The sequence below is a fragment of the Paraburkholderia sp. XV genome, assembly GCF_020177535.1.
Taxonomy (GTDB): Bacteria; Pseudomonadota; Gammaproteobacteria; order Burkholderiales; family Burkholderiaceae; genus Paraburkholderia; species Paraburkholderia caribensis.
Genome location: NZ_JAGUUD010000071.1, coordinates 1 through 45,795, shown reverse-complemented (window position 1 = coordinate 45,795; position 45,795 = coordinate 1). Strand labels below are relative to the sequence as shown.

The following is a 45,795-nucleotide window of genomic DNA, read 5'->3' as shown; positions in this document are numbered from 1 at the left end:
CTTGCCGACCGTGACGTCGAAATCGTTGCAGATCGAGGCGTGCATGCTCACGTGCCCGCCAGGCAGGACCGGCGAAGCAAGTTACCAAGCAAGCCAGCGGTATTGTGATACCAGACAGGGAACCGGATTGACGCAGGTTGCGCAACTCGTAACAGAAGCGATTGCGGTCGTGACGGTGTGCTGTACAGTTCTGCGCCCAATGATGAAAAGGAGAACGGGTAAGTGTCCGACTGTGACCGTATAGACACCCGACGATGGGCACGCCATGCTTTCGCCGGGTCATGAATGTGACTGTCCACAAAAGAATGATAGTCACAGTGACGGAATCCACTGAAGTCAATGGCCCACGCAAGTATCGTCGACGTACGAAGGGGACGAAGCCGAGTCCATATGTCGCGCGTCTGTGGAGTGAGATCACGGACCCGGGTGACCGCAGCGCCATTATTCCCGACGTCTATCTGAAAGTGTGGGCGCAAGGGTATCCGCGCACGAATCCGACTTCATCCTTTTTGACGAGGCACAGGACAGCGACGGCGTGATGCTGTGGCTTCTGGGCCGGCCGCCGCATGCACAAATCGTCTAAGTTGGTGACCCATATCAGCAGACATGCGAATGGCGTGGCGAAGTCAATGCCATGGGACAGATCGATACTCCCCCACACGCGCTGACCGAGTCTTTCCGTTCCGGGGTAGTCGTAGGGCAGAGATTCAGCTTGTTCCCGCCACTCGACCAGGTCGTAGTGCAGTCTGTGGAGTAACGGTCATATAACAGTTGGGGAATATTGGATACGGCCCAACAATCCGCTCGCCAGAGGGATAGCGTGGCTGCGCATTTCGGTTTTCGCGGACCTACGACGTGCTCTAGCGGGGCCGACCTTGATCGGCTTAAACATCAGAGGTTTGAATGCGCTACACATCTTATTTGCTGTAAAAAAGATGCATCAATATCGAGTCAAATTGAGAAAACTATCGCTTTTTTGTTCGTAGCAATCCCGCAGTGCCAAACGATGACTAGACTGACGATACGCATAATCAGAAAGCCTCTCGCCAGTTCTGGAATCCGTATCTAATGAGCTGCCATGCGCCATTGTGTCGAACGACTCATAAGTCGTGCATGGCGGTGGTAGGCTGAAGGCGCTAAGAGCACGCGACGTCGGAATTGCCTGCGTGGATTTTCGCGCGTTTCTGGACCCTGTCTATCAGGGAGTCTGAAGCAGACAGCACCGATTGTCTATCGGGCGACAACATTGTGAAGAGAAAGTTGTTCGAAAGATAATCGAGCGTTCAAGCGAGCAGGTCAAACGCTACGGGGAAAATTCGATCGTAGTCCGTTTCCTTACGTGCAATGTGAAAATGCACGTGCGGGGTCGTCCGATCTGGGTGTCTTCCGTGCGGGCGTTTCACATCAAGCATGAGCTAATTCACGCGCAGTAATCATGGTGTTCTTGTCGACCTTGTTTCGGGAGATGAAATGGTTTCTGTAACTGGTGCGGTCTCTGCTCGAATTTCCCGCTTTCAGGCAACTTTGCAGCGCAAGTCATTTGCGCATTACCGCGAGTCACTTGCAGAAGATTTATCCTTCGAGCAGGCGGTCAATAAGTACCCGGATCGGAATGCCCTTTATGCATATATGCATCATTATCTGTGGCATATCGCGCCTGCAGAGATTCGTCACCACCGGTCCTATTTCAGCCAGCGACGGCGCGGATTTGGAGAGGATGCCTTCCATGCAATGTGGTGGCTTCTCTTGCGCGATTATCAGCCACAGCGTGCTCTTGAGATCGGCGTATATCGTGGACAGATCACCTCCCTCATGGGCCTGATCGCGAAGTTGTGCGCATTCCCATGCGAGGTCCATGGTATCTCACCGTTCTCTTCAGCCGCGGATACCGTGAGTAAGTATCGTAAGAACATTGATTATCTCGACGACGCGATTGCCTCTAATCGGTCTTTCGGATTACCTGATCCGAATTTTATTAAGGCTTTGTCAACGGACACGATTGCGACCGAGCACATCCGTTCCAGAGCGTGGAATGTGATCTATGTGGATGGCAACCACGATTATGAAGTTGCATTGGCTGACTATAAGGTCTGCCGGGATGCGCTCGCTCACAACGGTCTGCTGGTAATGGACGACTCAAGCTTGTATACCGACTACCGTCCAGCGAAATTCTCATTTGCCGGGCATCCCGGACCGTCACGCGTTGTTCATGAATTAGCTTGTTCCGAGCTGCGCTTTTTGGGAGGAGTTGGTCATAACAACGTGTTCACAATTTGTTGACGGCATACATGCAATCAAGTTGGATGCACACGTGTTCGGGTTTGACTTTCCACTATGGCAAGGAGCAGCGCGGGCTTTGTCACGTTGCCGAGGTGGTCGCGTAGAATCTGGAGATGAATAAATCTAGATCGCTCTATCATGGTCATCGCTTTCCGGCGGTGGTGATCAGTTGTGCCGTTCGCTGGTACTTTCGGTTTCAGTTGAGCTTGCGCGACATTGAAGAGTTGCTGTTCGAGCGCGGGATCGTGGTGAGTTACGGAACCGTGCGCCGCTAGTGCGATAAATTTGGCACAGGGTTCGCGCATCGCGTCAAGGCTGCTCGCCGCAAACCGGGCAGTACCTGGCATCTCGATGAATCGTTTGTGATGCTGCGCGGTGAACATTATGTGCTGTGGCGAGCCGCCGACGAGCACGGCGCCGAACTCGATATCCTGCTGCAAAAGCGGCGCGACACGACCGCAGCCGAACGATTCTTCAAGCGCATCCTTCGGTCTTGCCTGGTGCCGCGCAGGATCGTCACTGACCAGCTGCGCAGTTATCCGGCCGCGAAGTCCCGGATCCCGAGCTGGCAAACGTCAAGCACGTGTTCGTCAAGGCTGCGGCCCGCGTGAACAATCGGGCCGAAAATAGCCATCAACCTACGCGTGAACGTGAGCGGCGCTTGCGCGGATTTCGCGACCCAAAGCGCACCCAGGCGCTTCTTTCGAGCTTCGGACCGATCCGGCAGCACTTCGCGCTCAAGCGTCATTTGCTGCGCGCGTCTTTCTACCGCAAACAGCTCGCTCAACGCTTTGACGCGTGGCATCGATTCACCGAGCTCGCCCGGATTCCGTCCGCTCGTCTGAGCAAACACACGTCCCCAGAAGTTTTTACGCCGTCGCCCCGTCAACGTGACAGCGCCCTTGGGATTCCTCTCAGTTTCTGGTCTAGACCGGCGCTCGTGTCGTTTCAGAGGTTATTTGCGCCACCAGAGAAAATGAGTCCCAGTCAAAGGCGCAGCGTCAAACAGGGATAGATCACAAAAGTTTTAAATATTTGTGTGCCGAGGCGACACGAATTGGTTGGACGTGGAGCGAAACGGTGAGAAAGCAGACCGTGCAACCCGTCAAAAGCGACAAAAATTGATTGTCAAACTACGACATCAATTGATGAACTCTACACAAAGTGTTCATGTGGCAACGGGCAAGTCGCTGATAGCGAGCGTCGCGCAAAAGCTCAGTCTCTTCGCGCAAAACGCGGGCATGAAGCTGTTCGCGGGCAAAGGCAAGGTCGAGATTCAGGCGCACGACGACAACATCGAATTGACTGCGCAAAAGTCCGTCAAACTCATCTCGGCGACACAGACGATTGAAGGCGTGGCGAAACAGGAAATTCTGCTGACTTCGGGTGGCGCATACATCCGGCTGAAAGACGGCAACATCGAGATTCACTCACCCGGCGCGATCGATGTGAAGGGGGCTCAGCACGGCTTCAATGGGCCCGTTCGGCTTGACGAGAAGTTCCCGTCGTGGACTGACAGCGAGCCGAAACGGTCAGTAGACTTTTCGGGGTGACGACGATGGGGCGTCCCGTAAAAAACGAACTGAATAAAGGATAGCTAGTGGCGCAGCAACAGGACAAGCCGTCGCAAGTCGAGAATTGGGCGTATCCGTTCTCATTGAAGAACCCCGGTGCGCAGCCCGCTCCCGAAGATTATCTGAGCGCCCTCAGTGCATCGGAGGATGGCTTCTATCCAATCGGTGCAAACGGGCTCTGGCACGGTGGCATCCATTTCGGAAAAGGCACAGCTGGCAAGTTCGATCAGGATGCCGGCGTCAAGTGTATTGCAGACGGTGAAGTCGTCGCATGTCGCCTCAATTCGAAGCTGCAGGAGCTCGCCTATCCTGACGGATCCAGGGCTGGATACTCGAGCGGGTTCACGCTGGTGCGGCATCGGCTCGTGTTGCCAAAGCCTCCCGCGCCGTCCACGCCTTCGGCGCAGCCGGCGAATACGGCGAACGGTGCACCGACGCAGAACACAAGCACACCTGCCGAAGACGTTTTGACGTTCTTCAGCCTTTATATGCATACGCTGCCGCTCGATGGTTACGGTGCGGCGAAGGCTCTACGCGCCTACTATGGCGCGACAGACATTTATACGGTGGGCAACAAGGCAAACGATCCTCGCAAGAACGTCGCTGGTTCCGAGGATCACAACCAGCCCGGCCTGCGCGTTCGGGCGTCGCATACGGCCGGTAGTGCTGTGACAGGCTGGCTTGCTCGCGATACGAAGATCAAGGTCGGCCAGAAACACGGCGCATGGGGCAAGATCGGGGGTTTTGTGTCGGGTACGGTTCAATCGTATCGGGAAGGCGCAGCCCTGCCAGCAGATGCCGCGACAGGATGGGTTTTCCTGGGCGAGCTGGACAAGCAAAGCCAACCGTCTGCGGTGGATCAGATCCATGTCCTGCCGAAGCCTCACGCTATCGCCGCAGGCGAGACGGTTGCGCTTATTGGTGAGTATCAGCGGCTCGTGGAAGCGCGGGCGCATCATAGCTTGCCGCCCAAGCAGGGTGAACGACCGCTGCTTCATGTCGAGGTCTTCACGGGCGACGACATCAACGCTTTCGTTTCGCGCAGCCGCGCACGGGCGCAGCAACTCGATCCGAAATCGCGCAATCTCTTGCTGATTCGAAAGGCGCGAAGCTGGTGCAGCCGTCTTCTCCCAGTTCATCGATCCCGCACGGAGCATCCGTCAAGGACGCCCCGGGCTCGCCAGCCAGCGGTGCGTGGCGGAAGGTCTTGCAGGTAAACCCGAGCGGGCAGCCGCTCAACAATCAGGCGCTCTGGATTGCGCGCGCGGATCCGCACGGCAATGAAGATCGCCCGGCGTGGAGCCAGTTTCCCTTGACCCTGCAAGCGGCGGGCGGCGGGCGGCGCGGCGGCAGCCTGGACACGCGTGGTGAGCACCGCATCGGCGCAAAGTTGTGTTGAGGCTGAGAACAAGAGGTGGTACGCAGTGAGCATCGCCGACGGGAACAATGCCGAAGTCAATGGCTGGGTTTGCGATCACGGGCATCCTCTCGTTGAGCTGAAAAGTCCCTGGGACTGGCCGGGATTCGATGTCCTGAATCTGCAAGCGTCGGTTTCCGACATGTTTGCACGCGCGCTCTATATCGCAGACAGCGGCACGCCGGACGAGATCGCGCAATTCGAGGGCTCATTCGCGAATGCGCGCTCCGACGAAACCATTCGCAAGCTTGAAGACGCGATCGACGCTCAGGGGCAGCGCGATGGCAAGATCACCGCACACGAACTACAGACGGCGCTCGGCAAACCGTGGCTCGCAGATCGGATCGATCATCTGATCGTGCGATACGAGAGTGAATGGGGCGGGGAGATGAGCAAGTGGGATGCGCTCGATTCGCATATGCATGCAGGGCTGCCTGTGTGGCAAGCGGAGAAGACGCGGATTGATGTGCTGCGATTTTGGAGTGGGATCAGCGGTGTGAGTGGATGGCCAACGAGCTCTAAAGTTTATCATTTTCATCCTCTTGGTCTCGTGGGGAATTTCCGCCGTACCGACTTCCAGTTTACGCTCGCGATGATGCAGCACATTTTCCCGAGTGCAAGTGTTGCGACGCTGCAAGCAGCTATGACGGAATTGAATACGAATATCGATTTGTTTAAACTCGACAAGCCACTCAGACGCGAGCACTTCTTCGCACAAATTCGACGTGAGGCAGGACCGTCGTTGGCTGTTCACGATGGTGAAAGCCTTAATTATCCGCCTGACCGTTTGAAACTGAAATTTAGCTATTTCCAGGCACATCCTGACGAGGCTGATTTGTACGGACGTACGGCTGAGCATCCCGCCGATGAGCAAGCAATTGCGAACCGCGCATATGAGCGCAGAAATGGTAATGGAGACATCGCAAGCGGTGACGGGTGGAAGTACCGAGGCAGAGGCTTGATCCAGATTACGGGTCAAACTCAATATCGATTGTTTACCGAATGGCACCGACAGAATTCAAGTGGCTGGGCCGGCGAGGCCAATCTGAACTTTCTGGTAGATTACGCGCTGGTCGGCGAGGTCAAATACGCCGTGAGATCGGCCGCGGCGTATTGGATCAATAACAGAATGTACGAAACGGCCGATCATGGCGCAGCCGAAGACGATGTCGATAACATCACGCGAGCGATCAATCCCGGACTTTTCAAGCATCAGCCTGGTCACCCGATCAATCCGGAGAATATGAACGACATCGTGGATCGGCGAAATAATTTCGCGTCGATTCACAATTGGGGAGGACTGAAGTAATGTGGATAGCACGAATTCTAACGATTATTCTGCTCTCGCTCGTTAAATATGACGTGGCGAATGGGCAGGATCAGACTTATCAGAATGAACAGACACTTTGCAACGACGGGGAAGAGATTTATTTCAGTTGTCCGCTAGAAAATCAAAAGACTGTCTCCGTATGCGCAAAGGACAACACTGCCCCTAATCGGGGCTACGTGCAATATCGATACGGTACCAAGGACAATGCTTTCGCATTTCCTGGTCAGAATGTTCCTCCCGCAAGCACAGTCAAGATTACCGACGTCTCTGAAGGTAGTATTCGTGGGCTGCATTTGAAATTCTCGAAAGGAGCTTACACGTATGTCGTTTCGTCTGTTTCGCCAGGCGAGGTCTACGTATCGAAGAATGGAAAAGTAATATTTGATCAGGAATGTACGGCTTCGGGATACAAGAGTTTTTCGAACAAAATTTTCGATGGAGTCAATGAAGTACCTGTGTCGAAGGTTGATATTCACTGAATGATGTTTCTGCACGAAGTAGCGGCAGCGGGTCCTACAGTCATGTGGACCGTTTCGATGCTTCCTGCAGGCGTCTGCTTCGATCGTCCGAATCGGATCAACTGGCGATCGGCACGCGCTGTACGATGTGCGCTATCAGATATGAGCCACCCAGCACGAATCACTTTGCTGTTTTCAGCTTTTCTGGTTTCCCAACAGGCATGGTGTGCGCAGGATAACCAGCGGGAGATCGATTTCCCCAATCACGCGCAACTGGTTTATTCCGCACCCGTATCGCCGGAACTGAGCCGCACGTTCGGGCCTGGTTGGACGCGTCTCACCATCACGCGCCCAGACGGTACCGCACTTGCGATTGTCCCGGACGAAGCGCTCATTTCTCAGGGCGGCGTCATCTTTTCGACGGTTGGCGCGAGAGCGCGCTCGCACGATGGACGCTATGTCGTACTCGATCTCACGCGTAACGGAGTGACGGAAACCGAAGATGGTAAGCCTACTGTGGTAAGTCGTAAATTCTGTCCGATCCTGGACACCGTGACTGGGTGTGTCGCGCGTGACTATTCTGGCGTTGTTTGCGGTGGCGCATGGGATGACAAAGAGACGAGATGGCGCAGCCAGCTCGACTCAGGCAAAACGGACTCGCAATCGATGAAAGCGCTGGAAAAGCCGACGGCGCGAGCCGTATGGACTCAATTCAGCCAGGCCAAAGCAACGAATATCAAGCCATTCTTGCGCGTCGCGTTGGGTCTGGACAATCTTCGAGCATGTGATCCGCCGAGCGCAGCAAACGCACGGTATTACGCGCAAATACAGGCCGCGCTGGGCGACGCATCCTCTGCCGGGAACCACTCGACGCCCGCCTCCACCAGAGCTATGCCAGCCGATGCTGATGCGTTGAGGGTATCGACGGTGCAGGTCGACCGAGCATGGCTCTACGAGCGGCCTTCAGTAGGAAGCAACCGTCGCGGCTATCTCATCCGCGGCGATCGCGTTGTCATTATTGGCGAACAGAAGCCGGATTGGGTGAGAGTTCGCTATAACCGCGCGGGGAAGGAACCTATCGAAGCATGGCTGGAGCGACCGAACATCGACCGATAACTAACTTCGTGGAGGTGCCCTTGATTGCAACGTTTGTGCTTATCGGAGTGCGCCTCAAGAAGATTGAGCATAGGAAAAGCGATTGAAACAGTTCATAGACACTCATGTTCTGCTACTTCGCATCCGCTCTTTTAGCATGCACACTGTATCTACCGGCGCGGCGTTTGCCATAGCCTTGATGCTAATCGGCGGTACTGCCGAATCAGCGCTTGCCGCCGCTCCGTCGTCCACATTCCGTTTCGCGTTGCCGGGCGGAGGGGCAATTGTGTATGGCAAGGCGACGAATCCTCAAGCCCCGTTAGCCCGGCGTGCATGGCAGCAGGCCATCTTCTATTTCCCGAACGGCACGACGTTCAGCGTCTTGCCAAAAGCCGGCGATTCGACCGCGCCCGGTGCGTTAATGCAACCTCCGCATGACAGCAATATTTCTCCTTCTGGCCAATATGTCGTCATAGAACGAATCGAGTCGGGATCGGTTTCGTCGGGGCCTGCAGAAACGGAGTCTGGTGCGAGCCGGGAATACTGTTCTGCCATCGAGATTCGCACGGGCTGTATTACAGCGGATCAAACTGGCGAGATATGCGGGGCGGGCTGGCGTGCGGGCCAGCCCGCGCAGTGGGGAAACGACGACCAGACGAACCTGATGTTGAAGGAAGACCGTCCATCGGCCAGCCGGCTGATGCGGTTTATCCGTGCTGGTCAGCCACCAAGGTTACTCGTTAGCAACGACTCGGGCGCCGGAAATCTCCTGCGTTGCGATCCGCCGTCGGCGGCCAATCGTGGGGCGTATCAGGGGATTACGGCCGCTTTGCATGCAGCAGGCGCGCGAAACGATGCTCGACTGATAGACGACGGGCTTTCAAAAGCGGACATTGATATCGTCGGCACGCCACTTTCATCTGCCGCGAAAATCGGGAATCCTGCCGCGACCATATCGGTGCAAAGAGCGACACTTTATAAGGCCCCGGATGATGCCAGCGCGGGACGCGCCTATCTGGTCAAAAACGATAGAGTATCGGTATTGAAGCAGTCGCCGTCCGGTTGGGCCTATGTGGACTACGGCAACGCTTCTGGCAAGCATCTGCTTCGTTGGATCAAATCCGATCAACTGACGATCGAGCCGTAAAGTGCTCCGCAATCTGAGCGAGATATACGACACGACTCGTATTGCTAGCGTCCGAATGGCAGACATCCAGGCAAACATGTTGCGCACCGACTCGGCCCGATATGGGATCAAAACGCTATTCAAGCGTCCGCCGATTGAGTGTCCGCTGTCGAGCAATCTCATTGTCCGCTCCGGGTCGAGGGCGTGTGAAAACTCGAAAGTACTCGGTTTTTCAGGTGTCGCTTTACCCTTCCCAAGGCACTGCGAAGCCAACACAGCACGATCTGGAGGGTCGATTTTTTCGAGCGTCGCGTTTAGGGTGCGTTTTCACACGCCCTCGATTTGGCGTTCTCGCGTTCTTCTCAGAAGATGCCTGCGTTTAGGCGCCAGATATCGGGGCAACGGGCCCCATCTATTCCCATGAGTTCTCTTGGCTTACAAGACATGCTCGCCGTAGTACAAATGGGGCGCTTTCGAGATCGCAAGAAAGTTTTTGAAAATGCACGGAGGGCACACGCGTCGACACACCAATGAGCTGAAACGCGCCCCTTCCCGACGGGCGCAGGCGCTATAGATAATGCCTCGGGCGTACTATCGCAATCCGAGGATCGCGCGAACGGCCTTCATTTCGTCCATGAGTTCCGCGACAGAGGCATCGATATGTGCACGTGCGAATGCATCGATATCAATATCGGATACAACGCGGTAGCAACCTTTACCGCAGGTCACGGGCATGCCGAATACGAGCCCGGCTGGAATGCCGTATTCGCCATTCGACACGATGCTCATCGACACCCATCTTCCGTGACTGCCCCTGACCCAGTCGTGCATCTGGTCGATCGCTGCATTGGCGGCCGACGCGGCAGACGATGCGCCGCGCGCTTCGATAATCGCCGTTCCGCGTCGTGCGATCTCGGGGATGAAGACATCGCGATTCCACACTTCGTCGGCGAGCAGCACGCGAATAGATTCCCGTCGTGCCATCGCATGGCGGTAGTCCGCGTACATGGTCGGCGAGTGATTGCCCCATACGGCCATGTGATAAATCTCATCCGCGGGTACGCCGCAGCGGGTAGCGAGACGGCCCACTGCCCGGTTGTGATCGAGGCGGATCATGGCCGTGATGGCGTCATCTGGAAGGTCGGGTGTGAATTGCCGCGTGACCCATGCATTCGTATTGGCGGGATTGCCCACCACGAGAACCTTGACGTCACGGCTTGCCGCGTCATTCAATGCTTGTCCCTGCGTGCGGAATATCGCCGCATTCGCGGCCAGCAGATCCCGCCTTTCCATTCCTTTTCCGCGCGGTCGCGATCCGACCAGAAACGCGTAGTCGGCATCGCGGAAAGCGGTGTACGGATCGTCGCCGATTTCGATGGCTTCGACGAGCGGAAATGCACAGTCTTCCAGTTCCATGACGACGCCACGCAGCGCGTCCATCGACTGCGGAAGTTCGAGCAGTTGTAGGACGAGCTTCTGTTCCTTGCCGAGCAGGTCACCGTTGGCGATGCGGAACAGCAACGAATAGGCAATCTGACCTGCTGCGCCCGTGACCGCAATGCGTTTGGCTTTTGATGACATGATTTTTTTCCTTCTCTCTTTCAACGGTTGTCGATGCCCGGTTGGGCAAAGCGGGTGTGCAATCAGGCCGGGGCGCGGGCTTGCGCAAGACACGGAGCGCGGAATCGCACTTCCTTGTGCAGCAGCGCCCTGGCCGTGCGGCAACTCACGAAGATCCACAGCGCGCCAAGCGCAACAGCGAGCACGATGCCGATGTGCACGAAGCAAGCGAATCCAGTCGTGCGTCCAAGGGCGAATGTGGCGAGCGTATAGACGCCAATCGGGAAAGTGAGACCCCACCAGCCGAGATTGAAGGGCAGCCCTTCAAGGCGATAGCGCCACATGAACAGCACCGCGCAAGCAAGCCACCACAGACCTGCGCCCCACAGCAGCAGCGCGCCGAATACGCCGAAGGTGCTGGCGAGAGAGGCGACGTCATGCAAGCCGGTATGTGCGAACGCCTTGTTGGCGGCGTCGCCGAGTGTGATGAGGCCAAGTGCGCCCGTGCCGATGGGACCCAATGTGAGCCAGCTGGTCACACCCAGTTCGCGATGCGGCAGCTTGTGGATGATCAATCGGAACAGCACGATGGTCAGAATCGCGAATGCCAGCGGGACCGAAATAGCCCACAACACGTAACCGGCTCCAACCACGAGCTGCGCCGGGGAAGCGGGCAGGTGAGGCGCCAGCACACCCCCACTGGATGCGGCCACTTCCGGCGCGACGATGGGAAGCAGCAGGGCGGCAGTCAATCGCTCCAGACTGTGCTCCTGGCGCGTGAACATCACATAGGGCACGCCGATCGCGATCACGACCGACAGCACCGCGTCGAATACCCACAGGTTCAGTGCGATCTGATAGGCCGGTGCGCCGAGATGCGGCGCAGCGAAAGCCACAAAGCCATTGATGATCGGCGCGAGCCCCATGGGCATGGCGCCGAGGAACATGGACTGCAACGGATGACGCAGCAGCGGTCCGATCGTCTCGCAGAAGAGGATGCATCGGCCCGCGAACATCAACAGGAAGATCGCATACAGGCCGATATCCGCGATCCAGAGCGACTGCGCAAGGAGCGCCTTGCCGTCGAACGACACCGGAAGCGCATTGAGCACCAGAAACGCGGCGCCCGTGCCCATCGTCACGGCAAACCAGTTCGGCGTGAACTGGCGGATATTTTCCAGCAGGCTTTCATGGTTGCCTCTGCGCCAGCGCCGGGCGGTCAAGGTTTGGCTCATCGCAATCTCCGTTAAGGGGTTCGGTGAGTGAACTTTAGGGGGGCTCGATATATACTAAAAATACATCTTTTCGATCGCTCTTATATCATTTCGGTATTCCATGAATTTCACCCATCTGGCAGCGTTCGATGCCGTCGCGCAGACGGGCAGCGTGACGGCCGCGGCCGAACGATTGCACGTTAGCCAACCCGCGTTGACCCGCGAGATACGTGAGCTCGAGGAGCGGCTGGGCGTCGCGCTGTTCGACCGTATGCCGCGCGGCATGCAGTTGACTGAGGCGGGCCGGATGCTCGCCGAATACGCAGGCCAGATCTTCCGGCTGGCTGACGCGGCCGAGGCGGCGGTCGCAGAGTTTGCCGGTCTCAAACGCGGGCATCTGGTGATTGCGTCGAGTCATACGATCGGCACGTATCTGATGCCCGCGCTGATGGACGCATATCGCGATCTGTATCCGGGCGTGACCATCGAACTCGTGATCTCCAACACTGAACAGGTCAAGAGCGCTGTACTTGGGCAGCGCTGTCAGCTTGGTTTGATCGAAGGACCCTACGGCGACGATGCGTTCGATGTCATGTCACTCGGCGCCGACGAGATCGTCGCGGTCGCGGGCCCGGATCATCCGCTGTCGCGAAGGCGCAGGCTCAACGCGGCGTCCTTGTCCGACGTGGAGCTTGTCATGCGCGAGAAGGGTTCGGGCACGCGTGAAGTCGTCGAACAGGCTTATGCGGCGCACGAACTCACACTTGAACCGGGGCTGGTGGTCGGCAGCCAGGAGGCGATCAAGCGGCTGCTGCGCATCGGGCATGCGGTGTCGTGGGTGTCGCGTCTGTCCGTGAGAGATGAACTCGAAGCCGGTAATCTGGTGGAGCTGCCCATTAGCGACATTCGCGTGGTCCGCCAGCTCAACATGCTCTGGCGTAAGAACCAGAGCCTCACCCCGGCGGCAAAGGCTTTCCACAACTTGACGACTGGTGTATTTACTTGACGGAGTCGCGTTGGAAGCTCCGCGCGCGGCCCGCATGCGGTCCAAGGGGGCGCATCCGTCAAACATGGCCACCTAGCGTCTTTGCAGTTCCCCAGGCAGACGTGGATTTGATGCGGACTTACATGCCGGATAAGCCGTCGTTCGTGAAGAGACGTCGAACTGCCGGTCTCACGCCGACTGCAGCCGGCCCAGTGACTCCCTTGCCGCATATTTTACATAAATAAGTTGGCAATCTGGCCCTACTTCATTTCGGCCACGGATGTGCGTTAAGGAAGGCCCCGATACCATCTCGGGCGTTGCGTCGGCGAGCACTTGGCAGGCCTGGCCATGTTCCGGCAAGCGCTTGTCGCCGAGGACTATGTAGCAGTTCTGCGGTGGAGCATGCTGATCGATCTACGGTGATCGGTCAGACAGGGGGACGACTCAATGATGCTGGCTAGTGCACATGGGTCGGGTCAGGAGGAGCGCGCGGCAGGATGCCAGGCACACCGCCTTCGATGTGGACCATATGACCCTTGCCGCACGCTGGGCAATCGCGTAGTGACCTGCCGGTGAGCCGCCGGTAACGGTCGCGGTAGTCTTCCCCGGGGACGGGTGATTCCGCGACAGGCGGCCCGCTATCTAATCGAGCAGATCAAGGCAAAATCCAACGTCTCCGTCCAACTCGATTCGGAAGTGACCGCGGTGCGGGGGGAGTCCCGTCTTTCGGAGATCTGTTTGCGGGATGGGTCACATGGAGAGGAGAGCTGGAAAGCCTGCGGAGGGCTTTTCGTTTTTATCGGTGCAGACGCGGAGACGGGATGGCTACCGATGGAGATCGCGCGCGATCAACGAGGGTTCGTGCTCACGGGCGACGATGTCGTTAAGGCCGGGCTCTGGTCCGAAACTCGCGACCCTTACTTACTCGAAACGAGTATCCCCGGCGTATTCGCATGCGGAGATGTACGACTGAGTCCGGTCAAACGCGTCGCGTCCGCCGTTGGAGAACGGCAGTATGGCAATCGCATTCGTTCACAAATACCTGGAAAGCCGTCGAGGGTGAATTGTTAGTATGAGTGCAAAGAGGTTTATCGTCAGGCCGTATGGCGAACGGCATCCAGTTCGACAGCGCGCAGTTCAGGTTAAGATTGACTTTTGGTCCACGAGGTATGTATGAAAGGGTTCCTGCTTATGATCGTAGCCGCTATCTGTTCGCAAAACTCACATGCGGCGAGTTGCACTCAAGGAACGCCGGTGCATGTGAGAGGCGACGTACCGGGGGCTATCAGCTACGACATTTATCGCCAACTTCACCCCGTAACCGTCGAAAAGCTGGCCAAAATGACCGCGTCGCAGCAGGTAACGCTGCTGTCAGCCAATGTTTTGGCATGCGAGCTTTCCGATGACGGGGTTGACGATCCTTCCGCAGTCCTGCTCGGCATACCTGGCGGATCGATGAATTATTGGGTGCCGGCAAGACAAGTTCAGCGTGGTGACTAGCAGGTCACCGGGCGAAGTTGATACCGACTTCTTTGTACCACTTAACCGATACTGCGATCCTAGCGTTCACGAAAAGAAGGAATGTTGGATCCCGGCATAGGTGCCGGTCTTGCTATGACCCGCTCATGCCTTAAATGTCCACGTACTAGTGAAGAGCGCTCCGCCAATTACTCCGAGCGCCGTGAGCGTCAGATAGGCGAAATGCAAATGCTGATGCGACGCAAGTCCATGCGTGCCGTACGTCAAGACACCTAGGCTGACAAGGCATGCTAAAGCTCGGATCGAAAATGCAGGTGTCGAAGTCATTCGTTCTCTCCTTTCAGTGACAATGCCGCTCTACAGGGGCAGTGGAATCAAGGTCATTCGTTAATGTGGATGGACCGACGGACGCCGTCCAGCGTCGCTAAACTCCGCTGCTTATGTTCGAGCGCGCACGGCAGCACGCATTTTCGATTCGGGCGTGGACAGAGCGTGGCGTCATGTGCGCGCTGCGTAGAATACTAAAGCGGCGGTATCTGGAATAGCTGCTGAAATCCCTCGGTGACATAAGCCGGCGCCCCGTGCGACACAGAACCTCGCGAGGACCTGCTGCGGCGCACCAGGTCTTGGATTAACTGCGGCGCCACACGGCTTGGGGTTTGCACAGCGACGCAGTGCAACATGACAGCGGGGCTATCCGCGCACCTGAGATTTTCGTGGAGCGGTACTTTCTGGCGGCACTTGTTGTAATGGTGTTCAGCCCAGGGCTAACGATGCACGCTGACGGACACTTCATCAGCGTCGACTGGCGGTGCACGCTGCCTCGGTCTCAGTTTTGTTCGATTCCTTGTCTCAACGTCTATCCCTCGCGCGGAAAACCGGCGCGGATAGTATTTCAACAGGCAGTCCGTCCATCATGCACGGGGTTTCAATGCGGTCTACCGGAGGGCCGGCAGGCGATAGCGTGTGACACGCACATTAAACAAGTTTCATCGCCATGCTGCCGAATTGGTCAGGTGCACTCTGTAAGCTGAATTTGTCGAAATCAACTTTTGGAGAGTCGCCATGAAAACTGTTTCGATCACCGCCGCGTTTGCACTGCTTTTTCTTACGAGCGTCCCCGCTTTTGCGTCGTCTCATCTCACGCCACAGCAGTGCAACGACTATCCCTTTACGAAGCTACAGCATCCTGTGACGCACAGTCAGTTGATGAATGAGTTGAGCGAACTAGAGGCAGTTGGTTATCAACCGGGAGGCAGCGAGGACGACTATCCAGACGATCTTGATACCGCCGAAGCCCGCCTGCAGTCGGAGTACCAACGGGACTGCGTCAAGCCACAACTCGGTGCAAGTGTTCAAGCGACGGAAAAGTGATTATGCTCCCGCGAGAGTAGAATACTTTGACATGGGAGCGATAACCTCATTAGTTGCACGCTTGCGTCTATTGATGGCACCATTCTTGTGACGCGTGAAGATCCACCAGGCAGGAGTTATCACGTTGCCGTCGCGCACATGGTCAGATTGCACCGCAATAAGTATTCTGCCGAGTCTCGTTCCTAGGCTTGCTCTGCCATATTGCTGCATACCGAATGCCGAATAATCAGAAACGCTGTCAGTCGTAGCAACGAATGCCATCCGGTCATGTCACTTGCTTCATTTCCGTCGAATCAGTCAAGCAACGTGAGGTCGGGGCTGCCCAGCCGCGCCGCATGATTCTGTTACGTGATCACGTCGCGCTGAGTAACGAACCGGTATAGCGATCGGAGTGTGCGATCTACGGTATCAGGTCACTAGAAGCCCATCAGAGATGTGGTCACGACACCGCGCGGTAGCTGGCCGGGGGCCTTACCGCGTTTCGCCAGACGGCCGCTAGCCAAGCCGGGGCAGTCGCCGGTGTGTCTCGCTTTCGAACAACCGTCGGCAAGCTTCATGGACAAGGACCTTGACACGTCCTCGGTCTCGCGCCATCCGTTCTACTTCCACCCCCGGAAGCTGGCGTTAAATCGCCGGCACATCCCTGTCATCTCGCTCTTTTCTTGTTGATCAAGTCTTGTCCTTGTATCGACCTGTCTTAGAAATTAGACGATCACGCTCTGAACTATTAAGTCGAATTTAAGTTTTGCGCTGCATTATCGCAGCTGCCGCCGTTCAGGTGACGCCTGATGCGGTGTCAGGCCCTTCAATGACGAAGACCCTCCTCCACTCATGCTCGTCTTGCTCTGTCTCGTTGCGGGCCTTGTGGTTGCGAAGCGATCCGGTATTGCGAGGTTGATGTCGCCTAGTGTGCCTGTTAAGAGGCGGGTCTCGACGGGAGACGCATCATAAGTCGCTTAAACACGTTTCAGGGACAGGAGCGCACATTGGGCCGCGCGCCTCGACATGCGCCATCAGGTTCTTATATTTTTCTTCATTGAAATGCTGCGGTCGTAGCGTTCGCATACAGCTAACCTTGCATTTTCAGAACGTTGACTGAAAGCTATGTAATGCGTGGGCTTTCACGCGTGTGTGCGACCCCCAAGCCAACCTCTATTTGCCGTGCCGGCGGTGTCTGAAGCAGACCTATGTTGCGAGTGCTCACCATTGAAGACGACGATGTCGCCGCAAGCGAGATCGTCAACGAACTGACGCGACGCGGATACTCCGTTCAGCGTATTAGCGACGGGCGCGATGGCATGACCCACGCGCTCAACGACGAATACGACATCATCACGCTCGACAGGATGTTGCCAGGCGTTGATGGCCTGACCATATTGAAAACCATGCGCAGCATCGGCATCACCACGCCAGTCCTGATGGTGAGCGCACTGGGCGATGTCGATGAGCGTGTAAGAGGGTTGCGAGCGGGTGGCGACGACTATCTCACGAAGCCGTTCGATCCGGAGGAAATGGTTGCTCGACTCGAAGTGCTGTTGCGGCGGCGCTCGACGCCGCATGGGCAGTCTGAAACCTCGCTGACGGTCGGTCCGATTGAACTCGACCTTATTGCACGCAGGGTAACGCGCGACGGGCAGGAAATTCCTCTGCTGCCGACTGAGTATCGCGTGCTCGAGTACATGATGCGTCATACCGGACGCACGATCACCCGTACGATGTTGTTCGAAGCAGTGTGGGGCTATCACTTCGACCCGGGCACCAACCTGATTGATGTTCATATGGGAAGGCTTCGCAAGAAGATCGATCCTCCGGGGACGCAACCCATGATTCAAACTGTCCGTGGCTCTGGCTACATATTCGGCTAAATCATCATTCGCTACCGAGATGACTATTGCACTTGGCTCGAGCCTATCGCGCCGCTGGCATACCGCAAACCTTCGGCTCCTTTCCGCCTACGGGCTGATCTTTTCGATCACGGTGATGATGCTGCTCGCCGTGCTCTGTTTCGTCGTGACGAGAGAAATGGAGCGACAAAACGATATCGTGATGGACTGGCAACTGACCTATTTTGATTCGCTCCCGCAGGATCAAGTTGCTGAAGCCGTTCAGCGCCGTCTGGAGCACGAGCGCATGCATGCCGCATACTATGGGCTGTTCGCGGCTGATGGGAAGCACATTGCGGGGGACGTGACGCGCGTGCCGCGCGGCGTGCCGACCGATCGTAGTCCCGTCACGCTCGACCGTACGTTACCTGTCGGCGAAGGAGTGGCCGCGCCTGTGGTCCGCGCGATGGCCAATCGCAGCAGTAACGGTGATATTCTGGTTGTGGCGCGCGATCTAACCCACATCATCCGCATCCGCGACGACCTCGTGAACACCCTGCTCATCGCCGGCCCGTTCTGCCTGATTGTAGGGATGGCGGGAGGCCTTGCGTTGAGCTTTCGGCAGGTGCGCCGGCTGAGTAACATCCGGCGGGTTACGCAGGCGATTGCGAGGGGTGATCTAAATCAGCGGTTGCCCGTAGGCGGGCGAGATGAACTCGACATGCTTGCGCATCTCGTCAATCACATGCTCGACGAGGTCGAGCGTTTGATGACAGAAGTGAAAGGCGCATGTGACGGCATTGCTCATGATCTGCGCACGCCGCTCGCTCACGTGCGTACGCTGCTTGCACATATCGACCAGCATGCACGACCATGCGGCGATCCCATGCTTCTCGATATGCTTTCGCGCGCACGCAAGGAAACCGATTCATTATTAGAGCGCTTTCGCGCCATGTTGCGCATTTCAGAAATCGGCGCGTTGCAACGTCGCGGGGGATTTGCACAGGTGCAACTGGAAGACCTCGTGCGCGATGTCTGTGAACTGTATGAGCCGCTCGCAGAGGCACGCTCAATCGTATTGACCGTACAAAGCGAGCCGGTCGAGCTCATTCATGGCGATCGCGCGCTGCTTTTCGAAGCGCTGAGCAATTTAGTCGACAATGCGATTAAGTTCGTGCTTGATAACGGAGTGGTGAGCATCGAGCTCAAACAAACGCCGTTCGGTCCGCTGGCAGCCGTGATCGACAACGGGCCGGGCATCCCCAGCACGGAACGGGGCGCCATCATGCAACGATTCTACCGCGCCGAGCAGACCCGGCATCTTGCAGGGTCTGGGCTGGGCCTGAGTGTCGTGTGCGCCGTCATGAGGGTTCACGACTTCAGGCTGACCATCGACGACTGCGCACCGGGCACCCGCGCGGCGGTCGAATGCTGGTCACATACACTCGCGTAGACCGCCATGTTCATATTCGTAGTCGAACCATTCGATTCACTCTGATCGCATGCGCATCCTATTGGTGTCACCGGCAATTCCCGAAGCCGGCTGGCTGCACAAGGCATTTCAGGAAAGTGCACATAGTCTGCAACGCGCTGAAGATGCACGGGACGGACTATTTCTCGCGTCCCACGAGCCCTTCGATGCTGTGGTCGTGCTGGCCGCCGACGCGGCCGCACGGGCCGTGATGCTTGCCGCCGTGCCGCTGTTCGCGAGTCTGCCGAATAGTCCGCTAGTAGTCGTAATGGTACGTTCGATCGACACACAGGATCGAATCAGCGTGCTGCGCGCGGGTGCCGACGCCTGTCTGTCGTACCCGTGGTCGTTCATCGAAATTCACGAGCGGATGCTAGCTTTGCACCGATCGTCGTCGAAGGTAGGGAACGAAGCCATGACGGCGCGCGTTCTCCCGAGGCTCGATACTGCAACGCGGGAGCTGGTCGACGGCAACACCCGTCTTTCGCTGACGAAGCGTGAATATCAGCTTCTCGAATGTCTGCTGCGTCAGCCAAACATGCCCGTGCCACGGGACCAGTTGATCCGGTATGCATGGTCGGAAAAGGAAGATGTCGACCCCGCAAGCGTCAATCTGGTTGTTTCGCGTCTGCGCAGGAAACTGGTGCAGCGATTCCCATATATCAAGATCGAAACAGTAAGCCGTTTCGGCTATCAAATCTCCTGCACGCGCTAGTCTGTCTGGCTACCACGTGCTATCTGTGGCGCACGGTCGTGCCCGCGTTGCTTCCTTTCTATAAAGCGGAATGCCCACGCATATGGGCATTCCGGCTTCAACGGCTCACGATCCAAAATAGATATTGCAAAAGCTCGGAGGTCCGACGCAACCGCCGGCGGCCTGCGTGTTTTGCGCTGCGCAGCCCGACAGCAGGACCGTGACGATGAGCGTGAGGCGTGCTGTAAGTCGGTACAGCGCGCGAGGTGGACGAGGCTTGTTCATCGCGTTCATGGCAGATCCGCGCTACGACGCTCAGTGCGCGTAGACGGTAGAGTTCAGATAGGCCAGCTGTCCGTCTTTCTCGGCCTGGATGAGTTCCTGGTAGACCTGCGCACGCGTTTTGGGCTGAACTGCTTCACCATAAGGTGGCACCCACTGCCCCGCCATGGCAGGCACTGAACTCTGCGCGACCTGTGGCGCAGGCGAGGCAGCGGCACCCGAGGTGCCGGGCGTACTGGGAGTGCTCTGTGCGAATGCCGAGGCGGAGAGGATGAGGCCCAAGGCCGCGGCTGTCAAAGTGAATTTATGCATCTTAGTTCTCCATATTATGCAATGAATGACCGATGCGGAGTTGTTGCATCGGACACGAATCAGGATAGACAGGTAGAACTAGCGCTTTGGCGATACCAGTATGAAAAGATATTCATGCGCCGTTTATGCTTTCCTCGGCGTAGTGCGCTGAGAACCCCGATAGAGCTGCGTTTTCATGAAAGGCCATTCAACGTTGCAAGGCGAAACGCACAACGCATCAGCGCGCGGCGACGGCTCCGGTGCCGTTTGGTGTCCACCCGCCACCCAGCGCCTGGACGAGCCTTACGGCCGCCGTCAAACGGCGCGTGTAGAGCGCCGACGCACTGATCTCAGTGTTCAGTTCCGTCGTTTGCGCGGTCACGACATCGAGATAGCTCACCACGCCGTCGCGATAGCGGGACGTAGACAGGGTCAGCGTTCGCTGCGCAGAGGTCAATGCATCCTGCTCCTGCATGGATTCGTCGCCGAGATGATGCAATAGCGCAAGGTTGTCTTCGACCTGCTGGAACGCGCTCAGTACGATGGACCTGTACTTCGCGCCATTCTCGGCAAGCTGTGCCTCGGCGGCGTGCGTGATGGCCGTTCGTCGGCCACCGTCGAACAGTGTGAACAGCAACGTCGGACCGATTGACCAGATCTCGTTGGGCGTGATGAGCCACGGAGACAACACGTCGGTCTGGTATCCACCGGCCAGACTTAGCGAAAGATCGGGAAAGAACGCCGCCTTGGCGACGCCGATCTTCGCGTTGGCGGCGGCGACGGTGCGCTCCGCAGACGCAATGTCCGGACGGCGCTGTAGCAGCGCGGCAGGGATCCCCGCCGGGATATGCGGCAGGTAAGGACGCACGGCATTCGCGGGCAATGTGAATTGCGATGCCGGCACGCCGACAAGCGTTGCAATTGCATGTTCATCGAGCGCGCGGCGCGCCAAGGTGTCGTCGGCGGCCGCACGCGCTGCCGATAATTGCGTACTTGCGCGCGAGACGTCGAGTTCCGAGGAAATGCCGCCGTTATGCCGACTCTGTGTGAGATTGCGCGCGCGCCGATAAGTCGCCACGGCGTCGTTAAGAAGTTTTTGCTGTTCGTCTAGACCACGCAGATCGAAGTAGTCGCTTGCGAGCTGTGCCTGCAGGCTCAGTTGCAACGATGCAAGATCGTCCGCGTTGGCTTCGGCCGTCGCAGTTCCGGCGGCGATTTCGTTGCGGACCTTGCCCCATAGGTCCACTTCATAGTCGAGGCCGACATCGAACGTGCTTGAGTCGTAGACGGACGGCTGGTCTGGGCTGCGAAGCGGCCGGTTATCGGATTGCCTTATGCGCTGGACCTGCGCCCCGGCGCCAATGGTCGGAAACAGGCTCGCACGCGCCTGGTCGGCGAGTGCGAGTGCCTTGTCGTGACGGGCGACGGCGGCGGCAACATCGGGGTTCGCTTCCCCGACCTGCGCTTCGAGGCGATCAAGGACGGGATCATGAAAGACCGTCCACCACGCACTGCGCGGCACTCGGTCGGCGGGCGACGCGGTTTGCCATTTGCCAGCTTCCTTGAACGTGGCCGGTATCTCCGTGAGGGGGGCATGGTACTGCGGCGCGAACGAGCATCCGCTGAATGACGAGATCGCGAAGACAGCGCCCGCCAGCGACGCACAAACAGACAGGCTAGCCATGCGTGTGCTCCCCCGGCCCCGGGTTCGAGCCTTCCGTTGCACGCGTGTCGTTACCAGGGTTCTTTGCGGCCGCGACGTGGACGGCATCGCCATCGACGAGCGAGTCGGGCGGGTTGTCGATCACGCGGTCGGCGCGATCGAGTCCAGACCCGATAATGACTTGTGTGCCAAGGTCGGTCGCGATCGCAACGTGCTTGAGAGTCGCATGTCCGCCACTGTCGACAGTAGCTATCTGAAGCCCTTCGTCGCTGAAGATCAACGCGCTCGCTGGGACCTCCAATGCGCGCCTGCTCGCGGGCAGCGAGAAATGCACCTCGGTGTACTCGCCGGGGATGAGCAGGCCTCGATGGTTGTCGACCGCGAGTTGTACGAGCAGCGTGCCTGAAGATGGCGTGATGGCATCGTCGGTATCGACGAGATGGGCGTCGAAAGTCATCCCCGGCCGCTCGGGCACGGTGAGCGTCGCGCTCATGCCGGTGCGGATCGAGGCGGCTTCGCTTTGCGGGACGCTCACATAGACGCGCAGCTGGTGCGCATCTGACACGGTGAAGAGTTGGGGGCGGTTGCCTCCGCCGGCGTCAATTAATGCGCCAACGTCCGTGTCGCGCGCGGTCACGATGCCATCGAACGGCGCAGCAATGCGCTTGAACGATTCAAGCGCTTCAAGGCGCGCGACATTCGCCTGTTGCGCGGCGACAGTGGCCTGTTTGGCAGCGAGATCCCCGGCTTTCTCATCGGCTTCCTGTTGCGAGACAGAGTCCTGCGAAAGCATCAGGGTCCAGCGCTTCGCCGTGGTGGCTGCGAGTTTTTCGTTAGCTTCGGCGTTCTGCAAATCGGCACGCGCCTGTTGCAACTGCTGGTCGAGATCAGGCGTGTCGATCATACCGAGCACCTGGCCCGCCTTCACGTGGGTGCCGATGTCCGCATACCAGGCGTGCAGATAGCCGGACACCCGCGCATAGATCGGCGCGTTGATGTACGCAGCAAGCCGGCCGGGCAGCACGAGCTGTTGGGCAGAGACGGGCGCGCGCGGCTGCACGACCGATACCGTGGGGATTGCCTGCGCCCGGGTCCAGTCCGCGACTTCGGAGCGGCTATGTATGCGGCTTGTAATGCCGCTGCCGACAATGGCCGCTGCGGCCAGCAGCGCGGCAATACCGGCCAGCTTCAGGTGATTGAGGCGTCGCGGCGAACGGACGTCGATTTCAGTGGACATGCGATTCTCCTCGATCGTTACTGGTAAGAGAACATTGAGCAGGTTGAGGGCGGTCGTTTCGATGAACGAGACTGAAGATGACGGGGACGAACAACAGCGTCGCGCAGGTCGCGCACATCAGGCCGCCAATGACGGCTCGCCCGAGCGGCGCATTCTGCTCGCCGCCGTCGCCCATGCCGAGCGCCATTGGTGTCATGCCGATGATCATTGCCAGTGCCGTCATCAGTACTGGGCGAAAACGCGTAAAGCCCGCTTCCAGCGCCGCGACCAACGGGTCGCCGCCCACCGCGAGGCGTTCGCGCGCGAAGCTGACCACGAGGATGCTGTTCGCCGTCGCGACCCCCATGCAAAGTATTGCGCCCGTCAACGCCGGCACGGACAACGGCGTCTGCGTGGTGAAGAGCATCCACACGATGCCCGCAAGTGCGGCAGGAAGAGCACTGACAATGACCAGCGCATCGCTCCATGAATGGAAATTCACGACGATCAGCAAATAGATCAGCAGCACAGCACCGCCCAGGCCAAGCAGCAACCCGGTGAATGCGCCATTCATTGTCTGTACCTGGCCGCGCAGCGTGACAGTCGAGCCCTTGGGCAGGTCTTTGGCCGTGGCATGGAGCACATGCTGGATCGAAGCGGCGACGGCTCCCAGGTCGCGCCCCTGCATCGTGGCGAAGACGTCATAGAGCGGCATGATGTTGTAGTGCGAAATCACGAGATCGCCGGCACCGCGCGTAATCGATGCAATCGCACCGAGCAGTTGCGACCGGCCATCGGCGCCGCTGACTGTGAGATTGGAGAGGGCGGACAAGGACGTCATCCGGTACTGGGGTGTCTGTGCAACGATTGGATAGGACACGCCGTTGTGCGAGTTGAGCCAGAACGATGGCGCGACCTGGCTCGTGCCCGAGAGGCTCGCGACAAGGGAGTCGGTCACATTGGATTCGGTAATGCCAAGCTGGTCGGCCCGCGAACGGTCCACTCTCACGGTAAATTCGGGGTAGTTAGACGCCTGCTGTATACGTGGGTCGGCGACACCACCAATCAGCCTGATCTTGCGTAACAGCTCGATCGCATAGCGGTGGTTCGCGGCCTGATTGGGACCCGCGACTTGCACGTCTATGGGTGCCGGTGCTCCGAAATTGAGAATCTGGCTAACGATGTCCGCGGGCAGGAACGCGAACGTCACCCCAGGAAAGGTGCGCGGCAGTTTCGTACGCAAAGTCTTCACATAACCGGACGTTGGAGCATGGTCGGGGCGCAGGGACACCAGTATGTCGCCGTCTTGCGGTCCCGTGGTACCGCTATTGTTGTAAGTCAGATTGATGCCGCTGTTCGGCAGACCGAGATTGTCCGTGATGCTGGCCAACTGGTCGGACGGGACAATTTCGCGTATGACATCCTCGACGCGGTCGGCCAGCGCGGCCGTGTCTTCGATACGCGTGCCAGAAGGTCCGCGCATGTGAACGACAATTGCCCCCGAATCGATGTCGGGAAAGAAATTGCGGCCGAGCCATGGCGAAAGCACCGCCAGCGAGCCGATCACGGCTACCATGAAACCCGTGACGAAACGCAGGCGGCTCGTCAGAGCGAGCCCGAGCAGCACACGGTAAATTCTGCGCAAGCGCTCGAAGCGGTGTTCAAACCCGCGTTGCAGGCGAACGAGTGGGTTGCGCGACGGTATCACGTGATCCATTGCGCCGTGTGCCGCCATCACGGCGCAAAGCTCGCCAGACGCGTGGCCATCTGAAGCATGGGGTCGCAACAGATAGGCTGCCATCATCGGGACGAACGTGCGCGACAAGATGAACGATGCGACCATCGCAAAGATGACGGCCTCTGCCATCGGCACGAACAGATAGCGCGCGATGCCGTTCAGCAGCAACATCGGGACGAATACGATGCAGATGCAAAGCAATGAGACGAAGGCGGGCGTGACGATCTGAGCAGCGCCGTCGAGAATCGCGGAGCGTACGTCTTTGCCCTGTTCAAGATGCCAGTTGATATTTTCGATCGTGACGGTCGCGTCATCGACTAGAATTCCGACCGCCAGGGCGAGGCCGCCTAGCGTCATCACATTCAGTGTTTCACCCAAGGCCGCGAGCGCGGCGATCGCACTTAACACGGCAAGCGGGATCGATGCTGCGATGATGAGCGTTGAGCGCCAACTACCGAGAAAGAGCAGGATCATCAGTGACGTCAGCGCGGCTGCGATCACGCCCTCACGGGCGACGCCGCTAACAGCACCTTTGACGAACGTCGACTGATCAGCCAGGGTCACGATCTTAAGCGAGGACGGCAGCGTGGCCTCGACGATCGGTAACTTTGCTTTAACGCCGGCGATGATGTCCAGGGTCGAGGCGTTACCGTTCTTCAGTATGCTCATCAGCACGGCGCGCTGGCCGTTGACGCGCACTATGTTGGTCTGCGGTGGAAAGCCGTCGCGCACATGTGCGACATCGCGGATATAGATCGTCGAGCCCCCCACGCTTTTGATCGGCAGATCGTTGAGCTCCGCGAGCGCGATCGGGCTGTTATTCAGCTTGATGTTGTACTCAAACGGGCCAATCTTCTCGGTACCGGCGGGGACGATCTGGTTCTGTTGTGCAAGCGCATTCGCAACATCCTGAGCCGAGAGCTGTCTGGCCTGGAGCGCTTGTGGGTCGAGGTCGATCTGCACTTCACGTGTCTTGCCGCCATAAGGCGTTGGGATTGCAACGCCCGGAACGCTGAGTAGTTGCGGCCGGATGTAGTTCGTCGCGTAGTCAGCGAGCTTCTGTTCGTCGAGCTTGTTACTTGTCAGGGCGATCTGCAGCACGGGAACAGTCGACGCGTTGTAGTTCAGAATCTGTGGCGGGGTCGTGCCGGGCGGCATCTGCTTTAGAACTGTCTGCGAGACCGACGTCACCTGCGCAGTGGCCGTGCGGATGTCAACGTTAGGCTGGAAGAAGATCTTCACGATGCCGTAGCCACGAAACGATTGGGACTCGATATGCTCGACATCGTTGACCGTCGTGCCGAGCGTGCGCTCGTAATACGTGACGATGCGGCCGGACATGTCGTCCGGCTGCAGGCCGGTGTAGCTCCAGACGACGCTGATAACGGGAATGCGGATGTCGGGGAAGATGTCGGTGGGTGTGCGTAGCGCGGCGAGGGGGCCGGCAATCAGGATGAGCAGAGCGAGAACGATGAAGGTATAAGGCCGGACCAGCGCTAACCGGACAATTTTCAGCATGGACAACGACTCCGTGCAGGGCACTCATCAAGCGCGACCAAAAGGGATTTTTGGCCGTCGACCAGGACAAGCGGGAGCCCGTATTGTCGGGAAAGGACGCTAACGCACAGCGTCTACTAACATGAAAGATGTTTAATGCCCGCTGCGACATGTAACGGAGTCTGGATACCGGGAGCGTCATCCCAGTAAATAGCCCGACCCGCGAATGGTGCGAATGAGCGGGGTGTCGCCAGCCACATCGATCTTCCGCCGCAAACGGCCTACGTGCACATCGATCAGATTCGTACCAGGGTCGAAGCGGCAGCACCATACCGCCTCGAAGATCATCGTACGGGTGAGCACCTGGCCCGCATGACGCATCATGAATTCGAGCAAACGTAGTTCGGTGGGCTGCAGTGACAGTTCCTGGCCGCGATACGTAACGCGACGGCGTATCAGATCGAGTTCGAGCGGTCCAGTACGCAGCACCGTTTCTTCCTTGCCTACGCGCGGACGGCGTCGCATCAACACTTCGACGCGAGCGGACATCTCCTCGGGGGAGAATGGTTTTATCAGGTAGTCGTCGCCACCGGCGCGCAACCCCTGAATGCGCTGGTCCACATTGGACAACGCGCTCATCACAAGTACGGGTGTTTCGATCCCGACGCCGCGCATCGTGGAGACGATCTTCAGTCCGTCGAGGTCGGGTAGCACCCGGTCGATCGTGATGACATCATAATCGCCGGACATGGCCTTGGCCATGCCGTCGCGCCCAGTTCGGGCAACATCGACGTTAAAGCCACTCGCGGTCAAGGCGCGAACCACATCTTCGACGACCAGATCGTCATCTTCAATAGTGAGAATTTTCGGCATCTGCTTCACCTGTGTCGGCGGCCGTTTGAGACCGTGTATGAAAGACGCTGGTCATCTTCGGGGAGCTCTACTAACAGGTTGCAGCTATGTCGATTAAGGATTCTTTATGTTGTTGCGATGTTCATGAAATAGAGGTTGGCATTTCATTGATATCTGTCGCGGGCGCGGCGGTTTTCGGGCCGGGCCCGACCCGTGTATAGGTTACGCTATTGTCCGGATTCTGCTTGTGCCGAAATACCGGAAGGTGCGGCGCCTGCACAGTCCGCTTCGTACTTGAGATGGAGCCGATGTTCGGCTTCTTCCAGGGGGGCCGGGTAGTCAGCATCGCCGCCACCGGACGGATCATATCCCACAGATTCGAGTTCGCTCAGTTCGTTCATCAATTGGGCGTGCGTGACGGGTCCTTTAAGCGGTGTGAACGGATAGTCGTTGCACTGCTGGGGCGTGAGTTTTCCAGCGGCGAATGCAGAGGCTGTGACGGCAAGCAGTGCGGTGCACGCTAGCGTCCTGAATGTTCGATTCATGATCGTCATCTCCAGAGAAAAATCGCAAAGCACGCGTATCAATGACCGTGTTCCTCGGTGCGGACCGTATAAAACACGACAAGCGCGCTAAACAGGGTAGGAGGGTGGAACTCGCAGAACGGCCTTAGAGAGATGAAGGTCGTTTTAGACGGCATCTCGCGCACAGCCGGGAGTTGCCCGACGGGCGGATAAAATTTTCTTCATGCGTGGATGGTCGTGGCGTTAGCGCGGCGCCCGTATCGTTGATTCAGGGGAGACGTTGCCATTATCGACAATCCGCAATACTGTTCATCGTCCGGAGGGGCATCATGAAGCGAAACCTGATCTTCTTTATCACGGCGTCGACGATCGTCGTTTCCTGGGGAACCGCGTTCGCGCAATCGAACGCATCGCCGCAGGGGCCTTCATTATTGCCCGCCACTACGGGCACGATGCTCCAATCAGGTGAAATCCAGGGGGGGCAATGGGTTCTCCCGGATAGCAACGAGCAAGGGAAGACCCGTGCGCAGGTGAAACAGGAACTGATTCGGGCGCGGCAGGACGGCCAACTCGCCTGGCTAAACAAAACGATCTATGCACATCACTGATGCGTGACGGGCACCGGCGTTTTGCCGGTTGCCCGCAACCCGTTGCGCAGTCGGGTGGTTTAGGCCACAGCACGAAGTGGGACGGAGCGACCTTTGGCGCGGAAGAAACCGACCGAGAAGTCGATGAACGTGCGCACTTTTGCAGTCAACTGAGTGCGTCCGGCGTAGACGATCGATACAGTACGCGATGCGTCTTTGAGAGGATATGACTCGAGAACGCGCACCAGCACGCCTCGTTCGAGATCGTGGCGGATCAGTGGCGTTGGCAGCAAGGCGATGCCCAGATGGCTGACGGCTGCGGCATGCGCTACCGCATGGCTTGGCGTACGCAGTGCATTGCGCAGCGCCTGGACGCGGTAGATTTCCGTACCGTCCGTCAATTCCCATGCTCGTGGGGAGCCATCGGAAACGATGAGCAGGCTGTGTGAGCCGAGAGCGGTGGGCTTGGCGGGCGCGCCGCGCCGCGCAAGATATGCGGGCGACGCCGCAAGCACTTCGTCGAAATTTACGAGCTCCCGGCTAACCATAGACGAGCCGGATTGGCGGCGCGTATCCACGAATCCTACATCGAAACTGCCTTCGATCATGTCGATCTGCGAGTCAAACGACGTAATGTCGAAGTCGACGAGCGGCTGGGTCTGGTGATAGGCGGTGAGCAGTTCGCAAAGCTCTGTTACCGCGAACGCAGCGGAGGTGGCTATCCTCAACGTTCCGTGCGGCGACCGGGTCGTCTTGATCAGGCTCGACTCGATCTCGTCAAGCGTATTGATAATGCTCCGGCACCCCTCAAGATATTCTGTGCCCGCTTCTGTCAATGAAAGGCAACGCGTTGAACGATTGATCAGACGCACGTTCAGGTGTGCCTCGAGCATGTTGATGCTGCGAGTCACGGCAGCGGGGGACATACCCAACTGACGTGCTGCGAGCGCGAAGCTGTTCAGGTCAACCACTCGCATGAAAACGCGCATTCCCTGAATCTGGTTCATTCAAAGGACTCCAGTCCGGCGATGCCATGCATCATCGAATACACCGTCTAACTTTCACACCACATGTTTGTGAAGAAATGTTTACTCGTTAGCTTGGTATGAAAAGCGAAAGCGTCGACAGGAGCCGTGTCGCGCGCGTGCAACTAAGGGACGACCATTTGATAGTGTCGCAAGCCCTTGTGGCCTTATGAAGCAAGTGTGTTTAATTTTCCGGAATACTTAGTTTCTTCATTCAATCATTACCTTGGTAGCAGGTGTCGGAAGCTTTCGATCTAATGTGCCGGCACTTGCATATGTACGCAAGAAAGCGAACCGCACGTTATGTCGCGACCACTCGATCTACGTCCAAGGAGACTTAATAAATGAAGAAGCATCTGATTGCCACGGCCATGTTGAGTTCTTTGATCGGCGCCGCACATGCGGACGACGGAAACAGCGTGACGCTATATGGCGTGCTCGACGTTGCTGTCGGCGCTGTCGAACATAGCGCAGATGCCAGTGCACTATTTCCTGCAACCGTCAATCCGGTAAGCAAAGTGAGCCGTCAGTTTAACCATCCCGTCTATGGGATGTTCAATGGCGGCATGTCTGACTCCCGATGGGGTATCCGTGGCAATGAAAATCTCGGCGGCGGCCTGCACGCATTCTTCGGCCTTGAGTCCGGCATCAATGTGCAGTCTGGCGAACTCAACAACGCGGCGGGTTCGATTGCGGGGACGAACCGCACGGTGGGCGCGGCATCTGCGCTGAACGGACAGTTATTCAACCGGGGGGCGTTCGTCGGCTTGCGCGACGATACATTCGGCTCTGTGGCGCTCGGCCGCACGACGACACTCGGCTTCGATACGATCCTCAACTATGACCCGGTATTCGCTTCTCAACTATTCTCCCCGCTTGGCTTCTCAGGTTCGTATTCTGCGGGGGGTATCACGGAAGGATCGCGTACCGATAACAACATCAAATACACGAACCATACAGGTCCTTTCAACTATGGTATCTCATATAGCTTCGGCGGCGTGGCAGGCAAGTTCGGCGCCGGCTCGACGTTCGGCGCAAACGTCGGCTATGAAGCGAACGGCCTCGGGATACAGGCGACTTACTACAGCGCACGGGATGCCGTTCACTCGGGCGCGCTAACGGGTGCGAATGCGGTGGGCAGTCCGCTCGTCGGGACGAGCGTCGGTACATTAACGTTGAATAACGACGAAGACTTCATGGTGGCTGCGAAATATTCGTTCGGCGCTGCAACGCTTAAAGGCGGTTACGAACGTTTCGAACTGAAAGCTCCAAGCGACCCGGCCGTCGCGGGGACAATCGTTAACTACTACGGCTTCTCGGGGACGCTGACCAATAACTCTACTCCGAGCAAGAATAATCTGTATTTCATTGGTGGCGACTACAGGATCACACCACATCTGGATCTGGCGGCAGGTTTCTACGATACGCAGACAATGCAGTCGCACGGCGTGGCAGGCGGCAACCAGCTTCAATATTCGTTGGTCGCGGACTACCGTCTCAGCCAGCGCACCGATGTGTACGCGGGTTACATGTTCTCAAAGTTCAATGGGGCGGCGTTCGACGGATTCGAACCGACGGACTATATCGTAGCCGCCGGCATCCGCACGTTGTTCTAGAAGTGGAGCGGCGCGCATCGTCGGGTTGTTTTTGACGATGCCGTCGATGCGGGCCAACAAAATTCATAAACTTTCCTTCATGGTTTTGCCCGGTTGTGCAGGAGGGCAGCGGGTCTCGCGCAATGTCGTCACGCGGCTTCAGACCGAGAGCTTCACTGCCCCGTACCGTCGCAATCGCACACCGGCCGATTTCATGTTTCCGTAGCGCTTCACGGCTTCATGAATAGATATCATCGACACGCCTTGTAATGCGCACGTCGTGCGCAACATGTCATTCATCAGTCGAGAGCGAACAGCAATGAAAATAGAGAACCCCGCTTACCACAGTACAAATGCAAGCTTCCCCACGCATGCGAATCGATGCGGGACTGCGCGTTTCGAATCTGCGAGGCGCGTGTGATCGACATCGCTCAACCTGTTGGTCAACTGAGAAGCGAAAGTCAGCCGGTCGAGGGGGATGCTGCCACGCCCGGGGAACAATTAGGCCGGCAGTGGCACACAACGACCTTTCGATGGCTTGCGATCTTCGTTCCCGTGTTCGCGGTGTCGATGGCGGTGCTGATCGGCGTGATTGAGTTTTCGGTGACTCGTGCAATGGAACGTGCAGCCGACGCCGGCGTGCGATGGCAGTTGCGCTATTTCGATTCGGTACCCGTCAGCGAACTCGCGGCCACGATCGACAGCCGCATCGAGCGCGAGCATCGCCACGTGAACTATTACGGCCTGTTCGACGCGAATGGGCGGCACGTCGCGGGCGACATGGTGGACATGCCCGCGGGGTTGATTCTCGATGCCCCGGGGGCCGCGCACGGCTTGACCAAGGGCGTGACGCTGACACTGGCGAACGGTCATGCGGCTCTGATCGTGAGGGCAATGGGAGAGCGCCGTGGAGACGGAAAGCGGCTCATCATTGCCCGCAGCCTGGCCGATGTGACACGCGTACGCAACGAGCTGATGCACGCAGCGCTGGGAGGAGCGCTGTTATGCCTGGTCGCGAGTGTTGTGGCGTGCCTCCTGCTGAGCTTGCACCAGATGCGCAGGGTGGCGGACATGCGCCGCGTTACGGCGCTCATTGCGGGGGGGGATCTCGATCAGCGGCTGCGGGTGCAGGGGCGCGATGAACTCGATATGCTCGCGCATCTCGTCAATCGGATGCTCGATGAAATCGAGCGTGTGATCGCAGAGATCAAAACTACATGCGATGGCATCGCGCATGACTTGCGCACACCCCTCGTCCGATTACGCCTGCAACTGGCTAGTCTGGCTGAGCATGCGGCGCAGCGCGGTGATAGAGTGGCCGATGAAATAATCGAACGCCTGCGCGCGGAGGCCGATTCGGTATTGTTGCGTTTCAACGCGATGCTGCGCATCGCAGAGATTGGATCGATGCAACGGCGCAGTGGCTTCAGGCCGATATCTATGAACGTACTGGCAGAGGAACTGGTCGAGCTTTACTCGCCGCTCGCTGAAGAAAAGTCCATCCAGTTGAAATACGATGCAGTACCGGTGAATGCTATTCACGGCGACCGTGAACTGCTCATAGAGGCGCTTGGGAACCTGCTCGATAACGCAATCAAGTTTGCACCGGCGGGCACACGTGTCACGCTCAGTTTGCATCCTTCGCTCTGCGGGCCTTGTATCACGATCGCCGACCAGGGGCCTGGCATCCCTGTTGGCGAACGTGAGGCGGTGACGAAACCATTCTACCGCACGCAGTACGCCCGCAATACACATATAGGGGGGACGGGCCTCGGCCTTTCGATCGTCGCCGCGGTATTACGGTTGCACGATTTCCGCATGCACATCGGAGACGGGTGTGATGGAAAGCACTGTGGTGCGTTGATTACGATCGAGTTCTGGCCGCATATGCTGCATCCTGCAATGTAAAGTGGAGCGGGCTGGGTGCGCAGAACCCGCGGCGCGGAACGCCGCGTGCGGAACTGTTTCACATGAAGAGACGGGTTCGCTCGCTTGCATGCGAGGCGCCCAGAGGAGCCATGATCTCGCTGAGCCGTTCGATGCTGGCTCGTGGCAAACCGAAGCCTGTCCAACCATAACCGCTATGACGGAAGAACACGACGAGTCCATCCAGCAGTGGGTTTTGAACTGTTTGCCAACGTGGCGCGGTTTCTATTACGTATTGATGTGAAAGGGCCGGTGTGTCGGAGGTCTCAGGCCCGACGTCGGAGCGCACCGTGCTTAGGTACTCGATCAGTTGATCGAGCTGCGATGCGTCGAGCTGTGCACGATCATTTCCAAGCTTGAGCAGCAGAGATTGCTCGCCATACTCGTTAATAATCTCCATGTCGATATCGGACAGCATTGTGTTCTCCAGATTGTGGGGCGCTTGAGATAGGGTCCTGGTCAGTTCGCCGACATTGGTATAGGTACCGGTGTGGCAATGAAATTAGCAAACTGATCGAGAAGCACCGGCACCTGGGCATGTGGAATGAAGAAGCCCGTCCAGCCGTAGCCAGTGTGCCGCAACAATACGACGAGTCCATCTCCGTTGGGGTGTGGCTCCGCATGCCAGCTCGGGTTGATCTCGATCACATAATGATGCGTTGGAGACATCTGAGTCGCGATGCCAGGACGCATCGCGGCGCGGAAGAAGCCGAGACGTTCGATCAACCGTTCAGTCTCATGGCCGTCCATGTGTAATTGACGTGTGCCGACCGTAATCGATAACACATTTTGTCCATTGTTTCCGAACATTTCAATTTTTAGCCCGTGATGCATAAGATTGCCTCCAGCCAAAGACGGTTGATGGTACGACACGGAAGTTACGTACCATCGCAGCGTGATGCAACGCCAAACGGATGAAAGAGTTTTTAGGTTCGGCGGCGCGTGATCCAAGGCACAATCTGTATCCTCGACTGCACTCACCGGGTGACGCGACTAGAAGCGATGAATCATCGCGACGCGATAAACCATCTGATTCGGCGACGACGACGCGGCCGGGCTGGCGAGAAGCTGTGCGTTGTCGAATTCCGTACCTGTATGAGCGCTCTGAACGTGCTGATACGCGCCCTGAAGATAAAGCGACGTCCGCGCGCTGAGATCATAGTCAAGCATCAGTGATACCTGGTGCCATCGCGGGCTGTAGTCGCCTGCCGTCGAGTCTAGCTTTCCGAGCGTATATGCATAGGCGGCACCGATCCACAGATCCGGCTGGAAGTAATACTGACCATTGAGCTGGAAGTTGTCGAATTTCCATGACGACCACGTGCCGCCCTGGGGCTGAATGGTGCCAGTCAGAAAGGCATTAGCGGTCGGTGCGTCAATCTGGGTATGGGAGTAATCGAACGCGAGGAAAAACTTGTTCCACTTGTAGCCGACAGCGGCATCGATATTCTGTTGGGACGAACCGCTGAACACCGCGTCGTTGGTGACGGCGCCTGACGTACCCGCGCCGGGGTTGTCGATCTTCATATAGGCCAGCGCCGCCGTAAGTCCGCCATTCTGATACTGGCCAGCAACACTGTACAAGCGGTTTTCAGCAAAGCCGCCAGCGGTGTTGCTGAAGCCGTACATGGCTTCGCCCGTGAGCCCTGCAATAGTGGGCGAGACATACTTGACCGAATTGTTGACGCGAAAATCCCAGTCGGAGTTGTCATTGTCAAACGGGGTGGCGCCAAGGTCACCCTCCCAATTGCCGGCTGCCGTCAGCGCGCTGAAGAAATCGACGGTTGGATCATACTGGCGGCCCAGCGTCAGCGTGCCATAGGTTTCCGAGGCGAGGCCAGCATAGGCCTGTCTGCCAAAGAGGCGCTGCCCTTGACCCAGTTGCCCGGTGCTTGCATCGAAGCCTCCTTCGAGTCCGAACACAGCCTTGTTACCCGCGCCGAGGTCTTCCACGCCCTTAAGACCCCACCGGCTGCCTACGACGTCACCGCTCTTGATCTGATACGCGGAGCCATGCCCTGCGTTATTCGTGAAGTTCAGACCCTCGTCAATCAGGCCATACATCGTCACGCTACTTTGCGCGCAGGCGCTCCCAGCCCACATCAGCAGTGCAGGAATCAGCAGCCGCATTTTCGTATTCATTCCCGTCGTTCCTTGGTCACTAATCGTTCAGGTTGAGTGGAAAGACTGCGCACCCGCTATGTGGCGGCCGCGCAGATGCACTTGATTGAGCGCGTTGTGAGTCTAGGGAGCCAGTTTTTAAGGCGGGAAAGAAACACTGAAATTCTGAATTGCAGCGAAGCGGATTGTGGCGACTATTTGGCGAGCATCGGAGCGAAATCCGAGAGCAGCGCTGGCCAATAAATTCGGAATACGGAGCGAGTCCTAACCTAAAGAATAATTCATCTAACTGCTTTCGGTCGGATCGGGACTTTTCTGTATGCTCTCTTTTAGAGTGTGTCGAAATGAACGGATGAACGCGAGATCGCGGTTCCTGCCGCAAACTCAGAGGTGACGCATGACTACATGGACAATTAAAAGGAAACTGCTCGCGAGAACCACAATTCGGCTCGTGTTTCTTTTGGTAGCGATCGCCCCGGTCGGCGCGCAAGCAAAGATTGACCAGAACGCAGACTACCATCACGCAGGACTCCGTTCGTCGCCTTCGCGTCTGGCGTATGCGGATCGCCGTACCGTCTCGAATTCCCGATTTGTGAGCGCAGGACCGAATCGAAGAACGGGCATGCAGGATTTCGGTTCAAGCAGGGTCGTGAAGGGGGGGAAGGAATAACATCCACATGCCTTTTTGCAAGCGGCGCAATTCACGCAGGTGGTGAATAGTGATAGCCAGATGGGAGTGCCTCATGGTTTGGCTGGAACATCGTTCACGCCTTTCGCCCGGACATCGTTCCGGGCTCTTTTCTGTCCAGTGCGCCAGTTGAGGGCGTCGCTGATGTCAGCCCGACCGTCCGTCGAGCCTGCTGCGGATCTGCTCGCGGGGTTGTCACCCGCTTTCATTTGATCCCTCACGATTTCGGCTACATCCATAGTTCGCGCGCTAGCTACGCGGGACGCAACTTCAGCGCGTCGCTTGAAGCGTCGCATAGAAATATAGGATTCCTTCAAGACATGTCAAAGCCAGATTCAGATGTCCGCTGTCCAGCCAAGTTCAGTTGTCCGCTTTTGCGGGGTTAGAAATCCACTGGGCTGCCTGCAGGTCTTCCGGGCAGTGCGGGTGGTTGTACCATGACGGCGGCTGTATCGTGCTTTCCTCACTGCGGCCGGTTCGCTGCGGTGGTCGGCCATGGTGGGCGGTGACGGACGCATGAGTGTGGCCAGGCGCGACATTCCGTCGGAATGAGATGCTCACCACGCTGTGGCGCGCAGCTGTTTCCGGTTGGCTTACCAGACACACGGCGAAGCGCTTGCCGGTTCCCGGTCGATTATTGATTCCAAATCAAGAGTGTTTTGATTGCACGAGGCTATGAAACAAGTTTTCCATGCGACAGGATGTCAAGCCCAGCTGCCTTTTGATTCTCTAAGACATGGAACGAATCACCAACCCTCTGACCGCGCAAGACGAAAGTTGCGGATCGATGAGCGAAGCGGAAGACAGCCGCTTGGCTAGGGAGCTTGATGCTGTTGAAGCGGCCAAGGACCTGATGCTTGCGACACTGTGTATTGGTACGTCGATAGAAGCTGTAGCAGCTTCTATTCGGATGTCAAAGGGGCACTTCCTGCGCGTGTTCAAACGCACCACAGGAACGACACCCCACAGTTGGCGCCTTGGAGCAAAGGTGCGCAGTTCACAACGGGATCTGCAAAAAGGCGATTTAAGCCTGACCGTAATCGCGCACAAATACGGATTCGCTGACTATGCACATTACAGTCGGGTTTTTAAGCAAGTCATCGGCACATCCCCAAGTGTCTGGCAGGCAATGGCGACCCACGACGCCGGGCGATGAACGGCGGACGCTCGCTCGTGGGCGAGCGACTCGACGAGGCTTGGGGCTCCGTCGACTTACAACTGACCGTAACGATTTCTTTCAAATCCGGCGAGCCAAGGGGGCTGCGGCCGGAGCGCCATACGCATGTGGTCGACGCGAGCTCCGTCGGGGCCGCGTAAGCTATTTGGATTATGGCACGTGGCTCTTGCGCTTTCTGCCCAGCAGAAATGGCGGCACCCGGAACAACCTCGCGCTCAGTCAGCCAAAAAAGAAAAGCCCGCGCTATAGCGGGCCGAATCCATATCAGGAGGAGACATGGAGGAGACGGGGTAAGGATAAACCCGTATCGTAAAAACGCAAGTCTACCGAGGAACTTAAAAGCCTGTCCCAGCGGCCGTCCGCTTGTTGTCATGCGCTCGCCCTGGAAGCATTTGCCGTACGTCATCCCGTAAAACGATGTGATGAAAAAGCGCGGCCGCGGCATGGACAGCCGCGACGGCAATGGTGGTCCAGCCTACAAGATCTAAGTTTCGCCGATGGCGTGTTGCCTTGTCCGCCGCCCCGAATGGAGGCGGTATCGGAAGGCCGAACAAGCTCATCGCCTCGCTCCCAATCACCGCAGCGCGAAGCCGAGCACCGTCTCACCGACAAGCAGCACATATCGGCTCTGGAATGGGGCGGGTACCCTGATCGCCGGCACTGTCAAGTTGAGGTGCGTAGGCTACGTGTCTGTATACCGCGTAGGTATCCTTATCAGCTAACTCGTTCGACTGCGGTTGCGGTAGCCCATTTATGCCATGTGGCGAGGCGTTCTTTTAGTATGGCGCGATGACATGCCGCGTTCATCTGATGTCTGGGCAACGCGAAGTGCTGCCGGATCGGGCCGAAGCATGAGAGAAACGCCTGCGTGCGACGCGCGTCACGAAAGCCGCACATCTGGCGTTCGCGCCTGCGGATTGGCTGGTGGCTGTTCTCGGCGCGGTTGTTCACGCGAGCAGCCGCTTTGACGAAGACGTGCTTTACCTGAGCGAGTTCAGGAATGTCAGCCTTCGCCGCCGGATAACTGCGCAGTTGATCGGTAACGATCTTGCGCGGCACCGGGTTTGATCGCAGCACCCGCCTGAAGAAGCGCTTCGCGGCGGCCTTATCACGGCGCTTTTGTACCAGCACGTCGAGCTCGGCACCATGCTCGTTGACCGCACGCCACAACAGATACGGCTCGCCTCGCAGTGTCACGAACATCTCGTCAAGGTGCCAGGTGCTGCCCGACTTCCGCCGCACCAACTTCGCCCACCGGGCGAATCCCGCGCCGAACTTGTCGCACCAGCAGCGGACCGTCTCGTACGTGACCACGACGCCACGGTCAAGCAACAACTCCTCAATGTCGCGCAGGCTCAGGTTGAACCGGAAATACCAGCGAACGGCGCAACTGATGACAACAGCAGGGAGGCGGTGGCCGTGATAAAGCGATTTCGTCTTGTTCATCGCTTCATTCTACCGTTGTCTGTCCACCAACCTGACACCGCCTTGCGTCGAGCGCACCATTCACCATGCCGCGTACCACCGGCTCCACTTTCTTCGCGACCTCGGGCAGATAGTCGAACGGCGCGTTCTCGCTCATGTAGGTGGACTGGCACATCTCCAGTTGCACCGCATGCACGCCGTCATGCGGCGCGCCGGCGTGCCGTGTGATAAAGCCGCCCTTGAAGCGGCCGTTCGCAATCCACGTGAACGGACTCGCCGCGGCGACGCGCTGCACCGCTTCCTGCACTGAAGGCGCGGCGGTGCGGCCATCTTGGGTGCCGATGTTCAGGTCCGGCAGCTGGCCTTCGAATAACCGTGGCAGCACGCTCGCGATCGAGTGCGCTTCCCACAGTAGCACGTTGAGATGCTGGCGGCGCAAGCGCGTCAGTTCTTCATGCAGGGCGTCGTGATACGGCTGCCAGTAAGTGGCCACGCGGCGATTGCGTTCGGCCGCGTCCAGCGCGCAGCCGTCGCGATACAGCGGCTCGCCGCGAAAGGTCTCGGTCGGGCACAGCGACGTGGTGGTCTGCCCCGGATATAGGCTCTCGTCGTTCGACGGCCGGTTCAGGTCGATCACGTAACGTGACACGCGCGCACCTAGAATCGTTGCGCCGAGCGCGCGGGCGAATCCGTAGAGGCGGTCCAGATGCCAGTCAGTGTCAGCTGACGTTCAGCGCGATATCGGTGTACCGGTCGCGCAGCGCAACCGGGATGTGCGTGCCTAGATGGGGAATGGAAATCATCAGCGGCGCATCGCCGCGGTCGAGTGAGAAGAGATCGTTCATGGAGCCTGGGATCGGTTGACGGTTGCGCTCAGGCGTCGGCGAGAAGCTGCGCCAACGCCCGGCGATAGTCCGCGTAAAGCCTGGCTTCGTCGCGATGACGGCGCTCGTGGATCACGCGCTCGCCGTTGACGAAGACGTCGCGCACCGGTGTTTCGCCGTGCTCGCAAAAGACGGCGGACGACAGCCACGTCGCGCCGGTCTGCTCGGCGAGATCGGGATGGTCGGGATCGAGCACGATCCAGTCCGCTTGCGCGCCCTGCTTGAGGGCGCCGGCCGCGCGGCCGGTCGCACGTGCGCCGCCCGCAAGCGCGCCCTGGAACAGGCGGTCGGCGACATGCGATGCCTGCGGCGAGGCCAGCACGTTGCGCTGACGCCGCGCGAGCCGCTGGCCATATTCGAGCAGGCGCAGTTCCGCGCGCCAGTCCACGCCGATATGGCTATCCGAGCCGACGCCGAATGCGCCTCCTGCATCGAGGTAGTCGCTTGCGGGGAACAGGCCGTCGCCGAGATTCGCTTCAGTCGTGAGGCACAGGCCCGCTATCGCGCCGCTCTTCGCGAGTGCAAGCGTTTCGCGTTCGTCGACGTGCGTCGCATGCACGAGGCACCAACGCGCGTCGACGTCGAAACGCTCGAGCAGCCATTGCACGGGCCGTGCGCCGAGCGCTGCGACGCAGGCATCTACTTCCGCGGTCTGCTCCGCAATGTGGATATGCACCGGTGCGCCGGGCGACATCGCGTCGAGTCCTTCGAGCGCGGCGCGCAATGAATCCTCCGATACAGCGCGCAGCGAGTGCGGCGCGATTCCGTAACGCAGCGCGCCGTGTTCCGGACGCGCGGCGCGCAGCGCGCCGAGAAGCTCCAGAAAGGCGTCGGTCGCGTTGATGAAGCGGCGCTGGTCGGCGCGCGGCGGTTGCGCGCCGAAGCCGCTGTACTGATAGAGCACCGGCAGCATCGTCATGCCGATGCCGGTCTCGACCGCGGCATCCACGACGCGCTGCGCGAGTTCGGCCGGATGCGAGTGACGGCCGCCGTCCTGCGCGTGGTGCACGTAGTGGAACTCACAGACGGACGTATAGCCCGCCTTGAGCATCTCGACATACAGCCAGCGCGCTATCGCACCGAGCATCTCGGGCGTGATGCGTGCGGCGAAGCGGTACATCAGGTCGCGCCAGCTCCAGAAGCTGTCCGTGGGATTGGCGCGGTATTCCGTGAGGCCGGCCATGGCGCGCTGAAACGCGTGCGAATGCAGGTTCGGCATGCCCGGAATGACCGGCCCCGCTGCGACCCCGGCATCCGTCGGCGCGGTGGTTGTGTCGGGCGTAACGGCGACGAGCGTACCCGCGTCGTTCCACTCGATCAGAACGTTGGTGCGCCAGCCGTCAGGCAGCAGCGCATGGGCTGCGAAGAGCGATTTCGGTGATAAATTCAAGAGTCGGCATCCGTATTCAGCGACGTGCACACCAGCACGCCATCTCCTTCTATGGCGATCTCGACGGGATTCGCCCGGTCGATGCGCAGCGTGTCGAGTGGCGTCAGCGCGATGCACGCCGGCCCGGCCCGCACCTCGCTCGATCCCTGCGCGCAAAGCAGCAACGCCGTGTCCGCGGCGAAGGTCCGGCGCCCCGGCGCGCGCACGATGTCGACTGAGGCGCGCGCCGCGCCGCGGTACGTCATCAGGTTGAACACCCGCACCGTGCCGTTTGCGAGGTGCGCCGTCACTGGCGCCTCGCCGGTGAAGTGCGCAACGTCAAACGCACCCAGGACGCCTGCGCCACCGAGCGTCATCCCTGCGCCGTCGAGAACCATCAACAGGCGGTCGATGCCGTCGAAACGCGAGAACGGCCCGTCGCGATCGATATCGGCAATGCTCACGCGCCACGCGTGCGCACAGGACGCGACGTCGCGCGTGATGCCGCCGCCGTTTTTCCACGGCGACGCCACGAGCGCGGCGCCGCGTATCAAGGTCGGGTTCACGCGCGCGACAGCACGGCCTGCAGGAACGAGCGGGTGCGGGGTTGCGTGGGCGTCGAGAAAATCTGCGCGGGCGGCCCCGCTTCAACGATCTCGCCGCCATCCATCACGACCACGACATCGGCCACTTCCTTCGCGAAGCCCATCTCGTGCGTAACAACGAGCATGGTCATGCCTTCGGAGGCGAGCAGCTTCATCACCTGCAGCACTTCGCCCACAAGTTCGGGGTCGAGCGCGGAAGTCGGTTCGTCGAAGAGCATGACGCGCGGCTGCATTGCCAAAGCCCGCGCGATGGCGACGCGCTGCTTCTGGCCGCCCGAAAGGCTCGCAGGCATCGCATCCGCCTTGTGCTCGAGACCCACCTTCTTGAGCAGGGCAAGCGCAGCGGCTTCGGCGTCGGCTTTCGAGGCGCCGCGCAGCATGCGCGGACCCACCGTGATGTTGTGCAGCACCGAGAGATGCGGGAACAGGTTGAACGACTGGAACACCATGCCCACTTCGGTGCGCAGCGCGTTGAGCGGGCGGTCCTTGAGCATCGTGCCGTGATCGACGAGCCGGTGACCGCAAATATCGATCGTGCCGCGCTCGGGCTGTTCCAGTCCATTGCAGCAACGCAGGAAGGTGCTCTTGCCGGAACCGCTCGGCCCGATCACGACCACGACCTGGCTCGGCTGGATGTCGAAGTCGATGGCGTTCAATACGCGATGTGTGCCGAACGACTTCGTGAGTTCACGAATGCTGACGATGGGTTGAACGCTGCTCATTGCACCATGCCTCCTGCGCGCAGCCGACGCTCGACGCGATGAAGAATGAAGTTGGTCGCCTGCGTGAGCACGAGATACACGAGCGCGATCACGATATACACTTCGAGCGACCGGTAGGACACGCTGATGATTTTCTGGCCTTCGTGCATGAGGTCGTCGATCGTCAGTAGCGACACCAGGGCCGAGTTCTTGATCAGCGCGATGAACTCATTGCCGAGCGGGGGGATCATGCGCACGATGGCCTGCGGCAGAATGATCGCGCGCATGGCCTGTCCCGACGACATGCCGATGGAGCGTGCCGCTTCCATTTGTCCTCGATCCACGGACTGGATCGCGCCGCGCACGATCTCCGACACGTAGGCCGCCGAATACAACCCAAGCCCGAGCATCCCGCAGACGAACGCGGGAAGCAGGATATTGAACTGCGGCAGGCCGAAGAACAGCAAGAACAGCTGCACGAGCAGCGGTGTGCCGCGGAAGAAGATCAAGTAGCCGGTGCAAAAGCCGTAAACGAGCCGCCGTTGCGGATAGAGCCGGCCGATGCCAATCAGGAGGCCGAGCAGGCACGAGAGCACGAGCGCGGCGGCGGTCACTTCAACTGTGACCAGCGCGCCGTGCGCGATGTCGGCCCAACCGGCGAACGCCGGCGTGAAGTCGAGTTGCATGAGTCGGGTCCGCCGGATTACTTGGCGTTCGCCGCAGTGCTGGTACTCGCGCCGAACCACTTCTTCACGATGGCGTCGTAAGTGCCGTCCGCCTTGATCTTCGCGAGCGCGGCGTTCATCTGGTCGCGTAGTTGCGGTTCATCCTTGCGCACCGCGATGCCGTACGCTTCGGTCGTCAACTCCTTGTCGAGCACACGGAAACCGGGGCGCGTGCGCACAAACTGATACGCGGCGGGCTTGCCAGTGACGGCGGCGTCGGCACGGCCGATACCAACGAGATCAAACATCTCCTGGTTCTTTTCCACCTCCACTCGCTGCACCTGCGGATAGTTGTCGCGCAGGAAATTGACTGACTTCGTGCCGACCTGCACGCTTACTTTCTTGCCGTTGAGATCGGCGAGGGTTTTGATCGGCGAGTCCGCCTTGACGAGCGCGGAGAGACCGCCCGCGAAGTAGGACTGTGTGAAATCGACCACTTGCGCGCGCTCAGGCGTGATGTAGATGCCCGAGATCGCCGCGTCGAACCGCCGCGCCACAAGACCCGGAATGAGCCCCTTGAAGTCGATGTCCGTCCACTGGACCTGCTTACCCATCGCCTTGGCCAGCGCGTTCATGATGTCGATGTCGAAGCCGGTGCGCTGGCCTTTGTCGACGAATTCCATCGGCGGGAAGGTTGCGTCGGTTGCAACGTTGAGCGCGTTCGAATCCTGCGCGGATGCCGTGCCGGGCGCGATCGCCGTCAGCAACGCCATGCCGAGGCTTGCAGTGGAGAGAAGGGTTTTCAGTTTCATGGTGCGGGCTCCAAAGTGTGTGGTCGTGGTTGAGTGAGGCTCAGGCAGATTGCAGTCGGGTAGAAATGCTGTTGGCCGTTCGCACGGTCCAGTCGGCGAGTTGTTGTTCGCGGCCCGCCGCGCGCAAGGACGGGGCCATCAGCGTGATCGATGCGCTCGCGCCCGCGCCGCGCGACATGCGCCGGAACACGGGCGCACTCACGCCCCAGACTCCGGGATCGACTTCGCTGTCACTTACGGCGTAACCGCGCGCGCGAATGCGCTCGAGCTCCGTTTCGAGGGCGGCCCGCGCCGCGTCGTCGCCGGCGAACTGGCGCTCCAGCGCTTCGTTGCGCGTTCTCTCCGCCATGAAGGCGAGCAGCGACTTGGCGGACGCGCCCGCGCGCAACGGCACCGCGCGGCCTTTTTCGAACGAGCAACGCAGCGAGTGCGTGCTCTCGACCATCTCGAGGCAGATCACCTGGTCGTTCACGGCGATGATGAGCCCGACGCTCTCCTGCGTCGCGCGCGAGAGCTCCGCCATGCCGTCGCGGCTCGCTTCGACCAGCATCGAATTGATGTCGAAGCCGAGTGCGAGCTGCAGGCTCACAGGACCAGGGGCATAGCAGCCCGCGTCCTCCGTCACGAAGCCCCAGCGCTTAAGCAGCGCGATCTGGCGATAGAGCGTGCTTTGCGCGAGGCCGGTCACGCCGAGCATGTCCTTCACGGACATGGCTTTGCCGTGGCTCGCGAGCGAAGCAAGTACGAGCAGCAGGCGCTCGGCGCCGATGACGCTGGATTCCTGTTTCACGTTGAGTTTTGCCCGAAGAGATGGGATTCCGATCACGCAGAATGCCACGTCGCTCCCGCTGGACAAAAATGCGATTCCCATTCAATGGGAATGTCGACTTAGGGTTTACACTATCCCATACCTAAAACCATGCTCAGCCGCAGCAGTACCGCAATGCGAACGTCGCAGTCGTTACGCAGGCGGGCAGACGCAACAGCGCCATCGTGTCTTAAACCGCAACGCCAACGTCGCCTCGATCGCACGGCGCTAGGCACTGAAGTTAGCTCTTTTGAATTTGGACCTGCCGGCTTGAGCCACTCGCATGGCTCGTCGACTGGTCGGACGAAAGCAGCCATGGTTTCTTCCAACACATGGCCTCGTTTGACGCGTCGTTTGATCAGGGTGCGGCCACCATGACATCGCTTTCCGTGATTTTTAAATTTCGGCCCTGCGGTCGAATAATCGGTGTATTTCATTACCCGACGCCAAAATCATGATCCAGCGACCGGCGGTTCAGGGGCGGAAAGCGCCGACCGCATCGGTCGAGGCCGTTTCATAACGCATGCCGCCGTTGACAGCTGTGGAAATCGACTTGCGAGGACGGCCTACAACGGCTTCAATTTTTGAGACGCGAGTTCTACGCGTGAAGGAGAGTAAGAAATGGGCTCATGGGTCCGCTGCAAGTGTGATCAACTCGTACATAAAAACCTATTCTGCGGAACAGGCATATCTTTGCTCGCGATGGAGGAATTCCTTGATGAGAACCATCTAGGAAAAAGCGCGGGTGACCTGATCTCCGATCTCGTACGACGGTCTGAACTCCTACTTACATGCTGGAACTGCGGACGAAAAATCTTTGTGAAGGAAACCAAAGACGTGTTCGAGATCCGTTTCTTCAAGCCAGAACAAGACGGGTAAAGGTAAAGCTGCAAGGGAGACTCATATGGCGTCAAACGGCCGCTTTTGGAAACCGCGACTGGCCGCTGCGGGTCCAGAGTGTGTCAAAACGCATTGATCGCCTAAACTGAATCAACGCATTGAGCCCGGGTGACTCATGAAGCGATTCGTTGAAGGCGATGACCGCAAGCAGGTCGCACTACTTCCAGAATGCGTGGATGACTACATCGGACAGGACAACCCGGTCAGGGTCATAGACGCCTTCGTCGACGAACTGGATCTTGCAGAACTCGGTTTCGACGGTACCACGCCGGCGATGACGGGCCGCCCGTCCTACCATCCGGGTGTGATGCTGAAGATCTATATCTACGGCTACCTGAACCGGATACCTTCCAGCCGGCGTCTTGAGCGTGAATGCCAGCGCAACGTCGAGTTGATGTGGCTAACGGGACGTCTGGCTCCGGACTTCAAGACGATCGCCGACTTTCGCCGTAACAGCGGCGCAGCCATTCGCAATGTATGCCGGCGTTTCGTCGAACTGTGCCGTGGGTTGGTCGACTGGCTTCTCAAGATGCGGCGATTGCCCGAAGGATTGATGCTCGATCG

The 45,795-nt window shown here is 58.6% G+C and carries 36 protein-coding genes and 4 pseudogenes; 19 read left to right on the top strand and 21 right to left on the bottom strand.

From position 1 onward, the window contains the following. Positions 1–1,470: 1,470 nt before the first annotated feature. The 7 genes and pseudogenes from KFO72_RS27540 to KFO72_RS27510 all read left to right on the top strand — a co-directional run bounded on the left by KFO72_RS27540 (position 1,471) and on the right by KFO72_RS27510 (position 9,301). Complete coding sequence (locus KFO72_RS27540; RefSeq protein ID WP_082433791.1) at positions 1,471–2,280, top strand: class I SAM-dependent methyltransferase; 810 nt, start codon at positions 1,471–1,473, stop codon at positions 2,278–2,280. Positions 2,281–2,393: 113 nt separating this feature from the next. Further along, positions 2,394–3,118 (top strand): annotated as a pseudogene (locus KFO72_RS27535) (IS6 family transposase); the annotation flags it as partial. Positions 3,119–3,416: 298 nt separating this feature from the next. Beyond that, a pseudogene (locus KFO72_RS27530) lies at positions 3,417–3,800 on the top strand (DUF2345 domain-containing protein); the annotation flags it as partial. 80 nt (positions 3,801–3,880) lie between these two features. Then, positions 3,881–5,071, top strand: a complete 1,191-nt coding sequence (locus KFO72_RS27525; RefSeq protein ID WP_060605942.1) for an SH3 domain-containing protein — start codon at positions 3,881–3,883, stop codon at positions 5,069–5,071. Positions 5,072–5,278: 207 nt separating this feature from the next. Further along, complete coding sequence (locus KFO72_RS27520) at positions 5,279–6,580, top strand: glycoside hydrolase family 19 protein (RefSeq protein ID WP_225033451.1); 1,302 nt, start codon at positions 5,279–5,281, stop codon at positions 6,578–6,580. Positions 6,581–7,221: 641 nt separating this feature from the next. Beyond that, positions 7,222–8,175 (top strand): SH3 domain-containing protein, encoded by a 954-nt coding sequence (locus KFO72_RS27515; protein ID WP_225033450.1) that lies wholly within the window; start codon positions 7,222–7,224, stop codon positions 8,173–8,175. Positions 8,176–8,257: 82 nt separating this feature from the next. Further along, on the top strand, positions 8,258–9,301 hold the full coding sequence (locus KFO72_RS27510; protein ID WP_148654622.1) for a hypothetical protein: 1,044 nt from the start codon (positions 8,258–8,260) through the stop codon (positions 9,299–9,301). Positions 9,302–9,871: 570 nt separating this feature from the next. On the opposite strand, the gene KFO72_RS27505 is transcribed toward KFO72_RS27510, so the two are convergent. Together KFO72_RS27505 and KFO72_RS27500 are read right to left on the bottom strand one after the other, a co-directional pair. After that, the gene (locus tag KFO72_RS27505) at positions 9,872–10,861 is read right to left on the bottom strand and encodes a malate dehydrogenase (protein ID WP_062916856.1); all 990 of its coding nucleotides are present in this window, start codon (positions 10,859–10,861) and stop codon (positions 9,872–9,874) included. Positions 10,862–10,923: 62 nt separating this feature from the next. Next, positions 10,924–12,075, bottom strand: coding sequence for a TDT family transporter (locus KFO72_RS27500; protein WP_082433789.1), 1,152 nt, complete (start codon positions 12,073–12,075; stop codon positions 10,924–10,926). A 100-nt stretch (positions 12,076–12,175) separates the two neighbouring features. On the opposite strand from KFO72_RS27500, the gene KFO72_RS27495 reads away from it, so the two are divergent. After that, positions 12,176–13,060 (top strand): LysR family transcriptional regulator, encoded by an 885-nt coding sequence (locus tag KFO72_RS27495; RefSeq protein WP_062916854.1) that lies wholly within the window; start codon positions 12,176–12,178, stop codon positions 13,058–13,060. Positions 13,061–13,496: 436 nt separating this feature from the next. On the opposite strand, the pseudogene KFO72_RS27490 reads toward KFO72_RS27495, so the two are convergent. After that, positions 13,497–13,643, bottom strand: a pseudogene (locus KFO72_RS27490) (IS91 family transposase); the annotation flags it as partial. Between the two features lie 11 nt (positions 13,644–13,654). Here KFO72_RS27490 and KFO72_RS27485 point away from each other — a divergent pair. The 6 genes from KFO72_RS27485 (at position 13,655) to KFO72_RS27460 (ending at position 19,901) form a co-directional block, all read left to right on the top strand. After that, positions 13,655–14,110 (top strand): NAD(P)/FAD-dependent oxidoreductase, encoded by a 456-nt coding sequence (locus KFO72_RS27485; RefSeq protein ID WP_225033449.1) that lies wholly within the window; start codon positions 13,655–13,657, stop codon positions 14,108–14,110. 102 nt (positions 14,111–14,212) lie between these two features. After that, positions 14,213–14,539 carry a hypothetical protein gene (locus tag KFO72_RS27480; RefSeq protein ID WP_225033448.1) on the top strand — a complete coding sequence of 109 codons (327 nt, stop codon included), beginning with the start codon at positions 14,213–14,215 and terminating at the stop codon, positions 14,537–14,539. Between the two features lie 1,044 nt (positions 14,540–15,583). Then, a complete protein-coding gene (locus KFO72_RS27475; RefSeq protein WP_054930601.1) occupies positions 15,584–15,892 on the top strand; it encodes a DUF4148 domain-containing protein in 309 nt (102 codons plus the stop codon). Positions 15,893–17,079: 1,187 nt separating this feature from the next. Then, positions 17,080–17,757, top strand: coding sequence for a response regulator transcription factor (locus tag KFO72_RS27470; protein ID WP_054930600.1), 678 nt, complete (start codon positions 17,080–17,082; stop codon positions 17,755–17,757). Positions 17,758–17,776: 19 nt separating this feature from the next. Next, positions 17,777–19,168 (top strand): sensor histidine kinase, encoded by a 1,392-nt coding sequence (locus KFO72_RS27465; RefSeq protein WP_062916852.1) that lies wholly within the window; start codon positions 17,777–17,779, stop codon positions 19,166–19,168. Positions 19,169–19,217: 49 nt separating this feature from the next. Further along, complete coding sequence (locus KFO72_RS27460) at positions 19,218–19,901, top strand: winged-helix domain-containing protein (protein ID WP_060605959.1); 684 nt, start codon at positions 19,218–19,220, stop codon at positions 19,899–19,901. Positions 19,902–20,195: 294 nt separating this feature from the next. On the opposite strand, the gene KFO72_RS27455 is transcribed toward KFO72_RS27460, so the two are convergent. The 6 genes from KFO72_RS27455 to KFO72_RS27430 all read right to left on the bottom strand — a co-directional run bounded on the left by KFO72_RS27455 (position 20,196) and on the right by KFO72_RS27430 (position 27,964). Then, positions 20,196–20,474, bottom strand: a complete 279-nt coding sequence (locus KFO72_RS27455; RefSeq protein ID WP_054930597.1) for a DUF4148 domain-containing protein — start codon at positions 20,472–20,474, stop codon at positions 20,196–20,198. Positions 20,475–20,691: 217 nt separating this feature from the next. Then, a complete protein-coding gene (locus KFO72_RS27450) occupies positions 20,692–22,137 on the bottom strand; it encodes an efflux transporter outer membrane subunit (protein WP_060605961.1) in 1,446 nt (481 codons plus the stop codon). Beyond that, on the bottom strand, positions 22,130–23,353 hold the full coding sequence (locus KFO72_RS27445; protein ID WP_054930595.1) for an efflux RND transporter periplasmic adaptor subunit: 1,224 nt from the start codon (positions 23,351–23,353) through the stop codon (positions 22,130–22,132). The genes KFO72_RS27450 and KFO72_RS27445 overlap by 8 nt, the downstream gene beginning before the upstream one ends. Then, complete coding sequence (locus KFO72_RS27440) at positions 23,343–26,588, bottom strand: efflux RND transporter permease subunit (RefSeq protein WP_176054356.1); 3,246 nt, start codon at positions 26,586–26,588, stop codon at positions 23,343–23,345. The genes KFO72_RS27445 and KFO72_RS27440 overlap by 11 nt, the downstream gene beginning before the upstream one ends. Positions 26,589–26,765: 177 nt before the next feature. Continuing rightward, a complete protein-coding gene (locus KFO72_RS27435) occupies positions 26,766–27,440 on the bottom strand; it encodes a response regulator transcription factor (protein WP_054930616.1) in 675 nt (224 codons plus the stop codon). Between the two features lie 206 nt (positions 27,441–27,646). Beyond that, positions 27,647–27,964, bottom strand: a complete 318-nt coding sequence (locus KFO72_RS27430; protein WP_082433792.1) for a DUF4148 domain-containing protein — start codon at positions 27,962–27,964, stop codon at positions 27,647–27,649. 308 nt (positions 27,965–28,272) lie between these two features. Between KFO72_RS27430 and KFO72_RS27425 the strand changes: the two genes are divergently transcribed. Continuing rightward, positions 28,273–28,551 (top strand): DUF4148 domain-containing protein, encoded by a 279-nt coding sequence (locus tag KFO72_RS27425; RefSeq protein ID WP_054930593.1) that lies wholly within the window; start codon positions 28,273–28,275, stop codon positions 28,549–28,551. Positions 28,552–28,610: 59 nt separating this feature from the next. Here the strand turns inward: KFO72_RS27425 and KFO72_RS27420 are convergent, their stop codons facing one another. Beyond that, a complete protein-coding gene (locus tag KFO72_RS27420; RefSeq protein ID WP_054930592.1) occupies positions 28,611–29,537 on the bottom strand; it encodes a LysR family transcriptional regulator in 927 nt (308 codons plus the stop codon). Between the two features lie 362 nt (positions 29,538–29,899). On the opposite strand from KFO72_RS27420, the gene KFO72_RS27415 reads away from it, so the two are divergent. Together KFO72_RS27415 and KFO72_RS42345 are read left to right on the top strand one after the other, a co-directional pair. Beyond that, positions 29,900–31,171, top strand: coding sequence for a porin (locus KFO72_RS27415; RefSeq protein WP_225033447.1), 1,272 nt, complete (start codon positions 29,900–29,902; stop codon positions 31,169–31,171). Positions 31,172–31,567: 396 nt separating this feature from the next. Beyond that, on the top strand, positions 31,568–33,058 hold the full coding sequence (locus KFO72_RS42345) for a sensor histidine kinase (protein ID WP_158512180.1): 1,491 nt from the start codon (positions 31,568–31,570) through the stop codon (positions 33,056–33,058). A gap of 58 nt (positions 33,059–33,116) precedes the next feature. Here the strand turns inward: KFO72_RS42345 and KFO72_RS27405 are convergent, their stop codons facing one another. From KFO72_RS27405 to KFO72_RS27395, 3 genes are all read right to left on the bottom strand, one after another. Beyond that, positions 33,117–33,494 carry a hypothetical protein gene (locus KFO72_RS27405; protein ID WP_060605976.1) on the bottom strand — a complete coding sequence of 126 codons (378 nt, stop codon included), beginning with the start codon at positions 33,492–33,494 and terminating at the stop codon, positions 33,117–33,119. 41 nt (positions 33,495–33,535) lie between these two features. Next, entirely contained in the window at positions 33,536–33,910 is a 375-nt protein-coding gene (locus KFO72_RS27400) for a hypothetical protein (protein WP_103323719.1), read from the bottom strand. A gap of 159 nt (positions 33,911–34,069) precedes the next feature. Then, entirely contained in the window at positions 34,070–35,218 is a 1,149-nt protein-coding gene (locus tag KFO72_RS27395) for a porin (RefSeq protein ID WP_054930587.1), read from the bottom strand. A gap of 1,403 nt (positions 35,219–36,621) precedes the next feature. Here KFO72_RS27395 and KFO72_RS27390 point away from each other — a divergent pair. Continuing rightward, complete coding sequence (locus KFO72_RS27390; protein WP_054930586.1) at positions 36,622–37,041, top strand: helix-turn-helix domain-containing protein; 420 nt, start codon at positions 36,622–36,624, stop codon at positions 37,039–37,041. A gap of 735 nt (positions 37,042–37,776) precedes the next feature. Here the strand turns inward: KFO72_RS27390 and KFO72_RS27385 are convergent. The 8 genes and pseudogenes from KFO72_RS27385 to KFO72_RS27350 form a co-directional block, all read right to left on the bottom strand. Further along, positions 37,777–38,508: an IS6 family transposase gene (locus KFO72_RS27385; protein WP_225033446.1), complete on the bottom strand. Its 732-nt coding sequence runs from the start codon at positions 38,506–38,508 to the stop codon at positions 37,777–37,779. A gap of 4 nt (positions 38,509–38,512) precedes the next feature. Further along, positions 38,513–39,332, bottom strand: a pseudogene (gene hutG / locus KFO72_RS27380) (N-formylglutamate deformylase). A 28-nt stretch (positions 39,333–39,360) separates the two neighbouring features. Continuing rightward, entirely contained in the window at positions 39,361–40,761 is a 1,401-nt protein-coding gene (locus tag KFO72_RS27375; protein WP_062916836.1) for a formimidoylglutamate deiminase, read from the bottom strand. Next, entirely contained in the window at positions 40,758–41,306 is a 549-nt protein-coding gene (locus KFO72_RS27370; protein ID WP_054930583.1) for a HutD family protein, read from the bottom strand. The genes KFO72_RS27375 and KFO72_RS27370 overlap by 4 nt, the downstream gene beginning before the upstream one ends. Then, entirely contained in the window at positions 41,303–42,067 is a 765-nt protein-coding gene (locus KFO72_RS27365) for an amino acid ABC transporter ATP-binding protein (RefSeq protein ID WP_054930582.1), read from the bottom strand. The genes KFO72_RS27370 and KFO72_RS27365 overlap by 4 nt, the downstream gene beginning before the upstream one ends. Further along, positions 42,064–42,732, bottom strand: coding sequence for an amino acid ABC transporter permease (locus KFO72_RS27360; protein WP_017774876.1), 669 nt, complete (start codon positions 42,730–42,732; stop codon positions 42,064–42,066). Before KFO72_RS27360 ends, KFO72_RS27365 begins: the two co-directional genes overlap by 4 nt. A 17-nt stretch (positions 42,733–42,749) precedes the next feature. Continuing rightward, on the bottom strand, positions 42,750–43,523 hold the full coding sequence (locus tag KFO72_RS27355) for a transporter substrate-binding domain-containing protein (RefSeq protein ID WP_054930581.1): 774 nt from the start codon (positions 43,521–43,523) through the stop codon (positions 42,750–42,752). A 40-nt stretch (positions 43,524–43,563) separates the two neighbouring features. Continuing rightward, positions 43,564–44,313 carry an IclR family transcriptional regulator gene (locus KFO72_RS27350; RefSeq protein ID WP_054930615.1) on the bottom strand — a complete coding sequence of 250 codons (750 nt, stop codon included), beginning with the start codon at positions 44,311–44,313 and terminating at the stop codon, positions 43,564–43,566. Between the two features lie 1,033 nt (positions 44,314–45,346). Between KFO72_RS27350 and KFO72_RS27345 the strand changes: the two genes are divergently transcribed. After that, on the top strand, positions 45,347–45,795 hold a 449-nt coding region (locus KFO72_RS27345), incomplete at its 3' end, for a transposase (protein WP_225033445.1).

Coding starts and splice junctions, on each gene's coding strand:
- KFO72_RS27470 (WP_054930600.1), top strand. CDS start 17,080: ATGTTGCGAGTGCTCACCATTGAAGACGACGATGTCGCCGCAAGCGAG.
- KFO72_RS27390 (WP_054930586.1), top strand. CDS start 36,622: ATGGAACGAATCACCAACCCTCTGACCGCGCAAGACGAAAGTTGCGGA.
- KFO72_RS27360 (WP_017774876.1), bottom strand. CDS start 42,732: ATGCAACTCGACTTCACGCCGGCGTTCGCCGGTTGGGCCGACATCGCG.
- KFO72_RS27420 (WP_054930592.1), bottom strand. CDS start 29,537: ATGAACCAGATTCAGGGAATGCGCGTTTTCATGCGAGTGGTTGACCTG.
- KFO72_RS27450 (WP_060605961.1), bottom strand. CDS start 22,137: ATGGCTAGCCTGTCTGTTTGTGCGTCGCTGGCGGGCGCTGTCTTCGCG.
- KFO72_RS27365 (WP_054930582.1), bottom strand. CDS start 42,067: ATGAGCAGCGTTCAACCCATCGTCAGCATTCGTGAACTCACGAAGTCG.
- KFO72_RS27480 (WP_225033448.1), top strand. CDS start 14,213: ATGAAAGGGTTCCTGCTTATGATCGTAGCCGCTATCTGTTCGCAAAAC.
- KFO72_RS27475 (WP_054930601.1), top strand. CDS start 15,584: ATGAAAACTGTTTCGATCACCGCCGCGTTTGCACTGCTTTTTCTTACG.
- KFO72_RS27415 (WP_225033447.1), top strand. CDS start 29,900: ATGAAGAAGCATCTGATTGCCACGGCCATGTTGAGTTCTTTGATCGGC.
- KFO72_RS27455 (WP_054930597.1), bottom strand. CDS start 20,474: ATGCATAAATTCACTTTGACAGCCGCGGCCTTGGGCCTCATCCTCTCC.
- KFO72_RS27495 (WP_062916854.1), top strand. CDS start 12,176: ATGAATTTCACCCATCTGGCAGCGTTCGATGCCGTCGCGCAGACGGGC.
- KFO72_RS27515 (WP_225033450.1), top strand. CDS start 7,222: ATGAGCCACCCAGCACGAATCACTTTGCTGTTTTCAGCTTTTCTGGTT.
- KFO72_RS27395 (WP_054930587.1), bottom strand. CDS start 35,218: ATGAATACGAAAATGCGGCTGCTGATTCCTGCACTGCTGATGTGGGCT.
- KFO72_RS27440 (WP_176054356.1), bottom strand. CDS start 26,588: ATGCTGAAAATTGTCCGGTTAGCGCTGGTCCGGCCTTATACCTTCATC.
- KFO72_RS27430 (WP_082433792.1), bottom strand. CDS start 27,964: ATGAATCGAACATTCAGGACGCTAGCGTGCACCGCACTGCTTGCCGTC.
- KFO72_RS27425 (WP_054930593.1), top strand. CDS start 28,273: ATGAAGCGAAACCTGATCTTCTTTATCACGGCGTCGACGATCGTCGTT.
- KFO72_RS27465 (WP_062916852.1), top strand. CDS start 17,777: ATGACTATTGCACTTGGCTCGAGCCTATCGCGCCGCTGGCATACCGCA.
- KFO72_RS27435 (WP_054930616.1), bottom strand. CDS start 27,440: ATGCCGAAAATTCTCACTATTGAAGATGACGATCTGGTCGTCGAAGAT.
- KFO72_RS27355 (WP_054930581.1), bottom strand. CDS start 43,523: ATGAAACTGAAAACCCTTCTCTCCACTGCAAGCCTCGGCATGGCGTTG.
- KFO72_RS27540 (WP_082433791.1), top strand. CDS start 1,471: ATGGTTTCTGTAACTGGTGCGGTCTCTGCTCGAATTTCCCGCTTTCAG.
- KFO72_RS27405 (WP_060605976.1), bottom strand. CDS start 33,494: ATGCTGTCCGATATCGACATGGAGATTATTAACGAGTATGGCGAGCAA.
- KFO72_RS27445 (WP_054930595.1), bottom strand. CDS start 23,353: ATGTCCACTGAAATCGACGTCCGTTCGCCGCGACGCCTCAATCACCTG.
- KFO72_RS27400 (WP_103323719.1), bottom strand. CDS start 33,910: ATGCATCACGGGCTAAAAATTGAAATGTTCGGAAACAATGGACAAAAT.
- KFO72_RS27500 (WP_082433789.1), bottom strand. CDS start 12,075: ATGAGCCAAACCTTGACCGCCCGGCGCTGGCGCAGAGGCAACCATGAA.
- KFO72_RS27505 (WP_062916856.1), bottom strand. CDS start 10,861: ATGTCATCAAAAGCCAAACGCATTGCGGTCACGGGCGCAGCAGGTCAG.
- KFO72_RS27385 (WP_225033446.1), bottom strand. CDS start 38,508: ATGAACAAGACGAAATCGCTTTATCACGGCCACCGCCTCCCTGCTGTT.
- KFO72_RS27460 (WP_060605959.1), top strand. CDS start 19,218: ATGCGCATCCTATTGGTGTCACCGGCAATTCCCGAAGCCGGCTGGCTG.